Genomic DNA, 57,671 nt, shown 5'->3' on the forward strand with positions numbered 1-57,671 from the left:
GCCATGGCTTTGTCGTATTCTCCGCTGAACATCAGAAGATTTATTTTTTTACTCACCTGCATAGTCCTCCCATTACTTATATTGAATTATAAGAATGTATAAGTTTCACGGTATACGTTATCCTTATAATTCTCGCATAAACGCTTAAACGTCCTTAAGAGGACGCCGAAGGCGTTTTAGCTTGGAATGTCATTAGTATGGTTATGGAGGGGAGAAGTATGCGAAGGGACCTTCCGAATTCACAAAAAAAGCCCCCTTAAGGGAGCTTTATCACCTTTATTTTGTTACCTAGCTTCTACTAATGTACTTCAGGATCTTTCGATTCTGGATCTAAGGTGCTGCGGATGTCATGGTAACGGGCGGAAAGCCAAATGCTTCCGGTAAATAATACGATGAGTCCAAGAACGATAGAAAATCGCCAGTCGCCTGCTTTGAAGTTCAGCTGAAGTACCGTTAGTACAAGCGAAACCTGGGTCCAGACCAGTGTTCTTTTGCGAAAAGCCGCAATATCTCCAGACATCTTTGGGATATTCCGAATGATCCAATAGGCAATAACTGCGAGAATAAGCGCAAATATAGCGGTTATGGCTAATTCAGAAGAGGATAGGACATGCATGGTCTCAGGCATCCTTTCGGCTTGCAAAAGTTAGGATTCAAAAAAGGTGAATTACTATTTCTTGAAAATACCTAGCGGAGCTCCGATCGGTAAGAAAGTGCGTCCGAAATGAGCGTTTAGCACAGAAGCGCCACATCCGTATAAGGATACGATACCAATTCCAAGTTCGGCACAAGCAGCAAGCTTATGGAAGAATTCTGGAGCGATACCAAAGGAATCGAAGGTTAGTCCAATAAAGAGGAAATCTATCAATACAAAAATGATAAGCAAAACTCTATTAGCCTCAACCGCGCCAATGGTCATAAAGATTGTAAAGATCAAGTAACCCAGAAATACAAATCCGAGCTGCTTAGGATCTACAGCCTCTGCAAGCGTTGGGCCGAATACGCCGAGCTTGATCAGCCAGCTGCTAGCCATGCCGAACCAAAAGAAGGCGTAGGCGCCAAAGGCGGTCATACCAAAGGTGTTGTTGTGCTTAGCATCTTGAATTGCGGCGAATAGTTGAGCAAATGCTCCGAGGAAGATAGCCCAAGGAATGACGTAGCTAAGTCCTGTTGTAAACTCAAGCTTCTGTGAAGAAGCAACCAATGTGACAATAGCCAGTCCGAATAGCCCGATGGCGCTAGGGTCTGCGGTGACGATTTTGACAGATTGGGTGTTAGGGGATTGCGCTGACATGACAGTAAAAGCCTCCATTATTATATATAGTTTTACGCTCTTAAAAACAGCACTCAAGGAGCGCTGTTCATAGGCTTGCCTATCATATCATATTGGTATGTGCTTGCCTATAAAACAGCGCTCATTTTTTGTTGTAAAAGGGTGGCCTTATGTCCAATAAGAGGTTATTTACATTTTTAGCTTCAACGAAGAAACCTTTTAGCCAAACAAACCGAGGTATTATGTCAAGATTAGACATTATATGCAGTGATAATCTTCACAATCTGTTGAAAATTGATGTATAATAGTCAGTGATAATTATTATCAAGTCATAATGAAAAGGCGGTAAGCTTGAAGTGAGCAAATGGACATTATTTACGAAGGCGACCCGGTTTTGGAGTTTTTCAGTTATGCTTATCCCGATTGTTTTAGGTACAGTTGGGGCATATGTATGGGAAAGGGCATTCCATCCGGTCTTATTTATTCTAACCTTAATAGGAGCGATTTCGGCGCATCTGTTTTCCAATATGGTGAATGATCTGTGGGATTATCGCAACGGAACAGATACAGAGGCGAAGAATTCCGCTGGTGAAATCAGCACAAACTCCGGGCTACTGACAGGTGGAATCCTCTCGGAGTCTTTTTATGCAAAGATGACCTGGAGTATGTTGGCGATTGCCCTCATCTGTGGTGGAATCCTAAGTATATATAGCGGTTGGAATATCCTCTGGTTTGTACTTGCAGGTGCTTTAATCGCTTATTTCTATGTAGCCCCACCCCTGCGGTATGGCTATCGCGGCAAAGGTTACAGTGAGATGGCTATCTTTATAGCTTTTGGGATCATGCCTGTGTTAGGTTCCTTTTTCGTACAAACCGGTCATTTTAGCATGAAGCCTGTCATCCTTTCATTGCCGGTTGGATTCTTGACTACATTGCTATTGTTTAATCATCATTTCTTACATTGGAAAGCGGACGAGCAGGCTGGAAAACTTACGCTTGTTGTAGTGTGGGGTGAACAGAAGGCACTTGTCTTCTCGCGTGTGCTTCTCTTCACCGGTTATGCTTCTGTGGTGATCTGTGTGCTAATGGGCGTACTTCCAGTTTATGCACTATTGGCATTGGTTACAGCCTTCTGGCCGATTCGTATTTATCGTGGACTGAAGCCACATAATGCTTCACCAGCCTATATCCCGCTCATGGGTGCTTCACAAAAAGCCTCCGTTCGTTGTGGAGTAGTGATGGCAGCAACCTTACTAATTCAAGGATTATTCTGAAAATATAAGAATATATAGGTTTCACGCGATACATTATCCTTATATTTCTCGCATAAACGCTTACCGTCCATTAGGGACTCTGAAGGCATTTTTGCTTGTACTAATAATTACCATAAAGAAGGAGTGAGCTTTCATGGAAAAGAAGGACAAGGAACTGTTGAAGGAAGAACAAAATGTTAAAGGCAATCAAATGGTGCTTGGAGATTTCCACTCCATTTTAGAAGAAGGAAAGGTCTGGAAGACAGGTGGATTTACACTGCCTGATGGGTCCTTTTGGGCTTATCGTGAACCGGAAGCAGTAGTTATTGTTCGTAATGATACGCTGTATGTGCGTGCGAAATTGTCCCGCGAGAACCATCAAGTACAAATTCTAGACAATGCTAAGCATATGTATTACTCCGCGGAGCCAGTGGTAATTCCTGAGGCCGGAGAGATTAGCTTTGAGCTGCAAATTCGTAGCCGTACACAAGGAACAGCACCTGGAGATTTGTACGATGGTTATGTATCGCTGAACTTGCTTGATTTTACGACAGGTGCGGCGCTAGACTTTTTTGCGGGAAATGATAAATATGCTAGTGTATATGGTATTTTGCCGTTCCCGGGGGTACAAGTACCAGAGAGCAAAGGAACGAAATATTTCTGCATCTTTAAAGAAGATACGGATTTCAAACCACGTGAATTTAATACCTACCGCATAACGTACCACCGTGGCAACGATGAGGCTGTATTCTATTTGAATGGCAAAGAAGTGCGCCGTGAGAAAAATATTCCGATCAAATTCAACAACTTTACAGTCGCGCTTGGAATTATGACAGAGAAGGATCTGAGTCCTGAAGGCAGTGTGTCTGTGCATGGACAGACAGTTATTGCAGAATGGTCCCCAGTGAAGATTACAACGACTGAACAGTAATACCTTGCAGGCTCAATTGATAAATAAGGGTGTATGGTGTGAATATTAAAAGCTTTCTAAGATTTGTGGAGCTGCCGACAAAAGTAGCCAGTATGATCCCCTTTCTGATGGGAACGCTGTATGCCCTGTATCGGTTTGAGGATTTTTATGTGTTGCGTTTTGGTCTGATGTTCGTTTCCCTGCTTAGTTTTGATATGGCAACGACGGCGATTAACAACTATTACGATTTCAAAAAAGCTTCCAAAACTCACGGCTATGGCTATGAGACGCATAATGCGATTGTGCATTTTAAGCTAAAAGAGAGCACCGTCGTGGCGACGATTGTTATTTTGCTAGCTCTGGCTGCAGGGGGCGGGATTGCGCTTGTTACGCAGACGGGTTTACTGGTCTTTTTGCTGGGTGGGCTGTCGTTCTTGATAGGGATCCTTTATTCGTTCGGGCCGATCCCGATTTCGCGGATGCCGTTAGGTGAGTTGTTCTCGGGTTTGTTTATGGGCTTTGTCATTATTTTTATTTCTGCCTATATTCATACGGACGAGCATGTGGTATCGCTGTTGCTTCAGAACGGTTGGGTCAGCTTGAATATCAATATTGTGGAAGTGCTGTACCTGTTCTGGTTCTCTGTTCCTGCCATTCTAGGGATTGCAGGGATTATGCTCGCAAATAATATTTGTGATATTGATGAAGATGTGGAGAACCGCAGGTACACGCTTCCGGTCTACATTGGCCGACGTAATGCGCTTGTGCTGTTTAAATATCTATACTATGTCTCTTATCTGGATCTTGTAGTGCTGCTGATCTTGGGGATAAACCCTATTCTTGTCTTGGCGATTCTACTTACACTGATCCCATTGCACCGAAATATCGATTTGTTCAAACAGAAGCAGGAGAAGGCGAGTACCTTTATTCTTGCCGTCAAAAATTTCGTGTTGATGAATGCGGCCCGTATTGCTGTGCTTGGTGCGGCTGTGCTGTTAAACGTGATAATGTAATTTTTCCACTGAATTAAAAAGCAGTATCTATCGGAGTCGAATCTCCTATGGGTGCTGCTTTTTTGCGCTCTGACTGTACTTTTCTATTAGTGATGAGTTTCATTCTATGATAAGGTGTCTTAAAGTATAGTAACTAATCCAAGGGAAGAGGTGTAGCCATTATGGTACAAAAACTTCGGTGGGGAATCATAGGCTGTGCGCAGATTGCGACTGGCTCAGTGATGCCAGCTATCATGAATTCAGATTCGGGAGTGATTACAGCGGTAGCGAGTCGTGGCTTGGAAAAAAGCAGCGCTGTAGCCGCAGAGTTCGGAATAGAGAAAGCATATGGCAGTTACGAAGAGTTACTTGCGGATAAAGAAATCGATGCGGTGTATGTTCCGCTCCCTAATCATCTTCATCGAGAATGGGTGATCCGTGCGGCAGAAGCAGGTAAGCATGTGTTGTGTGAGAAACCGATCGCACTGAACAGTGCAGAGGCTGCAGAGATGGTGAAAGCATGCAACGATGCAGGCGTTCACTTAGCAGAAGCGTACATGTATCGGCATCATCCACGGATTGCTGAACTCCAGGACATTATCGCTAGCGGTGAAATCGGAGAATTACGCTCGATTCGAGGTACATTTACTTACAATGATGCTACAGACACTTCAAATATTCGTTTTAAATCGGCTTGGGGTGGCGGCTCGCTTTATGATGTTGGCTGCTATCCGTTAAGTGCGGCACGACTGTTGTTTGGGACGGAGCCGGAAGCTGTGACCGTGCATGCGAAGTTCTCCCCTGAGCATGATAATGTAGATATGATGGCTTCAGGGCTGGTGGAGTTTCCAAATGGTTTAAGCTTGATCTTTGATTGCGGAATGTGGGCATATAACCGCCAGCTCTTAGAGATTCTTGGGACCGAGGGACGAATTGAGGTGCCTATGCCTTTCAACGCTAGAGACGAGGATGCGGAATTCTTTGTGTACACTGGTGATGAGGTGAGACGGGTCGATGCCACAGGGGCTAATCCATACATACGGCAGGTGGATGATTTTGCAGCCGCTGTGTTCACAGGTAAGAGACTCATTGCACCGGAGGATCCGGTGCTAAGTATGCGTCTGGTTGAAACCTGCCTTGCTTCAGCTAAACAACGGCAAAGAATTAGCATGGTGTAACAGCGAATCTAATATGGATCTACGTTAAAAAAACCTCCGGCTTGCTGCTATAAGCAGCTGCCGGAGGTTTTTTTGTTTGCATGTTCGGATTTTAAACTGTGCTCAAGAGAATATCATCTTCGTCATCATTGCTATTAAAGGCTTCGCGGTCAAATTCACCTTCTGAATTCGCGACCAACAACGCGGTTACAGCTGTTCCTGTTGCATTTACAGCGGTACGACCCATATCGATGAGCGCTTCTACACCTGCAACGATAGCGATTCCTTCAAGCGGCAGGCCAAGAGCGGTTAAGACCACCGTAGTGGAGATTACGGCTGGTCCAGGTACGCCAGCTACACCAATTGAAGAGATGATACTTACTAAGACCAGTGTAATATAGTCAGTCCAGTTCAGATCAATACCGAATACTTGGGCGGTGAACACAGCCACAATCGCCGGCCAAATGCCACCGCACGCATTAAAGTTGACCGATGCTCCTAACGGCGCAATAAAGCTCGCGATCCGCGGGGAGACATGAAGGCGCTTCGTAATCACTTCAAGATTGACAGGAAGTGTTGCGTAGCTGCTTCTAGTCGTGAAGGCAACGGTAATAGTTGGATAGATTTTGCGGAAGAAACGAATTGGATTCACCTTCGCTACTAATAGAACCAACCCGCCAAAGATAAGAACAAAATGAATAATCATTGCGACATATGAGGTAATGATTACGCTGCCCAGTTCCTGCAACGTTTCCCAGCCATAACGTGCGGTAATTCCTGCAATCAGTGCGAAGACACCGTAAGGCGTCAAGCGAATAATGAATTTCACGACCTGATGCAGTATCAGTGTCAGGGATTCAATAAGATCACGTACAGGTTTCACGGCTTCCGGTTTCTTGGAGCCAATTTTGATTATAGCTACTGCTAGGAAGATAGCAAAAATGAGCAGAGGCACAACCTTACCCGTAGCTGCTTCATTCACAGGGTTAGATGGCACAAGATCCAGAATAACCTGTGAGAAGGTCGGAATTTCCCGGGCGGCGAAATCTGCAGGTACATCCTGTTGTATCCCTTGACCAGGATTGAACAGCAGCGCAACCGATAGGCCGATAATAGAAGCGATACCCGTCGTTCCGAGGAACCAGGCGAAGGTTTTGATCCCTATTTTGCGCAGATACTCCAGATTAGTTAAGGAAGAAATACTGTTTAATACGAGTATGAATACTAAAGGGATGACGAGCATGCGAATCAGGCTGACATAAATGCTGCCGAATGTACTGATAGCTTTGGTCTCTAAATCGAAGTATTGAAAGAATATTCCGGCAATAAGTCCGATGCCAAGTCCGATGAGTACCCGAGTACCAAATCCAATGCGTTTACGTGCCAGTAGAAACAAAATTGCAAAAACAAATATGGAAGCTACAAATCCATACCAGTTCGTTTCGATGGCGGATAACAAGTTGTTATCTATGTTCACTACTAATACCCCCTTAAACCTAGTTTTTTAATGTGATTAATCCTATTGAGATCAATCTATATAGAATTTATAGTAAAGTCAATGTAATAATATGTTAAAAATAATCAATCCCGATAAAAACCATGTGAAAAATAAAAATTGATTGACAAGGCGCATCGTCATGAATAATATGGAACTTAATCACAAGCCAATTGGAATCGACTGGACAGCCGGAGATTCAACGAAAGACGCGTGTTTTGCGTCTCGTTGAGTCTCTTTTTTTTATTTTAGAGAAAGGAGAATTTAGGGGTTAAGGTACAACGATGAAGTTAAGAAGCATGGATCTACTGGACAGCCAGAGATTCAACAGGTACTTAATACGTGCCGTGTTGGGTCTTATTTTATTTGAAAAGGATGGTACACATTATGAAAAAACTTACGATATCTTTGGTTGCTGCAACTGTTGTCTTTTCCGCACTGACGTATGCCGCAGTATCCGCTAATAAAAAGACAGCAGAGGCAGCATCCATTGAAGCAAGCAGTAATACAGCAGTATCGGTTTCAGCAGCAGCGGCACCTGTAGCTACTTCTGCAGCCGAAGTCGTTGTTCAGGCAGAAGCCACTCCGGCTCCTGTTACAGTAACGGTTCAGCCGGAATCTTCAGCTCCAGCAGTGGAGACTGTCTCCGCAAAAGCGACTGCTGCCCCAGACGCAACCGTTGATTCTGCGGAGAAGACTGTTGCCTCAACAGCTCCAGCGGTGGGTGAAACTCAGCCTAAGGCGACCGCAGCTCCAGCCGTGGAGACCGCTAAGGTAGCTACAACTACAACCACGGTAGCTGCGACTGTCAAAACGCAAACTCAAACAGCTACACCGGTTCCAACGTCTGCGCCTACGGCAGCTCCAAAAGCAATCGTAACTGCCAAAGCAGCTCAACCGACATCTGCTCCTGTCGTATCTGCTCAGCCTAAGGCTACTGCGGCTCCTGTAGTAACGGCAACGGAAGCACCTTCGAAATCGAAATCCATTACTTTCTCCACAACTGAGGTGGTTAAAGCGACAGCCGCTCCGGTCGTTGAGTCTGCCCAACCGAAGACATCGTCTTCTGCACCTGCATCATCCACGGTCAGCGCACCAGCAGCTGCTCCAGCGGAAACGGTTCAGGCACCCGCACCGGCACCAGCCGCTGAGGAAGAGGTTTGTCCTTGATGAGCGGCAGGCTCATTCAGGATTCCTTTCAGCCCATACATCACATAAACCTATTTAAGGCGAGGTGCACATAATGATACGACCATTAACCTTTAAAAAAATTCTAACGCTGCTGTTGGCAGCCTCCCTGCTAATTCTGCCTACTCAGGCAGGAAGAGCTTATGCTAATCCGGATAACGCAGAGGTGCTAACTTCTTTTGGCTCAAGTAGTGGTGTAAGCCACTTTGATTATTTCAGTCATGTCTATGACCGTCTGAATGATCCTAACCATGTATTTAAAACGGCAACCTATGAGGATATCGTTCATCTTTTTGAGAGTGAAGGCACTTACGCTGTTCTGGTTGGCGGCGCTTGGAGCGAGAATACACAGGCCGATATCGGCTTTATCAATGAAGTAGCTAAAGAATATGGTATTTCTACGATTTATAACTTTGATACTAAGCTGGACGGTGACACGCTCCAGATTGCAGACAGCAATAATAAATTTGCTTACAAATACGTTGACCTGGTAAACAAATATTTAAAGAATTTGAATCTGTCCTCGAAGGATGTTCCAGAACGCAATGTTAGCTATACCAATAAAAACGGGGATGTCGTAACTGCTAATAAGATCGAATCTCCATTCCTGTTGGTCTACAACAAGGATCACAAGGATGCACAAGGAAATATCGCTCCTGTTGTATCCTATCTGGATAAAAGCTACTCGTGGAATGAGTTCCTGACGAACGGAACACTTGATGCTACGAAGGTTAATGCGTATAAAGCATCAGTAAGAGAGGTACTTAGTGCCGCTTCTGGGTATAACACGATCGATGAATCTGCTTATATCAAGGCGGCGTTTAACAAGAACTACGAGGGCGAAAATGAGGGCAAACCTACGATCTTCAACGAATCGGACGGTACGCTCGTGTATGAACATGTGACCTACCATCAGCTGAAGCAAATTTTGGCGAGTGATGGCAACTATGCGATTTTGTTAGGTGGATCATGGTGCCCTAACACGCAAGCGGTTATCAAATATATTAATGAGTATGCCAAAAAGCATAATATCGATAAGGTCTACTTCTTCGATACGAAGCTCGACTCTGGGGTGACGGTTGCTGAACCAAGCAACAACAGCGGCACCAAGGGCAATGCCAATCCGCACAATAATAATGAGCTTCAGATTAGAACAACCAATCACCCATATGTGAAGTTGTATGTTGATCTGGTCCGTACTTATCTGACTAATATCAAGACCGAGAACAATACAGCAGCCAAACCATCTGTGATTAGTTATGTGAATGAGCTTGGAGACACCGTGATTGGAGATAGACTTCAGGTTCCATATCTGTTCACGTACAACAAGGATAACAAAGATACAGACGGCACTAATGCACCTATTCTAGGGCATATTGAGCTTATGTACAGCTGGACGAACATCCAACCGGATTACGTGCAGGCGAATTACCCAGTCGGAGCCAGATACACTAACACTACAACAGCTCTGGATAAGCTATTCTCCAAACTGGAAGCTGTGCCCGCTGGACTTACAGGTGTAGCACCAACCGCAGCAGACAGTAAGGATGGGCAAATCTTGGGCACAAGTTCGGCCTTGGAATATAAGCTGGCTGGAGATACGGCATATACGCCAGTATCAGGATCAGCAATTACAGGGCTTGCGCCTGGTGTTTATAAAGTAAGATATGCGGCTACATCAGGATATCAAGGTCCAACGAACGCAGCGGGACCAACGATCATTCCTTATAATGCTGGAGAAGACGTAAGTGTGGAGGTGCCTGCTTATATCCATCAACAAGCAGCTCCAACAGGTCTATTAGGGGTAGCTCCTACTTCTGAAGCTAACGATGATGGGCAAATTACGGGCTCAGCTGAAGGGCAGGAGTATAAGGGTGTTGGAGAAGCTGATTATAAGCCTGTAACAGGCGTAGCCATCACAGGTCTTACTCCGGGCTTTTATAATGTGAGATTTGCGGCAAAAGAAGGATACAGCGTAGGTAAAGATGCTACTGTTGAAGTTCCGGCCTATGGCGAGCAAGCAGCTCCTGTAGGGCTAGTAGGGGTGGCACCGACTACTGCAGCCAATAATGATGGCAAAATCACAGGGACTACGAAAGCGTTGGAGTATAAGCTATCAACAGTTACCGATTATGTCTACGCAACAGATGTAGAGATCGTTGGACTGGTACCGGGGACGTATCAGGTAAGATACGCAGCCAAAGAAGGATTTAATGCAGGCAGAGTAGCAGAAGTGATTGTTCCAGTATTCACTGCAGAGCAAGCAGCGCCATCCGGTTTACAGGGGGTAGCACCTACCTCTACTGCGAACAATGATGGGAAAATTACAGGAACCACAACAGCCTTAGAATATAAGCTGTCCAGTGTGACTAATTATGTGTATGCACCAGATAAAGAGATTACAGGTCTAATACCAGGTACGTATCAAGTTCGATACGCAGCGAAAGAAGGTTATAAGGCGAGTCCAGTAACTAATATTATTGTCCCTGCTTATGTATCTATTTCAGACCCAGGAACAAGTGGGCCTGGCGGCAGCAATCCTGCGCCGAGCACGACCACACCAACACCAACAGCAAGCCCTCAACTGGTTGCTACAACAACAACCGGTAACACTGTGAATTTATCATCAACAGCAGCAACCAAAACGGATAAAACCACAGGAGTAACCACAGCAACAATCACGAAGGAAGCGGCTACCGAGCTTGTGAATCTTGCTAAAAAGGCAGAAGCGGATGGGAAGAAAGCCGTACTTGAAATTAAAGTAGCAGCTACTTCTGAAACCCAAACAGCCGAGCTTACGCTACCGAGAAGCATAATTAACGAGTTGGTCTCTGGTACAAAGGCCGAGATTACCATTCATTATGAGAATGTCGGTACGATTACGCTTGATGCTAAATCTTTGGCAAGTATCAGCTCAGCCTCGGATGCAGGGGATATTGTCATAACCATTGCTAAGGTTTCGTTAACGGCAGAAGGTAAGGCCGTTCTCGGGGACAGATCGGTTTATGATTTGTCGGTAAAAGCAGGTCAGAGTACCATTTCCACCTTTGGTGGGGGCATTATCCATATCAGTGTGCCGTATACATTGCAAGCAGGAGAACAGAAAGATGCGGTCATCGTATACCATATCAATACCAACGGAAGCTTGGAGAATGTACGCGGGAATTATAACGCTGCCAAGGGAACCGTAGATTTTGTTACCACACATTTCTCCCAATATATTATTGGATATAACAAGGTGAGCTTTGCGGATGTTTCAGAGACTTCGTGGTATAGCAGTGCAGTAGGTTATCTTGCGGCACGCAGTATCACATCCGGCACGGATGCAGAGCATTACAGTCCGAATGCTGCAATAACTAGAGGGCAATTCATAGTCTTGCTCTTGAATGCTTATGGCATCACACCCGACGCTACCGCAACTGATAATTTTGCGGATGCGGGCAATACGTATTACACGAACTATCTCGCGACTGCTAAGCGCCTTGGGGTAGCCACAGGTTCTGGAGATAATCAATTCCATCCAGAGGTTCAGATCACTAGACAGGAGCTATTTACACTCCTGTATCGCTCACTTGTATCGCTAGGTGAACTGCCATCCGAGAAGAAGGCTGTAGCTCTTTCTGATTTTGGTGATGCATGGGATATTGCTGGCTATGCACAGGAAGCCCTTCAGGCGCTGGTGGAAAGAGGCGTAGTAACCGGAGCGAATAGCAAGCTGAGTCCTAAAGAAGTTACTACAAGAGCGCAAGCGGCACAGGTCATTTATAATTTATTATCGAAATGATTGGCGGTAGCTGAATATAACAGTAGAACCCCCCTGCTTTTTTACAGGGGGGTTCTACTGTTAAAACTTAATGCAGATTTTTCCGAAGTGTGTACCCTTAGCCAAGTATTGCAATGCTTCAACAGATTGTTCAAATGGAAATACAGCGTCAATGATAGGGCGAAGTCCATTTTGTTCAACCGCACGGTTCATCGTCTCAAACATGTCACGGCTTCCGACATTGATGGCTTGAAGGCGTGCTTTTCTCAGAATTGCAGGGATGATTTCAAAGCCCTCGACTTGGAAGCCCGACAGACCGCCTACCAGGCTGATCCTTCCACCCACCCGCAGCGCCCCGATTGACTTATTTAATGTGGATGATCCACCGAGATCAACAATATGGTCTGCCCCGCGTCCCCCTGTCAGCTCAAGAACAGCCTTATCCCATTCAGGGGTCTTTAAATAATTGATACCGAAATCCGCTCCCAATCCCTTTGCACGCTTAAGCTTCTCATCGCTGCTTGATGTGATGATCACTTGTGCACCGTGAAGCTTGGCAAATTGAAGCGCGAATAGTGAAACTCCACCCGTTCCTTGTATCACTACAGTCTCTCCAGCCTTCACCTTTCCTTCTTCAACAATAGCATGCCAGGCTGTAACACCAGCACAAGGAAGTGTTGCCGCTTCTTCATCAGTTAATAGATCTGGAACACGAACCAATCCCTCCCCGGGAAGCACAACATATTCTGCAAGCAACCCATTAAGCGGACTTCCAAGTGAGCTCACCCAATTTTCTTGTGTAGGTTCTCCCGAAATCCAGCTTTGAGTAAAAATACCGCTTACCCGGTCACCAATCTTGAATCTGGACGTATGCTCACCTAAAGCGACAACTTCACCAACACCGTCCGATACTGGAATTAAAGGAGCGTTCAAAATCGGGTTATAAAAACCATCAATGACACCTAAATCTCTAGCGTTAAGGGAAACTGCCCGCATTTTTATACGAACTTCACCAGAACGAGGATTAGGAATTGGATTTTCGGCTACCTTCAGTTGATCGAGCCCAAATTCACTTTGAATTTCGTATACTTTCATGAGCAATCTCTCCTTCTTGAAGTGCATAGACATACAATAATCCATAAATTACACTTAAGTAAGGAGGCACTTTATAGTATCCAGGGAACCAAAAAGTGCACGGGAGGACTTTATATGAACAATCCATTTTCGACGAATGCCGTAGAGCCTGATATCTCGTTATCGATTTGTGGGTACAGTAAGGTCCTTGATATTATCTCTAATAAATGGACAGCTTTGGTCATCTATGCCATGGAAGATGGAATCATTCGTTACAGTGATATCAGAAGACGAATCGAAGGCATCTCTAAAAAAATGCTAACTCAAACTTTGCGGCAACTGGAACGAGATGGGTTGGTAAAGCGTGAGATTACACCTTCCGTTCCACCCATCGTAGAGTATTCTCTAACCCCCCTAGGAGTGTCGTTACTTGAGCCTATGAGAGCGTTAAATCAGTGGACGAGTCAAAATTATGTATGGGTTGAAAAGGCCAGAGCTTCATATGATCAAGTGGATCAAACAGAATAATTTGTGTGGGATAGATCTCTACACTTTAAGGGGGAACCAATGGTTCTCCCTTTTGTGCTGAACAGGGCATTAGCATTCATAGATATAAGATTAGTGAGTTAAATTATGGAGCGGGATTCAGTTGAATGATACAATTATTGTAATTTTATGAAATAGTAATTTTTAACATCGTCAATTAGTCGCTAGAGAGGGGATTAGGATATGGGCCTTGCTGATGATCCAGTCATTGCGATTTCTGGTTTATGGATGAACTACACTGACCGAATGGTGCTAAAGGGCATTGACCTTAAGGTATACAGAGGACAAATTATTGGCTATATCGGCCCTAACGGGGCAGGAAAGAGTACAACTGTTAAGATTATGCTCGGTCTGGTAGAAGGCTACAACGGCAAAGTAGAGATTTTCGGTAGGGATATTGCTGATGGAGATGTTTCTTACAAAAAAAGAATAGGTTATGTGCCGGAGGTAGCCGAATTATATGATAGCCTCACCGCTAGGGAGTATCTAACTTTTGTAGGTGAGTTGTATGGCATGAAGCGTAGTGATGTGGATTACAAGGCTGGAAAATTAATGGCCTTGCTAGGTCTTGAGAAAGCTTATGATTCGCGGATCGCAACCTTCTCCAAAGGGATGAAACAAAAGGTACTGCTGATCTCCAGTATGCTTCATGATCCCGATATTCTGTTCCTAGATGAACCGTTGAGCGGTCTGGATGCCAATAGCGTAATGGTGGTAAAGGAGATTTTTGCATCTTTGGCGGCAAGGGGCAAGACCATTTTCTATTCTTCACACATCATGGATGTAGTTGAGAAGATCAGTAGCCGGATCGTTTTGATCGATGGTGGAGATATCGTGGCGGATGGGAGCTTTGCTGAGCTAAGAGAGAAGGGCCGCGAAGGGTCGCTTGAGGATATTTTTAATCAATTAACTGGATTTGATAAATACCGTGATATTGCTGGGGAATTTGTTGCGGTCATGCAAGAGGTATCTTCTCATGACTGATTTCTATGTGCTGAAGCTTCTGGATAAGCTGCGAGGTGGGTTTAGCCGAATCGGAGTTGATTATGATGTGATGCGGAGTATTCTGCAGGTCAAACTGACGATGGACGGAAGAAGAACACCGACAGTGCTCGCTGGAATGCAGAAGAAGGAGGAGAAGAAAGAGGGCTCGCCGCTGCGGGTGCAATGGATTTATTTACTTTTTGGCGTCATGTTAATTCCTCTTATGATGTTAACGGGGAACTATATGCTGCAGATGAGTCTAGTGTTTGGTGTAGTGATGTTTATGATTACGACCACACTGATCTCTGATTTCTCTTCCGTGATGCTTGATCTTCGGGACAAAAACATACTGGCTTCAAAGCCAGTGAACCGCCGTACCTTGAACATGGCGAAGAGCATCCACATTCTCATTTATTTATTTTCAGTGACGCTGACATTGACCGGACCTTCGCTGATTTTGTGCCTGTTCAAACAGGGAGTACTATTTTTTCTAATATATGCTGTTGAGATCATTCTGATGGACTGCTTTATTCTCGTCATTACGGCGCTGCTTTATTTACTGATCATGAAGTTTTTCGACGGGGAGAAGCTCAAAGATATTATTAATTATGTACAGATCATTTTGACTATAGGGATTACAGTAGGGTATCAGCTCGTTGTTAGACTGTTCGATATTGCTGAATTGAGCCTCTCTTTTAAGCCGGCATGGTGGCAGTATTTGATTTCTCCGATTTGGTTTGCGGCTCCATTTGAGATGTTGATTGGCGGGGCGAGAGATACACACTTCGTGGTGCTTTCAGTGCTAGCTTTAGTAATTCCGGTTCTGCTGATTGTGGCTTATATTAAGCTGATGCCTTTATTCGAAAAGAGCTTACAGAAGCTTTCAGAGCAAGGGAACGTTGGCAAGAGTAACGCCCGAATGGTGGACTGGTTGTCGAAAGTAACTTGTAAGAACCCGGTAGAGGGCATGTTTTTTCGCTTTAGCTGGTCAATGATGAAGAATGAGCGTGACTTCAAGTTAAAGGTATATCCGGCAATCGGTTATTCCATTGTCTTCCCGTTCATTTTTATATTTGGGATCTTTTGGGATGGGAATGCATCGTCTATCAAGGATTCGAACACATACCTGATGATTTATTTCGGTGCGACGTTACTTCAGACGGTTGTTCTAATGCTAAGGTACTCTGCGGGTTATAAAGGCTCTTGGATTTATAAGCTGATTCCTCTGCCAAACACCGCACCCATCTATCGTGGAATGCTTAAGGCAGCGATAGTTCGCCTGCTATTACCTTTATTCGCTATAGAAGCGATAGTGTATCTTTGGTTGTTTGGGCTGCGGATTGTGCCAGACTTGGTAGTCGTGCTGTTTGCAATGCTGATCTATGCGGTCATTTGTTTCCGTTCTTATCCTCCGGTACTACCTTTCTCAGAACGATATGAGGCAGCTAAACAGAAGAATTACACCGCAAACTCCTTTGGGTTATTATTTTTGCTGATGGGGATGGCAGGTATTCATTATGTCTTCACTTTGTTTATGGGTGGAGTTTATATCTACCTGTTGGTTTTGGTAGTTTTGAATCTATGGATATGGCGAATTACCTTTCCCAAAAATGTATCATCAACAGGTCGTGGTTCAAGTTTTCCGGGTTGAGTGATTGTGTCAAATATGGACATTTTTCGCGTAATAAAAAAGGGTATAAATTCCAGTATTTACTTAGACAATCTTCTGAATACAGAGTAGAATACATCTAAAGTTTCTTTTTATGGATAACCTATAATCTTTACGCACTCTTCCATATCTGATATTCGTGTACTGATTTTTTACTTGAGAAATACGCTGAGCGATTACGGGATTCAAAACCGGTGAAGAGGTTAACTAATGGATAAAATGGGAATCCACTATAATGTTTGGATTGTTTTACTATCATTTGTGCTAGCGGCGACAGTTACTTACTCTGCACTGAATCTGATTTCGCAAGTTTCACGTTCTACTGGCAAAATCCGACGTCTGTGGTTGATCTCGGGAGCTTGTGTATTAGGCTGCGGTATATGGGCAATACATTATGTTGGGATAATGGCGAATCGCTTTCCGGCAGAGGTCAATTATTATCCAGGCAGATCTATAATATCACTATTAGTTGGTGTGTTATTCTGCTATTTGGCATTCCGGATCACTTCTGTTCCTCAGTTAAAGATATGGAATTTAGTAGTAGGCGGTATTCTCTTGGGAAGCGGCTTTTCGGCTATGCATTATATCGGAATGTCTTCTATGAAGATTGCGACGAGGATTCATTATGATATATGGATTCAAGCCGTTGCTGTAATTCTGGTTTTGGTTTCCTCTTATATCGGATTATTGATGTTCCACAAGTTTAAAGAATACGCAGGGTTTCAGCGATGGAAGCTATACTCGGCGTTGTTTATCGGATTTTCAGTTACCGGATTGCATTACACAAGTGTAAAGGCTTGTCATTTTGAATATAACAACTTACCTGGAAGCAAACCTTTTTTTGTAGAGACTGATGTTATACTGTTAATGGCATTTTCGCTGGCAGCGCTACTTATGCTCGCAGTTTCTGCTGGCGCCGTATTTCTGGATCGCCATGTGCTTGAACGAATGGTTTATCAAGATCCGCTAACAGAGCTGCCGAATCGACATGGACTAGAACGCTATTTTAAAGATGAATTTTTTGAAAGCAGATCTGGTGCTGTTTTTATTGTAGATCTAGATCGCTTTAAGTCGATTAATGATACGCTTGGACATGATATAGGTGATATGCTACTACAGGAGGTCGCTGTTAGATTAATTCGTTCTGTAGGCGATAAAGGAAAGATCTTCCGTTTAGGCGGTGACGAATTCCTGATTGCTCTTCCAGATTGCACGCTGGAGGGTGCGCAGGAAGAAGCAGGGCATATTATGCATGAACTTAAGGAATTCTATCGTATTCAGGGCAATGAGCTATATGTTACTGCAAGTGTTGGAATCAGTATGACTCCTATGCATGGGACTGATCGCTCAGCGCTAATGAAGGCTGCGGATACGGCTCTTTATACCTCTAAGGATTCAGGTAAGAATAAATGCAGTGTGTTCGACCAGGAAGTAAATCGCCATCAGTTGCGGCGGATGTCGCTAGAGAAGGATCTTCGAAAAGCGTTGGCTCGTTCTGAGTTTATGGTTGTGTATCAGCCGAAATGGGATTCATATATGAATGTTACGGTGGGTCTTGAAGCGCTGCTGCGCTGGAGACACCCAGAGCATGGGATCATTTCGCCAGCGGAATTCATTCCTATTGCAGAGGAGACCGGACTGATCGTTCCGATTACCTATTGGATGCTACATGATGTGTGTAGCCAGAACAGGTTCTGGCATAAGGAAGAGATAGCTAACGTACCGGTCTCTATTAATATGTCCGCACGGATGTTTGAGGATGGGAGTCTATACGATGTTGTAGCGGAAGCACTCACATGTGCAGAATTAGAGCCACACTTTCTCGAACTGGAGATTACAGAGTCCATTGCGATGCATAACATGAAAGAGACGGTTGCACAGCTGTCTAGACTTCGAATGCTTGGGGTAAGAGTATCGCTGGATGACTTTGGGACAGGCTTCTCCTCCCTTGGTAATTTGGATGAAATCCCAGTGAACACACTCAAGATTGACCAAGTATTTATTCGTAACAGCAAGATGCACTCCAAGAAAGCTATTATCAGCAATATTATTGCGATAGCGACTCATCTTAATATGGAAGTCGTGGCGGAAGGTGTGGAGACACCAGAGCAGATTGAATTGCTGAAATCACTGGGTTGTAGAGTCATGCAGGGTTATTATTACGGTCGGCCGATGCCTGTACATGAGCTGGGTGAGTGGTTTATAGCGAATACGGCAGCGTCGTGATCTCAATACATAGAAGAGGGGCTAGCGACCAAGCAGAATTTCTCTGCTTGGTCGCTAGCCCCTTTAAGTTTAAGAACTTACATGAATAAGAAGAATTATACTTTGAAACGTTCAATTAGAATCTGTAGCTTCTCAGCTAGCGAGGACAGGAAACCTGCAGCTGACTCCACTTCTTCCATGGCTGCAAGCTGCTCTTGTGAGGAGGCGGATAATGTTTCCGCACCGCTTGCTGTCTGATTAGCGACGTCTACAATATTCTGTAGAGTAGTAACGAGACCATCGGAGATGGAGGCTAGCTCGCGGACTGTTCCGGAAATCTGCTGACTTTGTGAAGCCATCCCAGAGACGGACATCTCAATCTCGGAGAAGGATTGACCTGCCGTTACGATTAATTCCCGGCCTTGATCCATCTCTTCTGTAGAGCGCTTCATGGTTTCTCCTGCTTGGTCCATCTGATTTACGATGATGCTTACGAGTTGTCCGATTTGAGCAGCAGATTGGGCGGATCGCTCGGCAAGCTTGCGTACGGATTGTGCAACTACCGCAAAGCCTCTTCCCTCTTCTCCGGCTCTTGCAGCTTCAATGGCTGCATTCAGCGACAGCAAATTGGTTTCTTCTGCGATGCTCGCAATCGTGCCCACAATATTCTCAATTTCCTTGGAGTAGCCACCCAAGGTTTCAATAATGACAGCTAAATCAGTGATGCTGTCACTGACGATGCTCATCTGTTGTGTAGTAGAGTCCATTGCTTCTCGACCTGTACGAGCCTTTTCGGCGTTACTGGTAGCATTATTCATTGCGTTATCAGCATTTCCTGCAATCTCTGTAATGAAGTGTGACAAGTCTTGTACAGACTTATATCCACCCTCCAAATTTTGCAATTGTGTATTAGCTCCATCAGCAAGTTCAATCGAAACGTTGACACTGTACTCACCAGCACGGTTAGTTTCCTGTGCACTGGCAGAGAGCTCTTCGGATGAAGACGCCACCTGCATGGAGGTTTCATTAACTTCGGTAATGAGCATGCGCAAGCTCTGCGTCATGCCGTTGAAATTTCGAGCTAGTGTACCAATCTCATCCTTGCTGTTGAATGAAATAGGATCATGAGTAAGATCACCCTGTGCAACAAGATTTACGCCTCTGGATAGCTTTGTTAGTGGACTTACCATTCGGCGGATTAAGAGATATGCTGCCACAATAGCAATAACTAGAATGGAAGTCCCGATAATAAAAGGCTGAACAATGATGTCTCGGGTCCGTTCTTGAATTAATGGGCCATCGAAGTTAATAGCCATTAGAGCAACTATAGGCTTGGACGGATCATGATCCTGATAGATGGGGCCGTAACCCGTCTTAAGTGAGGTACCTTCGTATGTATAAACCTTGGAGTAAGCGGAATGCTTAGATTTAGTGATCACTTGTTTCTCTTCATCTGAGAAATAAAAAGTGTCGCCTGCTTTATAACCTCTTGCTTTGAAGCTTGAATCTGCGGCGAGGATCTTTCCGTCTAGCGATAAAATGAACGCCTCTTTAAAAATAGCCTTATGTGCCACAATCCAACCGATCCGGTCTTCGACAGCCTCCAACTTGCTTTGATCTCCTGCAATTAACGCGGTAATATCTGATGGGTCAATCAGCCCGGTTGTGATATTGGCGCATCCTACCAATTCGATACCTGCTGCTTCATCTACTTGCTTATACGCAGTACGGTATCCGAAGAACCCGATGGATGATCCAACAAGAAGTAACACGATGAACATCATCCAAGTTAATTTAGTTGCCAATTTCATTCTTTGCACCAACCTTGACAAAATATGTTTTCGGAGACAATCGCTCTCACTGCTACGATTATAGCGTATCGTTAAGCCTATGACCTTACATAGAATATAGTATTTTTGTGTCGGATATTGTAAATTGATGGAAGAATTATGGAAATAAACGTGATTATGAAATCTTTAGTAGACAAAAGCATTGAATCCTGACCAGTTCTAGTGGTACGCTTGTGTTATTAAAAAACGGATTGGGAGTTGAAACAAGGATGCCGCATCAATTAGATCCGTTAATAGAGCGTCTTGGATTATCCATGTGGAGAGTACAGCGTAAGATCATGTCTCAAAGGACTTTGCATAAAGAACTCGGACTTACCGTACCTCAGATGGGTCTGTTAAATATAGTAGCGAAAGAGAAAAAGTCGCGGGTGGTACAGCTGGCGGAGTCTATGGAGGTCAAATCAAGTGCCATTACCGTGATGCTCGATCGCCTGGAAGCGCTGGGCTTTATTAAGCGTGAGACGGATGGATCGGACCGGAGAGCGGTTGTGGTGACCATCACCGAGCAAGGTCAGCAAATACTTGAAGAAGGACATTTCCGTTCAAAACAGCTGCTTGCTGAGCATTTATCTATACTGAAGCCGGAAGAGCTGCAAAAGTTTGCGGAGTACTACCGTATGATCGAGGATCAGGAACGGTAAATCTCTAGCTTTAGCTTATAGATACAGAAAGAAGGCCACCTTCTCCGGAGAGAAGGTGGCCTTCTTTGAAGTATAATAATGATAAGTTCTAAGGTTTAATTGGTTTGTCTGGCAGCTGTGTAATATAGCTATGGGAAAGCTGTAGAAGTCTCAATGCTCGGTTGTATTCATCCTCAGTAGCAGCCGGTGCTTTTCCATTATAAATAGGGTATTGGGTATTATCTTCAAAGCTGTTACCCGGAATAAGCAGTCCTGAGCTGGAAATGAAAGATCCAGAAGGTAAATAATATCGCTCTGGCAGTAAATTATAAGTCTGACTGAGTAGATCTTGACCGAAAACTAGGTTATTCTCTAATGAAATTCCAAGAAGACCAGCAGCAGTTGGCATAATATCCACTTCGCCACCGACTTGCTCTAAGGTCTGTGGTGCTGTGCTGTCTCCTGCATGAATGAGCAGAGGAATGTTTAACATATCCGCATAGGAATATTCATGACCATAAATTTCAGTCATTAATTGCTTATCATCATGATCGAGAGAATAAATAGGCAGTCCCATATGGTCTCCATAAATCATGATCACGCTGTTATCCCATACGCCATTCGCTTTAAGCTCTTCTACGAAATGTCCGAAGGCATCATCCGCATAGTTCTGGGAACGGATATAGTCACCCACAAAAGTACCTTCGTAACGCTCTGGTAGCTTCATGCGGTATTTTTCCTCAGGGATTGTGAATGGATGATGCGCTGACATCGAAATGATCTGAGCGTAGAAGGGTTGACCTTCGTTGCTCATTTCCTTCAGTTTGTCGGCAGTTTTACTATAGAGCGTATCATCAGAAGCACCGAAGAAGAAAACATCATCTTCACCAAAGAATGAGCGATCATAATAATGATCGAAGCCCAGTGAGTCATACAGCTCACCGCGGTTCCAGAACTCTACGACATTGGTGTGGAAGGTTGCGGTCTGATACCCATTGTCTTTAAGCAAGCGTGGCAGACTTGGTAGCACCTTATCTACATAGGACATCGTTGCCGCACCACGCGGAGGGATGTAGGCGGATGTGTTCACTACGAATTCTGCATCTGACGTATTCCCTTGGCCTACCATTTGATAGAAATTAGGGAAGTAAAGACTATCCTTCATTACCTTGTTCAGGTTCGGTGTAATCTCTTGCCCGTCTAGCTCAAGACCCAGCAAGAAGTTCTGGAAGGATTCCAATTGAATGATAATAAGATTTTTGCCTTTAGCCGTGCCATGAAGTGGAGAACTAACTGCAGTATTAATCCCCTTCACTTGGTTGATGGCATCTTGTGTAATGTCACTTGATTGCACTAGCTCTGGTTCTTCTTTTGCAAAGATCGTATAGGCTTCATAGTTAAGAATACCCATCTCCTGAGCTTTCTTAATTTCGTTCATACTAGCCTTATTAGGCAAAATGTTGAACAAGCATAAACCAAGTGAGACTGCGAATAGAACACTATATTTTATTTTTCCGTTACGACGGTTGATATTCTCTTTTTTATAGACACGGCCTTTCTTATTAAAGAAGAAATAGCCTCCTAGGACAATTATATCTGTAAAGATTAACAGGTAGTAAGGATCCATCAGTGAGAATACGCTGTTGCTGACGGCTGTGACTTGATTCACCTGTTCCGCGGCATGGTAAGTTACAATAACACCATAATATTTAAAATACATAATGGCTGCGAAAAAGATGGCTGTTACTAATAAATTGACTGTCATGTAATATCCAAGCTTTCGTTTGGAGGCGAACCTCTCAATAATACAGAAGAGCGCCCAGGCAAAAGGGATTTCTGTCAGTAATGATTTCCAAGGCAGCACATCATCAAAAATGACGCCCCAAGCCAGAAATGCTTTTAGGATAAAAAGTATTGTGAAAAACACAAAAGGTTTAATGATCCAACGTTTAATATTAAAGGATGACACAGCTTCCCCCTCTTTCTACATGATAAAACGCCATTTCTCAAACAGGACGAAACAGCACCAAGACAAAATGACTCCATAGTAATAAAATTTATTATGCAGGGCTAGCAGAAGAAAGTCAAAAACCGAAAGCGTAAGTATAAGCTTTGTGGAGTGCGTAAAGTTAAAGACGCATAGGTGAAAGATAATGTTTATGCTATCCCATGGGGTTATACAGCGATTAAAGGACCGAAATAGACATTGGGAACAAAAAGGATATATGGCTAATTAAGGGAGGTGAGAATAGTTGGATCATACTGTAACCCTATCCGTTAGAACTCTCGTCGAGTATGTTTTTCGCAGCGGTAGTATTGAGCCTGGATTTCATGGTACTTCCTCTATGGTTGAAGGAACACGAATTCATCAGAAAATCCAAAAGCAATATAAGGAAGGCGACCGCAAGGAGGTCTATCTGAAAACAGAGATCCCTTATGGTAGCTTACTCTATATAGTAGATGGGCGCTGTGATGGACTGCTTGTTTCGGAGGATGGGAGCCTAATCGTCGAAGAAATCAAATCAACCTCCGGACTGCTGGATATGCTGGAAGAGGGACATGATGTTCATTGGGCTCAGGCGCTGATGTACGCATATATGGTATCGCTGGAGCAGGAGCTTTCTTCTATTCAAGTAAAGCTTACCTATGTCCACCGGGCTACTGATGAGCAAAAAAGCTTGTACCGAACGTTGTCTTTAGATGAACTGATCTCATTTGCTAATGATACCGTAGCCAGATATGCTCCGTACGCTGAGATGATGGTTCGTCATGATGCTAAGAAAGAGCAGAGCCTTCGAGAGTTACAATTCCCGTTTCCTTCTTATCGAAAGGGACAACGGCATTTTGCCGGAGCGGTGTACAAATCCATCGTAGAAAAGGTCAGTCTGTTCGCTCAGGCGCCCACAGGTATTGGGAAAACAATGTCAACGCTGTTCCCGGTCCTTAAAGCAATGGGCGAAGGACAAGCTAAAGGATTGTTCTATTTAACGGCTAAGACGGTTACCCGTTTTGCCGCACAGGAAGCAATCTCGCTACTGCTGACGCAGGGACTCCAGCTGCATGTCATCACACTTACTGCTAAAGAGAAGACCTGTTTTCATGATGAAGGGATTTGCGGTAAGGATTTCTGTCCCTATGCGGAAGGCTATTATGATCGGATTAATGATGCGGTAATGGATCTGTTAGAGCATGAAACGCTGGTGAGCAGAGACACCCTAGCACTGTATGCTCACAAACATAAAGTGTGCCCGTTTGAGTTCTCGCTGGATGCAGCCTATGCCTGTGATGCGGTGATCTGCGATTACAATTATATATATGATCCTCGGATCAGCCTGAAACGGCTAACAGAGGAGAGAAAGAGAGAAACGGTGCTTCTGGTAGATGAAGCACATAATCTGGTAGACCGGGGACGAGAGATGTTCTCTGCCTCTTTGCTGAAGGCCCCCTTTCTAGAAATCCAGCGTCAGTACAAGGAAGTAAACCGTAATTTGAGTACTGCAGCTAAATCGGTGAATGCTTTTTTTATCTCCCTTCGCAAAATTTGTAATGAAGAGGGGCAAGGGCAGTGGGCTTCGTTCCCGGAGGAGTTGCCAGCCTTGCTTGAGATATTTTCTTTGGAGGCGGAACAGGAACTTATTCACCCGAGCGCCAGCATTGTTCCTCAGAATGGAGAAGGAGAGAATGTTCTTCTGGATACCTATTTTTCAGTTCAAGGGATGCTTCGCACCTTTAAGACCTATGATGAACGCTACATAACCTATGCTGAGGTTCGGCGCGGCGATGTGTACTTGAAGTTATTTAATTTGGATCCATCGCATTTACTCCGACAAATGTCTAAGAGCTTTCGAAGCCAGATTCTGTTCTCTGCTACGCTTTCTCCATTATCGTACTATCGGGATATGATTGGTGCGGTGGAGGAAGATTACAGTTTAACGGTCTCATCTCCTTTTCAGAAGGAGCAATGGGAAGTGACCGTGCTGCCTGTCTCCACACGTTATCATGACCGGGAAGCTTCCCTCATCCCGTTAACTCAGGCATTGAATCAAATGGTTTCAAAGAAGGGCAATTATCTGGTTTTTTTTCCTTCATATCTCTATTTACAAAACGTATATCAGGCCTTTACGGAGAATTACCCCGAAGTACGGACTTTGATACAGGATACAGGCATGAGTGAGCAGGCTAGAGAAAGTTTTTTAGCAGCATTTAGTCCAGATAATGACGAGACGCTGTTAGGATTTGCTGTACTCGGAGGGATCTTTTCGGAAGGTGTAGATCTGCCAGGAGACCGTCTCAACGGGGTAATGGTTGTTGGAGTTGGCCTACCACAGCTTGGTCTTGAGCGTAATCTACTGCGTCAGTATTTTAATGCCAGAGGTAAAAATGGCTTTGATTATGCTTATGTCTACCCAGGAATGTGCAAGGTATTGCAAGCTGGAGGCAGACTGATTCGAAGTGAGACAGATACAGGCATTATTGTGCTTGCGGATGATCGCTTTTTGCAGAGTCCTTACATGCATTTGCTTCCCGAAGAATGGAGAGATTATCTTATCCGCTCATAAGAGGGTATAATCTATGAAAAGGTATTCATAATCAATCGGCAGGAGGAAAAAGAATGACATTAAAAGTGGGTATTGTGGGTACGGGTTGGTTCTCTAAGGTACATGCTGATTTACTAGCAGAGATGGATAATGTCCGTTTGCAAGCGGTCTGCGGAAGCAGTAAGGCTAAAGGCGAAGATATGGCACGTCCATACGATGCTGCTGGATATGGTGATATTACGGAGATGCTGGATGCGGAGAAGCTCGATGCTGTTTATATTTGTGTGCCTCCACAATCTCATGGCGCGATCGAACGATCATTAATCAAGAGGGATATTCCCTTTTTTATAGAAAAACCGCTTAGTATGACTACTGAAATTCCCGCAAGCCTACTTCAGGATATCAAAGAACATAATTTGTTAACCTCGGTAGGATATCATTTCCGCTATCAGGAGAACATTAAACGTCTGAAAGAAACTTTGCGTGGTGACAAAGTCGGTATGATTATGGGGCAATGGATGGGCGGCATGCCAGGCGTAGCTTGGTGGCGTGATCAGAAGCAATCCGGAGGACAATTCACAGAGCAGACTACACATATCGTTGATTTGGTGCGCTATCTAGCCGGAGAAGTAAAGGAAGTTTACGGCATGTTCGGAAACCGGATTATGCATGAGCAGCATGAAGGTGTGAGCGTGGCAGATGTAGGTACCGTATCCCTGAAGCTTGAAAATGGAATTGTTGCTAATATTTCAAATACATGCGTTTTACCTGATGAGGTGGGAAGTGTAGGTCTTAGCTTCTATAATGATCGGGGACTTTTGGACTGGAACCCGGATCGTCTCTTGGAAGTGAGAAGCGGCAATAGCACCGAATTTGCGAATACAGGAAACCCATATTTAGTAGAAAGTGAAGCCTTCATACATGCTGTACGGACGGGGGATCGCTCGCGCATTTTATGCGATTATGAGGATGGATACAATACCCTAAAAGTCACCTGTGCGGCCTATGATTCAGCGCAAAGCGGATTGCCTGTTAAGTTCTAAGGTTCAGTTCATAGAAAAAGGACATGCTACTTTAGATGTACTAAAGAGACATGCCCTTGGCCCAAGCTGGGTTAGCCTAGTGGAGGAATATCGCGAGCAAAGCTGGCGCCACACCTATAGATAACAGCGCGGACAGAATCATCGCAATACTGGAGATGGTTCCGGTCAGTGAACTAAGCTCGAAGGCTTTGGATGTTCCTGTACCATGTGCAGCGGTTCCCAGCGATACACCGCGCGCAATTTCATTCTCAATGCGGAAGATGCGAAGTACAGTAGGGCCCATCATTGTACCAAGTATCCCGGTAATAATGACGAAGACTGCCGTAATACTCGGTACACCGCCGATACTTTGCGAGATGCTCATAGCGATCGGTGTAGTTACCGAACGCGGGACCAGACTAGCTGCCAGATCGCCGCTAACATGCAGCCATTTGGCGAGAAGTATGGAAGAGATCACCGCAACTATCGTCCCTGATAGCACGCCTGCCGCAATTTCGGCGGCGTGCTTTTTGAGTACCTTGAAGTTCTTATGCAAAGGGATGGCAAAGGCCATGGTTGCTGGTTGCAGCAAATCCGTCAGCCATTTTCCTCCCGCATTGTATGAGTCATAAGTAATGCCTGTTATAAGCAGAAAGATGATCATAATCACTGGTGTGATGATTAATGGAGAGGTGTAGACTTTACCGGTAGAAGCATAGATACGTTTCGCGAGTAAATACACCGCGACCGTGAGGCCAAAAAATAGCAGAGCGTTTAACATGATTCTTTCCGCTCCTTCGCTTTATAAATTCTACTGGTAAGTAATCCGGAACTAGCCATCACAACAAATGTGCCTAAGACGACAACGGCAAGAATGCGTAATCCATCCGTTTCCAGAATATTAGCGTATTTCATTACACCTATAGCAGATGGAATGAAGAACAGTAGGAGCTCGGCGAGTAGCCAAGAAGCACCAACCTCTACCCAATTCAGACGAATGACACCGAACTCAAGCAGGAGAAACAATATAATCATTCCGAGTATGCTTCCGGGAATAGGGATATGCAATAATGGGGTCACAGCATTGATAAGTAAAGAGAATAACATAAGTCCCGCCACCTGCAGCAAGCCTATAACAATCTTTTTCATAAGGCTTCGCTCCTTTCATAATAATGAAAGTTTACATCAATTGTTTTCATAGGTAAAATGAATAGATCGAATAAATGACATTCCTTTTGTCTATGGATTAGGGGGCACATAAATGGATATCCGACAATTAGAATATTTCGTTCAAGCGGCACGAATGAAAAGCTTTACCAGAGCTGCTGAATCATTATATATAACACAGCCCACGATCAGTAAAATGATTCGGAATATGGAGGTCGAACTGGAGGCAGACTTGTTCTACCGTGAAGGGAAGAGTGTAAGGCTTACAGACGCAGGGGAAATTTTGTTCACCAAAGCGCAAAATATCGTGGAGTCTTTCGCTAGCTTGTCTTCCGAACTGGATAACTTACGGAATCTGGAGCAGGGCCACATCCGCATCGGCCTGCCTCCAATGGTAGGAGCGAGCTTTTTTCCATCGGTGATTGGTCAATTTCATAAACGTTATCCGCAGGTTACGATTCGTCTTCATGAGGATGGGGCCAAAAAAGTGGAGGAAGATGTAGAAACGGGACTGCTGGACATTGGAATGGTCGTATTGCCTGTAGATACATCCAAACTTCATTGTTTTACCTTTGTTGAAGAGAAGTTGAATCTTATTTTGCCTATGGGGCATCGGCTGGCCGAGGCAGAGTTAGTTCCACTAAGTGAACTGGCTGAAGAGGAGTTCGTGTTATTCCGGGAGGATTTCACGCTGCACGATCGGATTATTACGGAATGTGTAAAAGCTGGATTTCAGCCGAAGGTTATATATGAGAGTTCACAATGGGACTTGATCAGCAAGATGGTAGCTGCGGGAATGGGGATCGCATTATTGCCGGAAACCATTTGCCGTGACATGGATCGCTCGCGATTGGTAGTCATTCCTTTGACAGATCCGGTGATTCCTTGGCAGATCGCTATGGCATGGCGTAGAGACCGTTATTTATCTTTTGCAGCACGTGAATGGATTTCTTTTGCAAAGGGACTATTGAGAACAGTACCCAAATGAGCTTCCCCACAAGCCTATAGAACCCGAATAAATAGCTATTTTATTTTTTGTGGATGTTCTGCAAATTTTTCTTTTTTTTTGAAAATATGTTTTTTGGTATCATGGATTATGATAGGAAGAGATGTTGATAGAGAGAAGGAGAGAGTTGTGACACTATATCAAGGTTCTTCCGAGAAAGCTTATAGAAGAGACTACAGAGAAGATGAGCTGTTTGTGACTATAGAGAGCCTTAGATGCGAATTGCTGGAAGTCGCGGAGCAACGGAGTCTTAGTGACCATGCTGTCCTAGAGCTAAGCGAGCGATTGGACGGTTATATTTTGCTGGCACAACATAAGATGATGGAGAACTTGCGCAGTCGCAAGGCAAGTGCAACAGCTTACTGCTGAAGCTCAAAAGCCGCTATTACAATAAATTAAACTCGATACATCCATAGAATTACACTATTACAAAGATCCAACCGATAAAGAGGAGAGAAATACGCTCCTCTTTTTGTCGTACAATCTATAAGTTGTACAATCCATAACTTTCACCTATAATGTCAATTAATAGGATCTTTTCAAGTCAAACTTTGGGGGTGCCGAGTGGAGGGAAAGTTAACAACTATACGCTCAGAAATTGAGAAAAATCTGTCCCGCTCCGGCCATAATCTCGCCTCATTTTCAAAAATATGTGGCCTGAATCGTGGAAGTCTCAGTGCAATTTTGCACGGGAATCCGCCGAAGCCTATGTCCCTGGGACAAATAGATGCAATCATTAAAGCCTTTGGATTTCCTGACGGTTGGTTGTATCCTTTATATATTGATGAATGCTTTAATGAGGAGAAGGTCTCACGCCGCAGGGTAGAGCCTTTTTTAATACGTTGCGCCGAATTGGGCAAACAAAATTGCATTGATGAAACTATAGGTAGGATATTGGAGTGTACAAAGCCGCTGGATATCATTTATTCAGTTGCTGATAAGTTATTCAATAAAGGGAAAATTCAGGAGTCTTTGTTTTTTTATAAAATTGTAGTAGAGAATGAGTCTGATAGTTACAGTGAACGTCTTGCGATCAGTCATTATCGTATTTTTAAATTTTTGCAAACATTTGATATGGAAGAGAAACTACGTGCAGTGATTAGTTTTAGTCCATTCAGGGGCCGTCTTCCAGAGAATTTGCAATTGGATGGTTTATTAATGCTGACGCAGTTATGTTTCGCTCTTCGAAGATGGGAAGAAATGGAAGTCTATGCTGATGAGTTGAGAGCTTTAGCCAATGCTGTTTACCGCCAAGAGCTACGTCGTAGTGAAGACAGACGAAGAGAAGCGCTTTGTACAGAGCGTCCGCTGGTTGTCTATTATGGACATGGTTATTTACTCAAAGCGATTTCGTTGTCAAAGCAGGGTCGATATGAAGAGGCTAAGAAATATACTGCTGGTTACGCAGACCTCAGCTGGTTCGAAATGTTGGATGAAGTAGGTCACCAAGCCGTAGAACAGTTCCGATTATTTGCAACCGGAAATAGTTTTACACTGGAGATGCTGGAAGGCAATGTTGAAGTTATACCAGCTTATGTAGCCTTTTTAGCTGATCATCCCGGAGAGATACTACCAGGACTCATTATTATTATGGAATCGGCTAATCGTTTCGGATTTTCTGTAGACAATGTGCTTACACGCTTCTCACGGGAAATGCTGCGATTTGAGCAGTTTGAAGATCCCATTAATATCGATCGATTATATCGGTTGTACTATCAAGTAGCTATATATCAAATAAGAAACAAACAATATATTGTAGGTGTGGAATATATTATTCAGTCTTTAGAGTTATCTATTAAGACGAATAATGGAATAGACTTCATAAAATGTGTAACTTTATTTGAGACCAACAGGGACTATGCAACTCAGATTCAGCAGGACAAATACAGGAATTTAATAAGGGAGGTGAGAAAAGATGAAAAAATCACTATTGATGATGGCAGGCATTTTAGTATTGTTTAGCTTCATCGTTATTGGTCAACCGACATTGGGAGGCGGCAATGGAGGAATGACGACCTATGAACACGGAGCGGGATTCTAATATTAAAGGTATGTTGGACATTTTAATATATAGTTACATATCCGATTTTTTTAACTCCTTACCTTCGTGGTGGGAGTTTTTTATTTCGTAATAATTGATACCGTATTCAAAATTTGACAAAGCGTTGCACCGAAAATATAATTAGGTAGCCTAAATAATACAGTGTTTAATAATTAGCTGACCTAACTAAAATAGAGGTGAAAGAAATTGGGATAAACGGAGGAAATACAGAAAATACTGAAAATTCAGTCGCACACGAGCTTTTTGCGGCGATGAAACGGCTGCATAAAGGCCAATGGCAAAAGGGTGTTGAAGGCCATAAGCCGAGTGAGATGACTTTAATGATATGCATTGAAAAATGGAATCATTCTGATGATGAGGGTCTAAAGATATCTGAAATCAGCCGACTTCTCGGATTCACACCTCCAACTATTACGCAGTTGATTAATAGTCTTGAGGCGAAACAGATGGTGGAAAGACACGCAGATCCTTCGGACCGAAGAGTCGTACGCGTGAAATTGACGGAGAGTGGAAAAAAACTCACACGAAGAGCAGAGCAATATAGAGACGCAATGTTTGATGAGCTCGTTCGTTACTTAGGTGAAAAAGAGACTAAGCAGCTCACAGAACTGTTGCTGAAAGTACATGCATTCGTTGAGGATAATCCACCACCTAATTGGGATAGGCTACAAATGAACGGAGATGAGAAGCTTGATTAAATTATTTAAACAACTGAAGCCATTTCGAGTAGCTATTGGTGCTGTATTAATTCTTGTGTTCTTGCAGTCCATGGGTGACTTATACCTCCCTACGCTGATGTCCGACATCGTCGATAAGGGTATTGTTCAGGGAGATCGTACTTATATTTGGAAAATAGGTAGCTTCATGCTTTTAGTTGCAGGGGGCGGGGCCTTATGTTCAGTCATTGCCAGCTATTTATCAGCAAAAGTGGCAGCAGGGTTCGGTAAACTTACCCGTGCTCGTGTGTTTAACCACGTAGAGAATTTCACGCTGCATGAATTCGATAAGCTCGGTACCGCATCTTTAATTACCCGTACAACGAATGATATTACGCAGGTACAGACTGTACTTACTATGATGCTGCGTATGATGATCGGTGCACCGATGATGATGATTGGTGGTATCATCATGGCGGTATCTGAAGATGCGAAATTATCATTGATCTTTGTAGTAGTTATTCCGGTACTCGTTGGCGCAATTTTCTTTATCGGGATGAAGGGATTACCACTGTTTAAAGCGATACAGATCAAGCTGGATAAATTAAATCTGGTTCTACGTGAACATTTGACGGGTATCCGTGTTATCCGTTCATTTAACCGGATTGATCATGAGAATAAACGCTTCTCCGAGGCTAACCGTGATCTGACAGACACGGCGATCAAAGTAAATAAAATCATGGCCGGTTTGATGCCGCTTATGATGATTGTTATGAACTTTTCCATGATCGCAATTCTTTACTTTGGTGGGATTCGAATTGGCGATGGCGATTTGCAAGTCGGCTCACTGATGGCATTTATTCAATATGCGATGCAAATCATGTTCTCCCTGATTATGGTGTCGATGATGTTCGTGCTGATTCCTCGTGCTTCAGCTTCAGCCTTGCGTATCAATGAAGTGCTCGATATGCGGCCGGAGTTCACAGATCCATCAGAGAGTGAATTACAAACAACGGCTCAAGCAACTAAAAAAGACGGCCGTGATCATATGCGTGGTTTTGTTGAATTCGATAATGTCTCCTTTTCTTATCCTGGCGCGGAACAACCTGCACTTTCGAAAATTAGCTTCAGTGCTCGCCCAGGTGAAGTTACTGCGATTATCGGTGGTACTGGTTCAGGTAAATCTACGCTGCTTAGCTTGATTCCAAGGTTCTATGATGTTAACGAAGGTGCTGTACGTGTTAACGGAGTAGATGTGCGTGAGATGACTCAGGAAGAGCTACGGAGCAAAATTGGTTACATCCCTCAAAAAGCGGTATTGTTCTCAGGTACGATTAACGAAAACATTCGCTACGGTAAAGAGGATGCTACCGATGAAGAAATCATTCATGCAGCCAAGGTAGCTCAGGCCTACGATTTCGTGTCAGCAATGAAAGATGGATTTGATTCGGAAATTGCTCAAGGCGGCAGTAATGTCTCTGGTGGTCAGAAACAGCGGCTGTCCATTGCACGTGCGCTTGTGAGAAAACCTCAAGTTTATCTGTTCGACGACAGCTTCTCTGCACTTGATTTCAAAACAGATGCCAAGCTTCGTGCGGCACTCAAAGATGAAACCACGGAATCCACTGTTCTAATCGTAGCTCAACGGGTTAGTACCGTTATGGATGCCGACCGGATTATTGTTATTGATGAGGGTGAAATCGCCGGAATGGGCACTCACCGTGAACTGCTCGCGAGCAGTGATGTGTACCGCGAGATCGTATCCTCGCAGCTGTCAGAGGAGGAAATAGCATGAGCGAACAAAACAATAAACCTGCTGCTCCGCGCGCCCATAAAGGTCCTGGACCTGGTGGCGGCCCTGGCATGCGGATGCCTGCAGAAAAGGCTAAAGACTTCAAGGGTACACTTCGTCGTCTGATTAAGTATTTAAGACCTCGTATGGTTCAATTGATTATCGTTCTTGTAATGGCAATTGCCAGTACTGTATTCAGTATCTTCAGCCCTAAGGTTATGGGTAAAGCAACAACTAAACTATTCGAAGGTGCTTACGGTAAATTAATGGGTGTTGAGGGAGCTTCCATTGATTTTGGATACATTAATGATATCCTGATCATACTTGCGGGACTGTATTTGCTTAGTGCTCTATTTAGCTATATTCAGCAGTACGTAATGGCTGGCGTAGCTCAGAAGGTCGTCTACGACATGCGTGAGCAGATCAACAGCAAGCTGGAACGTTTGCCTTTGAAATATTTTGATTCCCGTACCCATGGGGAAATTCTAAGCCGTGCTACGAATGATGTGGATAACATCAGTACTACACTGCAGCAGAGCTTAACTCAATTGATTACTTCTATTGTCACCATTATCGGTGTCATCGTAATGATGCTTACCATCAGCCCATGGCTGACGTTGATTACAATTGTTACATTGCCACTCAGCTTCGTTGTAATTATGGCTATCTCCAAGCGCTCGCAGACTTATTTTGTCGGACAGCAGAAGTCACTCGGTCAGTTGAATGGTCATGTAGAAGAAATGTATACAGGTCACCGGATTATTAAAGCTTTTGGTCGTGAACCGCAGTCCCTTAAGGATTTTGATGAAATTAACGATAAGCTTTACGACTCTGGCTGGCGTGCCCAATTCATGTCCGGTATGATTATGCCGCTCATGATGTTTATCGGTAACTTGGGTTATGTAATGATTTGTGTAGTCGGCGGTATCTTTGTTACTAAAAAAATGATCGATGTTGGGGATATTCAAGCTTTTATTCAGTATTCCCGTCAGTTCACCCAGCCGATTGCACAAACGGCTAATATTGCGAATATTATTCAATCCACTATTGCTTCCGCAGAACGTGTATTTGAACTTCTGGATGAAGAAGAGGAAGTTAAGGAAGTTAATACTACACTTGCGAAGCTTGATGAAGGTACTCCGGAAGGTTCCGTTGAGTTCCGTCATGTGAAATTCGGATATAAAGAAGATGCGATTCTGATTGAGGACATGAATATTGAGGTTAGTCCAGGTCAGACCATAGCGATTGTCGGTCCTACTGGTGCTGGTAAAACCACTCTGATTAACCTGTTGATGCGCTTCTACGAGCTTAATGATGGGGAAATTATCATTGATGGCGTCAATATTACCAACATGAGACGGAGTGACCTGCGCAGCAAATTTGGTATGGTGCTTCAGGATACCTGGCTGTTCAATGGTACGATCCGCGATAACATTGCTTATGGACGTGAAGGTGCCTCAGAAGCTGATGTGGTGCGTGCTGCCAAGGCTGCTCATGCCGATCACTTTATCCGCACACTTCCGCTTGGCTATGATACGGTGTTAAATGAAGAGGCTTCTAATATCTCTCAAGGACAGAAGCAGCTGATTACGATTGCGCGTGCGATTCTGGCTGATCCATCGATCCTCATTCTTGATGAAGCAACAAGCAGTGTCGATACACGGACAGAATTGTTGATTCAAAAAGCAATGAAAGCATTGATGCAAAACAGAACCAGCTTCGTAATTGCTCACCGTCTTTCGACGATTCGAGATGCCGACCTTATCCTTGTTATGAATCAAGGTAGTGTAATCGAGAAGGGCAATCACGAGGAACTGCTTGCACAAGGCGGATTCTATGCTGATCTTTACAACAGTCAGTTCTCCGAAGGAGATTTGGACGCAGGCTAAGTTGAAGTGAAAGAAATAGTATAGCAAACCATAAACCCCTCTTTTCACATGTTGCTGATTTTATATGTGAAGAGAGGGGTATTTTATATGTGATGAGGTGTTTTGATTTTTCAGAAAAATAAAAAAAGTTTGATTAAAAATTAAAGCATATATATGATAGAATTAAAAAATGACCCGCGGCTCATTTTTAAGGCGGGAAGGTAAAGGAGAGGATGAAGGGAATGTCAGGCTACGGTAAATGGGTGGCAGGAAAAAAGACGAAATGGATTACTCTTCTCGTATGGATAGTGCTAGTAGGTGCACTTACCCTATTATGGCCTGCAGTGAATTCTCAAGTTGCTAATAATGCGCCCAATCTCCCAGATGATGCACAATCAATACAGGCAACAGCAATTGCAGAACAAGAGTTTCCAAGTGGAAGCGGAGTACCTGCATTGCTCGTATGGCATAGAGAAGGTGGGCTTTCACAAGACGATTTAGTACATATCACTGCTGTATACAACAAGTTGGAGCAGCAACCGTTACCCCATCAGAACTTTGTTCCCCCACTAGGGAAGCTGCCGCCGCAGGCACTGCAAGCCTCATTATCTGAGGATCTTAGTACACTGGTAACCCCAGTGCTTTTTGATAAAACGGCAGATAGTGATCAGCTCGGTGAAGCTGTGACAGAAATGAAGAAGATCATAAACACAGAGACGGGTGGAGACCCCTCCGCGGCTAAGGTAGATGGAAAAGACCTGAGTTTACGTGTTACGGGTCCAGTGGGTATCTCTATAGATGCTTCAGGCCTGTTTCAGAACGCTGACGTTTCCTTGTTAATTGCTACGGTTATGCTTGTGCTGGTGTTCTTATTAGTGATTTATCGTTCGCCGATCTTGGCGTTTATTCCACTTATTGCAGTTGGATTCGCTTATGGTGTAACTAGTCCGATTCTTGGAAAAATGGCGCAAGAAGGCTGGATCACCGTGGATTCACAGGCAGTATCCATCATGACAGTTCTGTTGTTCGGTGCGGGTACGGACTATTGTTTGTTCCTGATCTCACGGTTCCGGCAGTTGTTGAAGGTAGAAGAGAGTAAGAGTCGTGCGCTTCTTCGCTCCATTACCGAATCTTCAGGCGCCATCGCTATGAGTGGCTTCACCGTCGTGCTCGCGCTGTTTGCGTTATTGCTGGCTAAGTATGGAGCTTATCATCGTTTTGCAATACCGTTCAGCGTGTCGATTTTCATTATGGGAATTGCTAGCTTAACGCTTGTACCTGCACTTTTGGCAATCTTCGGACGGACCTCGTTCTTCCCATTCATTCCGCGCACGCCGCAAATGGAGGTTGAACGGGCTAAGGCTAAAGGAAAACCAGCTCCAGAACCCAAAGTCTCCCATAAAAAAGGGATTGGCGGATTTGTAGTTTCCAGGCCTTGGGCTATCGTAGGAGTGACTGTCATCGGACTGGGGATTCTGGCTTCATTCTCTAGTGGAATCAAGTTTACGTATGATATCCTCTCTTCTTTTCCTAAAAATATGGAGTCCCGCGAAGGGTTCGACCTCATTGGTAAGCAGTTTTCTCCGGGAGAACTAGCACCCGCTAAACTGATTATTGATACTAAGGGGCAAGCGAGTGGAGAGGATCTTAAAGTCATTCTCGGAGGGCTCACGTATGTGGACACGGTTTCCGATCCGCAGCAGGGCGCTGTGAATAAGGATATTCTGGGTTATGATATCGAATTTAAGAACAATCCTTATTCACTTGAAGCGATGGGGCATATTCCAGCCCTTCTAGCAACAGCAGAGCAAGCGCTGATTGATGTAGGGGTAGAGAATCCTTCAGATCATGTGTGGGTAAGTGGTCAGACAGCAACGCAGTATGATACCAAAAAAATCGGAGATCGTGACACCGATCTGATTATCCCAGTTGTTATCGGGTTGATCACTTTGCTGTTGTTGATATATCTGCGTTCGATAGTGGCGACTATTTATCTGGTCGGAACGGTCATTCTCTCCTTCTTCTCTGCACTTGGCTTAGGCTGGATTATCATTCATTATGTGATGGGCGCAGATGCCATTCAGGGAGCGATCCCGCTCTATTCCTTTGTATTCCTGGTGGCACTTGGAGAAGATTACAACATCTTTATGATCTCGAATATTTGGAAAAAGCGTAAGACCATGCCACTTAAGCAGGCCATCGCGGAAGGCGTGAATGAGACCAGCTCGGTAATTACCTCTGCGGGCCTCATTCTGGCAGGTACTTTTGCTGTATTAGCTAGCTTACCGATTCAGGTGCTTGTGCAATTTGGTATCATCACCGCTCTAGGTATTCTACTTGATACCTTCGTAGTACGTCCGTTCCTTGTGCCCGCTATTACGACACTTTTTGGTCGATGGGCATTCTGGCCGGGGAAACATCAAGAGGTGGAGCAAGCTCTGTCTCGTAGTAGTGAGCAATAAGCGACACACTGTAAAAACAATCAGGGATGTCTCAAAGCCATATTGGCTTAGGGCATCCCTGTTGTTATTGTCATGGTCGAAACCCAATGCTTAATTGCTGGTTCCGGGTGTTCGGCTGATCATCAGCTTATATTTGTCGATCGAAGCACCAAGAATGGCTTCATTCCCACCAGCACCGCGGTGTGATTGACGGAAGGATTCACTGGATGTCCAGCCTTTAAATGCCTCCTCATTCTCCCACATGGTACAGATTTTTAATTCCTCAACACCTTCTTTGGCACTTCCTTGCCAAACCTCCATGCGGACGAATCCTGGCATATCCTGTACACCATTATTTCCTCCGAAACGTTGAGCAATGGCTTCACCATGACCTTCTTTAACTTTAATGGTATTTGTTACTACTAGCATATTAGGTAAACCTCCGTTCAGTAGTGTGATATCCATACATAAACATTAGGCTGAATATATAATTGCACTTTATACACTTAAAAGTTCTGTTTCGTTAAAAACGAAGCGATAAGTGTATTCTCTGCAACTAAATTCCATGAATTTGGCGAATGGTTGAAAATTGCCTGCTTTTAGTTGCACAGAGTGCAATTAAAGTGTGAAGGATCCTCTAATTACGCTGAATAGATGTACAAAGTGCAACTATTGCTACTCGAACGCCTAGTAGTGACTAGAGCTCGATGTAACGGCCCTTAACTACAATTACTTATCGTAACTATAAGTACCAATCACAACTATAAGAAGAATATAAGCACCACAATATTATTATTACTAACAATTAAATAAGTACCTAAACCCCAGTTGCCTACTCTGGTGATGAAAGTGAAGTTTGATTGCAAAATGTGCAACAGAATAGCCAGGAACTAGTCTACAAAAGGTATTCTGTTGCACTCTGTACAATTGAATTAAGGTTAAATCGCCTAAAGTAGTGTTTTTCCCCAGTTTGATTGCACAAAGTGCAATCAAACCAAGTTTTAGCCGCCACCAGAGACATTCTATTGCACAGAGTGCAATCAGAGCATCGAGAGGAGTTAGAGCCTGAGGGATTATCGATCACAAATTGCAACAAAACAATCCAAGCTTCTTCCTCCTACATCCAGCCGCATTCTCCTGAACAAGTGCAATCAGAGCATGGCGTAGAACCAGCTGCTCCCTTTTATTGCGGATTAGTGGTCCAGAGTCCAGCTGTTTTTAGGAAGACACGATCCGGCAGCTTCAAGGCTGTTAAAGCCAATTCAGCTACATCCTCAGGCTGCATCATGCGGTCTTCGTCACCGATTTTAAGTCCAGCGTTGGAAGCTAATCCGGTGTTAACAGTGCTTGGAGTCAAGGCTACGACGCGGATGTTGTGCTTACGCACCTCTTGTGCGAGGGCTTCGGTCATGCCCATCAGTGCGAACTTAGATGCGCAGTAAGCCGAGCCTGTAGCAAAGCCGCGTTCTCCGGCAGTGGAAGAGATATTGATGATGTTTCCACCGTTCTTCTCAATCATAGCTGGCAGCGCAGCGCGAGTTACATAATAGGTACCGTAAAGATTGACTTGGATATGACTTTCCCAATCGGCAGGGTCCATTTCTACCAAAGTGCCGAATTTTGCAATTCCGGCATTGTTGATTAATGCGTCAAATGTTCCAAGCTCATTTTGCAAGAAAGCAACCGCACGTTCAGCTTCTTCGCGTACAGCGATATCCGCAACGGCAATGCTGACTTTAACGTCGTATACTTCCGTTAAGGCTGATTTTAACGCTTCGAGATCGCCTGAAGTTCTGGAGATCAGGCCCAAATTAGCACCTTCCTTAGCTAGTGCCATGGCTAAGGCTTTGCCGATCCCTTTGCCTGCACCAGTAATCACAACACTCTTTCCTCTTAAATCCATCTCTAACGTCACGCTCCTTTAAACATTTTTGAAGCTAATGCTTCGTTCATGTCCTATTATACCTGAATGCTATAGAGCATTCACAATCGCCGAAGGAAACGATTTGAAAATTTCCATGTATAGCGATGTTATTTTCCATGAATCCATCATTTGTTTCCACGAATGAAATGATTTATTCGTAAAGCTTCGTCAGCGGCACGGATGCAGGTCCCTCTAAGACTTCTCCATCATAGGAGAAACGGGAGCCGTGGCAAGGGCAATCCCAAGAACGGTCGCCATCGTTCCATTCGCATTCACAGCCCATATGTGTACAGGTTCTGTCTACCAGATGAAGCGTCCCTTCCGGATCCTTATAAGCTCCCACACGTTTACCGTCATGGAAGACAACAGCCCCTTCGTCTGCCTTCAAATCACTTGTCTTTTTATGGACGATTTCTACTTTGCCCGCTACAAGCTCTTTTGCCACATTGGCATTTTGAACGAAGAAGCTTTTTAGGCTGGCGCCAGCTTTGAAGCGGGATGGATCGTATAGCTCTGTGTATGGATTATCCTTACGCTGAATCTGATCGGAGATAATTTGAGCGGACAAGGTACCGCTTGTCATGCCCCATTTTCCGAATCCGGTAGCGATATAAATCTCTTCGCTGTTCGAAATCTTGCCGATGTAGGGGACCTTGTCCAGCGTAATTAAATCCTGTGCTGACCAGCGGTAAGGGATCGATTTGATGCCCAGCAAGTGGCCTGCGAACAGTTCCAGATTCTCATAATGACCTATCGTGCAAATACCTTGGCCCGTCTTATGATTCTCACCCCCGACGATAATCAGATTCTGGCCTTCCCACTCCACTGCACGCAGAGAACGGGTTGGTTCGCTGGCACTTAAATACATTCCACCCTCAAAATCCGTTTCGGGCTGGATCGCCAGACAGTAGGAACGTTCAGCATGCAGTCGCGAGAAATATAAAGCACCTCCGTCGTAGAAGGGGAAATGAGAAGCTGACACAGCGTAACGGCAGGTGATACGGAAGTCATTCTTTTCCGTAAAAAGCGTAAGCGTATCGTTCTTCTCCACCTTGTCCGCCATCATCGTATGCTCATAGATCACGCCACCTTTTTCCACGATAACCTTCAACAAGGCCTTCAGATATTGCAGGGGGTGAAAGCGAGCTTGTCCTGGCAGTTTAATCGCACCGCTCGCCATTAGAGGGATAGAGACGTTATCCAGCCATTCACCGGGCAGGCCTAATTGTTCATAGGCTTTATACTCTTCTTCCAACTGTTTAAGCGTTTTATGATCTTCAGCATCAGCGTACAAATAGGCCGCTTCACGTTTCATGTCACAAGACACTTCAAGTTCTTCAGCCGTTTTTAAGATCCAATTCATAGCCTCATTGTTCGATTGATAATAGCGCCGGGCATTCTCCGCCCCGAAATGTTTCAGCAAATGATGATAGATTAATCCGTGCTGAGTGGAGATCTTGGCGCTTGTAAAACCCGTAGTACCGCTGAGGATTTCCCCTGCCTCCAAGAGTGCGACTTTGTATCCGGCTTTGCTTAAGAGATAGGCTGTTGTAATCCCTGTAATACCGCCGCCCACCACAGCGACATCTGTAGAAATATCTTCAGTCAGCTTTGGAAAGGTCGGTAAATCTGTAGTGTCACGCCATATTGATTCTGGAAATTGCGGAAGACCTTGCGTTATTTTACGGTGTGGATCCATCTTATTATCCCTCCATCTGTACAATGCTCATTTCATTTATTACCACAGTCCCGTTAAAAGAAACTCTGTATTCATATGTGCAGTGCATGAATTCAGAGAAATAGTGCCAAAATAAGGTGGCATCCGGGAAGTGCAGGATAAATAGGAGGGATGATCCATGTCAGTTCAACAGGATAAGCACAATGTTTCTCTGGAATGGATCAAGGGTGAGTTGGACGGATTTGCCGATTTAATTGATAGAACGCTCGTTGCACCTTTTGGGCAGATCAACTTACTTTATATTAAAAGCGTTACAGATTCGCAGACGCTCAGTCGCCATGTGATTACGCCGTTCTATGAGATGGGGGATACTAACGCTTACCTTGATTACATTACGACGTATCCGGGCACGGAAGAGGAGACTACGAAGGAAATAGCGATCGATCTTTTGCTTAGTGGCTACGTTCTCCTTAGCATAAATGATGTGATTTGTTTTTTTGACGCGATGAGTACAGAGAGCAGCGGTGTTAGTGAAACGTCTGCAGAAAGCATTTCACAGGGACCTTCAGATGCACTAACGGAGGATATTGCGGTTAATCTGAACATGATTCGCCGTCGCTATCAATCCACTAATCTCAAAATGGAAACCATGATCATCGGCGATGTCTCCAAAACAAAAGTGGCCATCCTATACGACATCAGTCGTGTTGATCATAATGTATTAGCGGAATTAAGGGAGAAGATGAATACCCTAAAGGTTGATATTTTACAGGCTACGGGAGAACTTGAGAAGTTTATAAGCAGTGATAAATTGAGAATACTCCCTAAGTCTATTATTACTGAAAGACCTGATAGAGTTGTGTTTAATTTGTCTGAAGGAAAAGTAGCGATACTCCTGGATACAACGGGATATGCGATAGTGTTGCCCTCTATATTTAATGATTTTTTTACATCCATGGATGATAAGATCCAATTTCCTATTGTGGGCCGTTTCTTAAAGCTACTCCGAATTATCGGTGTGTGCATGACGTTATGGCTGCCTGCGATCTATGTAACACTTACCTCTTATAACCCAGAGATTATTCGTGTGCAGGTTGCACTACTCATTTCGGGAAGTCGCGCGACCGTGCCTTATCCATCTTTTGTGGAAGTACTCTTAATGCTTATGATGATGGAATTTCTGACCGAGGCGAGTTTACGGCTGCCCAAAGCGATTGGTCCTACGGCCACGACAGTCGGAGGTCTAATCTTAGGTCAGGCAGCTACCGCGGCAGGGCTTGTAGGTAATATTATGATTATATTGGTCTCTGCCGTTGCGATATCTAATTTTCTGATTCCTCTGAATATGATGAGCTTGTCGATACGTGTGCTGAAGTACATTTTTCTTATAGCTGCCGCTGTTCTAGGAATGGTTGGTGTAGTGGTCTGTGTTGTAGGATTCGCGATGTATTTATGCAATCAGCGTAGCTTTGGACAACCTTATTTCAGATTGTTTTTTCTTGATAACCTTGGTAAGAAGAAGGGCGGGGAACATTGATGGCCAAAAGCCGTTATTTCTACTGTCTTTTTCTGATGAACAGCTTGATCAACATCATTAATTTTGTTCCTAGGGAGCTAATAGACAGACGCTTTGACGGTGCTTTGTTCTCCATACTAATTGCAACGGTCCTTGGCACTTTGTTTGTCTATATATTTACTGTATTGATTGCTAAATTTCCTGGAAAGGGGTTTCCGGAAATATTTACCCCTCTTCTTCCTAAGCTGCTAGTCAAACCCTTACTAGTGTTTTTTGCGGGGTTATGGTGTGTGGCTGGGGGGGTTACCTTGCTTTCCTTTGTAGATATTACACTGCGATATGTCAGTCCGAATTCAAGCCCATATACTGTCGTGATCGGCTTTCTGATATTGGTCTGCATCTGCTGTCGCTTTGATTCACTATCACTTTTGTATGGTCTTGAAATCATTCTTTTCGTTACATTACCGTTAATTGTCTATGGCATCGTAAAGGCGCTGACCAATCCGGACTTCAATTGGGATTCTGTTCTGCAGATTACTACATACATCTGGCATAAGCCAGATTTGATGAGTCTTTCGGCAGCTACCTTTTCTTTTAGTGGTTATATTAATCTAGCCATCTTTAATCGGGTATTTCATGGGCTAAAGCTAAAGCATGTTTGGATTTTAGGGGTGGAAGGACTTCTCGTACTTCTCGTAACCTTTTTGGTCCCTATCGGTTATTTCGGTACTGTTGCGATTGAGAGACATGTATATACGTGGTTCTCGACGGCAGACAGTATCCGGATAGAATCCTTTATTATTGAACGGATGTTGTTTATTTTTTATTTTGCCTACATGACTTTATCTCTGGTGAGTGTAATTGTTCATTGGCATGTAGGGTTAGGGTTATTCAAAGGTGCTATTTCATCTACGAAAAAAAAATCGCAGAAGGCAGAGCAGTGGAAAGAGTGGCTCATCCTGTGCTTGTTTAGCGGACTGGTCCTCTCCTTAATTTGGATGGATCAATATCAGCTCAACGTGTTGGGCATTTGGTTTCTACAGATCCGCTGGTTTGGTGAGATGTTCTTAATCGCTCTGCTGTTTTATTGTTATCGCAAAGTAAGGAGGCAGAGGTTGTGAGAAAAGCACTTAGTGCAATAGGAATTGTATTACTGCTACTCCTTGCCGGCTGTGACTTCAAAGAAATTGATTTAAGGATATTCGTACTGGCGATCGGTGTTGACCCTGGTGAAGAAGAAGGGACTTTCAAGATCAGCTTGAAACTGGCCATCCCACAGGGGGAAGTTACTAAGATTGATGAGAAGATGCAGATATTAACCGAAGAGTCCCCTAGTATTTCGGAAGCTCTCCGCAGAATGAAGTCAAAAGTGGAGAAGGAGCTTGATTATTCCCATTGTAAATCGATTATTTTGGGAGAAGGGATCGCACGTAAAGATATTCAGCATGTTATGGATTGGGCCGTGCGGCGCAGAGATGTCCAGCTTATTGTGAATTTTGCAGTCGGGCGTCCGGAGGCACTTCAAGTGCTGCAGGTACGACCCGAATCGGAGCGTATTCCATCGAATTCTCTTATTCTGGCGATGAGTGGTCAGGGAACGGAATCTCCTTTTATTGCTAGTGTGTATTCCTTTCAGCTGATGAGAAATATTTATGAGAAGGGTATTGATCCGATCTTGCCGATTATCGAGGCCAAAGGGAAGAGCGAGTTCTTAATTGATAAAATTGCTCTACTGGATAGCGAGAAAATCAAGATGGTGCTTACACCGAACGAAACCCGGCTATACAATCTGCTGTCGCGCTCCAACTTACGGACCAATTTGCCAGCCCATATTGAGGGGGTCATGTATCAGTATTACACAGAGAGATCATCCTCGGACTACAAGATACTAAATACGGAGAGCGGAAAAGCTACTATTCGATACCATATTAAGATTAAAGGGATCCTCGAAGAGAGTAGCAGCCCGGATTTGGTGACACATAGCAAGTTGAAAAAAATTCAGGCAGCTGGCGAGAAAGAATTGGAAGATGATATCTTAGCATTACTGAAAAAAATTCATACGAGCGGTTTGGATCCTTTTGGGTGGGGGCTGCACTATGGAGCTAGACATTTTAATAATGATACCGAAATGGAAGTGTGGAAGGGGCTCTATGCCGGGCTCGATTTTCAGGTCAAAGCTGATGTTAACATCAAATATTCAGGATTGATTAAGTAACTGAGAAAGTAATGAGTGGATAAAAGTGGGATTGACGTTCTTACCTTCACGATTTATACTTGATCTAAAAACAAGTTAGAGGATGATAGCAATGAAAAGTCTAAATTTGACTTCCCAACGTCAAGCCGTTTACGATATCGTCCTTAATTCACATGACCATCCCACTGCTGCGGAAGTAATGAACCGGCTAGTAGAACAAGGTCATAGCTTAGCATACGGTACTGTATATAACTCTCTTCGTTATCTTTCAGATAAACAAATGATTCGTGAGCTTAAGCTTGGTGAGGCTGCCAGCAGATATGATGCCCGCATGGATGATCACCAGCATATCATTTGCGAGGTTTGCGGTGCGGTTGATGAGGTAATGAACCAAGTTCCACGAGACTGGATGAACACAGTGGCCAAGGATACAGGTTATACCATTGGTCATGCTCATGTGGTATTCGGAGGCGTCTGCCCGAACTGCAAGAATAAGAACGTGAACTAGGATGAAAGAACCGGAGCCTTTTGCTACGGTAATGATAAGAAATAGGCTTATTTGAGTAGATCGCTCTCTTTGAGGCGGTCTTTTTGTTGCGTTTATATGACAATTTTTAAGAATGATGAGAAAAATGAAGAAAGATAGGAGGAAAATCGGTTCCAAAGGAGGATATATAATTATATAGTAAGTCTGGTAAATAAGTCCTTCTTTAAGACTCGAAGAGAGAGAGTGTGATGACATCTATGAACAAAAAAGCGGGTATGAGTATCCGAACCAAATTAATTCTGACATACCTATTAGTTCTACTGTTGCCCAGTATCATTATCGGTTGGCGAACCTATCAATCTGCTAGCCATGAAGTGGAAGATCAACTAGTGAACAATGCTACCGAAAGTGTTGAGGCAGTAGATGCAATCATCAACTCGAATATTCAATCGAAAATAGATGCTATTTCTTATTTTGCTGCTGAGTTCACCGCTGAGGGGACCAACAGTGAGGCAAATGGAGAGACGGTAGCTTCTATGAAGGACAGATTAAAGGAATATGCTGTGCTACATCCTGATGTGCTAGATATTTATGTTAGTACAAGCAGAGGGCAATCGATCCATGCTTCGGAAGCCAAGCTGCCCGAAGGCTATGATCCCAGGCAGGAAAGTGCCTATATTAATTCTCTGAAGCACGGGAAAGGTGTTGTGATTTCTCCGGCCTTTCAAACTGTGAATCAGGAAACGGCGATCGCGATATCAACGGTCCTGAAGAGCGGTGACGGGGTAATAACCCTGAATCTCAATCTATCTGCATTAGGAGAATTGACCGCGACCAAGGTGGGCATGGAAGGATATATTATTATCCTGGATAACAGCAAGAAATATCTTGTTCATCCAACAGAGGCTATTGGGCTGGAGTCATCCGATGACTTTATAAAGAAAATGTTTGAGGAAGATCAAGGTACTTTTGATTATGTCTACAAGGGTACGCATAAAAAGATGACGTTTATGGTAAATGAGCTTACGGGCTGGAGAATCGGAGGCACGATAAGCATAGATGAAGTGACTTCAGTAACGAGTGGAATCCGCAATACAGCGCTGCTTGTAATTGTAGCTTCCGTTCTGCTTGCACTGATCGTAATCTATTTTAATATTCAATCTATCTTGAAGCCTCTGATCCGTTTGCGGAAAGCAACTGCCGTGATAGCCAAAGGGGATCTGTCCGAAGACATGGGAGCTTTCCGCAAAGATGAAATTGGCATGCTAGCCGAGAACTTTCAATTAATGGTGCTCAGCCTGCGCGAGATGATCATAGGTGTGCAGGAGATGACGAGTAATGTCTCCTCTTCAGCCGAAGAGCTGACTGCCAGTGCGGAGCAGAATGCCCAAACGATCGAACAAATGACGATAGCGATTCAGGAGGTAGCGGCAGGGACGGAACGGCAGGTAATCGGTGTACGCAAAGGAATGGAAAGTACAGCGGCGACGACAAGCGAAGTAGATCATATTTCCGTATATATGGAGCAGGTGTCTGCGATGATGGACAAGACTTCACTCTCTGCTTCGGAAGGAAATGATTCCGTCATCAGCGTGGTGGATAAGATCAATGGTATCGATAGAACGGTGGGAGAGCTTGGCAGTGTAATCGACAAGCTGAACGAAAGAACCGGTCAAATTGAGGGCATTGTCGGCGTCATCACAGGGATTGCCCGTCAGACCAATTTGTTAGCTCTCAATGCTTCTATTGAGGCGGCCAGAGCTGGAGAGCATGGCCGTGGATTTGCCGTTGTTGCTGCTGAAGTGCGTAAGCTGGCAGAGGAATCAGAGAGATCAGCGCATTTGATTGCAGAGCAGATTACCGCCATTAATAGTGAGATGACGCTGGTGACTCATACGATGGAGGACACAAAGCAGCGCGTAACCGAAGGGATAGAGGCCGTGGATACTTCCGGACGTTCTTTCTCCCGTATCCGTAGAGCGGTCAAGAGTGCCGCAGAGAAGATTGAGGCAATGGGTGGCGCTGTACAGACCTTATTGGTGGAATCAGATCACATGGAGAAGGCTATAGGAGAGATTCGCGGCATCTCTGAAGAAGCGGCTGTGAATACAGAGACCATCGCAACGGCAGCGCAAGAGCAGCTCGCTTCTGTTGAAGAGATGGCGTCTTCGTCTACCGACCTTAGCCGTCTTGCGGAGGAACTGCAAAAGCTTGTGAGTAGCTTTAAAATACACTCCTCCTAGTAATAATATATATTTCATATAGGAAAACGATGCTTTTATCTTCCCTTTTGCAGCCCTTTGCAAGTATACTGATAAACAATAATGTTGGGTTAGGCAACGGAGAGAGGAGAGATAATAGTACATGGCAGAGCAACTGAAGGGGTTCACGGTCGCCTTGGCGGGTCCGCGCAAATCGGAAGAGATGGCCAAGCTGGTGCAAAATATGGGGGGGACGGCGTTATGTCGACCTGCTCAAGGTACTGTCTTTCTTGATGATGAGGCATTGGAGGAAGGATTGAATTCATGGATCAGCCATCCACCTTATTTGGTGATCCTTACCACAGGCATGGGACTGGATGCTCTCTTCCAAACGGCTGAACGCCTTAATATCGCTGAGCGTTTCTTAGAGGTCCTTTCTGGTTCTATTATTGCTGCACGGGGTTATAAGACAGTGAATGCTTTGAAAAAAAGAGGACTTACGCCGGAGGTTCGTGACGACGACGGAAGTACGATCGGATTGATTCGTGGGCTTCAATCTTTGGATTTGAAGGGCAAGGAGGTCGTACTGCAGCTGCACGGCGATCCAGCTCCTCGTATGCTCGCATGGCTGCAGGAGGCTGGGGCGAATACCCGCCAAGTGCTGCCGTATCGTCATACTCTACCAGAACCGGGTGAGCTTGAAAGATTGCTTACAGAAATCATAGAAGGTAAGATTGATGCCGTTGCTTTTACAAGTGCGCCACAATTTCGTTTCCTCTCTCAGTTTGCTCGGGAACAGGGCAAACTGGAGGAGATGCTAAGGTCTTTCGAGGATAAAGTGCTTGCTGTTTCTGTAGGGCGTATTACCTCTGAGGCTCTAAAAGAAGAGGGCCTACAACGTATCATCATGCCTGAGCATGAACGGATGGGAAGCATGATTGTAGAGTTGGGCAAATATGTGGCGGCGAATCGCTAGACCACAGTGTGCGGAAGCTTTACAAGATTTACGTTACTATTCAGAAGCATTCCCGCCGGATTCAATGGGTGGGGATGCTTTTTTACCCGGAAGAGGATGCCTTACGAGTAGTAAACCTGCCATCTGCATGGACATTCGCAGCAGTTTTCCTTAGAATATAGGCAACATGTGATGAATAATAACAATGAATAAGGAGGAGGATCCCCATGGACAAAAGAAAATGTCTGTTACTTGGTGATTATACCCATCCCCGTTTCCATCCACTTCAAGGAGTGGACCAACAAATTAGCGAGATCTTAAATGATTTATTAACCGTTCAGTGTTCAGAAAATAAAAAAATGATGCGTATTGAGCATTTGGGAAGTTATGACTTATGCATTGCCTACAACGAATTATGGAATGAAACTGTATCTCCTCAGCAAACCGCTGGCCTACTCAGCTATGTGAGCGGTGGTGGAGGACTGATTGTTCTTCATACAGGTGCTTCATTGACGAAGCGTAACGAACTAGCTCAGCTGATCGGTGGACGCTTTAATGGTCACACTGCTTACGAGCCAATGAATTTTAAGGTGCTAGAGCATGACATTACTGAGGGCGTTGAAGACTTCCAGCTGGATGAAGAGCCTTATCATTTCGAATTTGATCCGTTCACAGATCGGACTATTCTTCTTCAGTATGAATCGGAGGGTCAATGGCTTCCAGCTGCATGGTGCCACAGCTATGGTTTAGGACGAGTAGTGTTCCTTATGCCTGGGCATCATGAGCCATCCTTCCGCCATCCAGCACTACGTAAACTGATCTTGCAGGCAGCTACTTGGGCTGCACGTATTCCGGTAAGTAACTAAGGGATTTTGCGTTTTTTTGAAATACGCACACAGTGAGGTATACTTTAATCATCAACTCCGTTTGTAACGAAACGGAATCTTTGGGAGGAAGTACTATGAGTGATTTGTTTAAAAAAGCGATCTCTTTAGGAGTGGGCCTCACCATTGTTAGTAAGGAAAAAGTAGAAAAGGTTGTTGAGGAACTAGTGAAGCGTGGGGAGCTTGCTCCTTCGGAGTCTAAGGCCCTTGTTGACCGTCTGATTGAACGCGGTGAGGAAGAGCGAGGTATGCTCAAGTCTGTTGTACAAGAACAAGTACAACGCGTGTTGAAGGAAATGAAGGTTCCTGTACAAAGTGATATTGACGAGCTGGAAGGCCGAATTGCTGTATTGGAGCGTCGATTGGCCGAGCTGGAGGGCATTTCCCATCTAGAAGGAACATCGGCGGAAACGCGTACGGACTAAATGGCAGTACGTATCAGACATGCCGGACGATACCGGTCCATTGCCATGGCGCTTATGCACCATGGTTTTGGCTATATGGTGGAGGAGCTGGGGCTCTATCATTTATTATCCCTTCCACGCCGTCTTGTAACGCAAGAAGCTCATACAAGTCTTACACTCGGGGAGCGGATTCGTCTCGTATTGGAGGATTTGGGCCCAACCTTTATTAAGCTTGGACAACTCGCCAGTACCCGTTCGGATCTGCTGCCTGATTCTATTATTCAAGAATTGGTAAAACTACAGGATAATGTGCCCCCGTTCCCTGTGGAGCGCGTGCGCACGATTGTGGAGCATGAACTCGATCAACGGATGGATGAGATCTTTAATTCTTTTGAGGATACTCCCCTTGCGGCTGCGTCGATCGGTCAAGTGCATAGAGCTGTTCTTCACAGTGGGCAGGTCGTGGCTGTTAAAGTTCAGCGCCCTGGTATACTGCGAACGATGAGTAGGGATTTGGAAATTCTCAAAGATCTAAGCGCCCTTGCTGAGAAGCAGCTAGGCTGGGCGAGGCAATATCAGTTGTCCCGTATGGTAGAGGAATTCTCGAAATCTCTGCTTGGCGAGCTGGATTACGGCCAAGAAGGACGCAATGCAGAGAAAATTGCTCAACAGATGGATTATGACGGAGTATACATACCGGATATTCATTGGGACTATACGTCAGAACGGGTGCTGACGATGGAATATGTGGTAGGGATTACGCTGAGTCGTCGCGATGAGTTATTGAGTAACGGAGTTAAACTTAAGGTTATCGCTCAGCAGCTCGTGGAAATGATGCTAAGGCAAATCTTCATTCATGGCTTTTTTCATGCGGATCCGCATCCAGGGAATGTTATACGAATGGCTGATGGGAAGCTGGCTTTGATTGATTTTGGCATGATGGGGCGGCTGAACGAAGAGATGAAAGAGCAGCTGTCTGCGCTTGTCATCGCACTAATGCGTAAGAATACGGATGCGATGGTCCGGGCAATTTTGCGTCTCGGCGTCATCCCTGAGGATGCTGATCGAGCAGCGTTGCATAATGATATGGATCGACTTCGCGAAGAGTATTATGATGTTCCGTTCAGTAAGATGAGCATAGGCAAAGCGCTAAATGATCTGTTTGGCATTGCTCGCAAGCATCGATTAGTTCTTCCCCCGGATCTAACGATGCTTGGTAAGACGATGCTGACGCTTGAGGGTGTCATTAGCAATTTAGATCCAACGATTAGCATTTTAGAGATGGCAGAGCCTTTTGGACGTGAACTTGTGAAGCAGCGATTTAGTGGTCCCCGATTGCAGCGCAAGTTCCTTGGAGGCGTAGCCGATTTAACGGAGAGTCTTTTAGAGCTTCCTGGGCAGGCAAGGCAGTTATCTGCGCTAATTACTAAGGGAAAGCTAAAGGTAGAGATTGCGGCACCTGAGCTCGAGCATCTGGAGCGAAAGCTGGACCGGGTTGGGAACCGCTTAGCATTTAGTATTGTGATGCTTGCGTTCAGTATCATCATGGTTGGACTCATTATAGGCACTGCGATGCGGGGTCAGCCTTCAGTGTTATGGAATTTTCCTACAGTGGAGATTGGCGGCGTAATAGCGCTTCTGATGTTCCTATGGTTGATCTATGCGATTTTTAAATCGGGAAGGTTCTAACCTGCAGGATAGAATAATTATTATTCTGCAGGTTCACACAAATGCCGTTCTATCAAGTACAATATAAAAGATAACTTTCTAAGCTTAACTTTACTTCTATTGTATAAAGTGGAATGGAACGCAAATGGAGTGCCGTCTAAACGTCCGGTGGATCGCTGCTGCCCAGAAACCGAACTTTGACCGCACTCTTTTAACGGGTCAAGGGATACATGGGACGGAAGAATGCCGGTGACGGGGTTCTTCCGCTTTTGTTTGAATATAGCTGAATCGGAAGCATACGCCCCCAAAAGGACAGTCGGGTTAGGGCTGCCTGAATAGGGCTTTGGAAGACGGAAGTTAAGTAAGAGATGTAATCAAATTTAACTGAGAAAATAGTGAGGTGGAGAATTTGCCGGGATTTAAAGAATTAGGTGTTTCAGAATTACTGTGTACATTGCTTCAAGGTCAAGGCATCGTTAAGCCTACACCAGTGCAACAGGAAGCAATACCGCCATTGGTGCAGGGTTTGGATGTAATTGCAAGAGCGAAGACAGGTACAGGGAAGACATTAGCTTTCTTGCTGCCAATTATGGACAAGATCCACACGGAGCGAGCTTATCCGCAGGCGCTAATTATGGCCCCAACACGTGAGTTGGCTTTGCAGATTACAGAAGAGGCACGTAAGCTGGCGCGTCATACGGATATTAAAATCTTGGCCGTTTATGGTGGTCAGGATGTTGAGAAGCAGCTGCGTAAGCTCGAAGGTGGCAGACATCTTATTATCGGTACACCGGGCAGACTGCTAGATCATATGCGCCGGGAGACGCTCGATCTTAGTGGCGTTAAGATGCTCGTTCTGGACGAAGCGGATCAAATGCTGCATATGGGATTCTTGGAGGATGTAGAGACCATTATTACGGCTGTTCCTTATCGCCGTCAAACGATGTTGTTCTCTGCGACGATGCCAGATCCGATTAAACGTCTCGCAGCTAATTACATGAAAGAGCCTCTGGATATCATTATTAAGAGTGGTTCTCCGATTCCGCTGGATAATATCAAACAGCAAGTCGTGGAAGTCTCGGATCGTAATAAAGAAGAGGCACTCAAAACATTGATTGAACGGGATCGTCCTTACTTGGCTATTATTTTCTGCCGGACCAAACGTCGGGTGTCCAAGCTGAACGAAGCACTCCAAGCAGCAGGTTATGATTGTGATGAGCTGCACGGTGATTTGTCTCAAGGTAAACGCGAAGGTGTAATGAAGAGATTCCGTGATGCGAAGCTGCAGCTTCTTGTAGCTACAGATGTAGCGGCTCGGGGGTTGGATGTCGAAGGTATCACTCATATCTTTAACTACGATATGCCACTTGATGTGGATAGCTATATTCACCGGATCGGCCGGACAGGCCGTGCCGGAGGCAAAGGGCTTGCAATTACGTTCACTTCTCCACGTGAGCAAGATGGACTAGACTTGATCGAGCACGGCATTTCGCAGCGCCTGGATCGTCGCCGTTACGACAAAGATGAATTCGGCGTTGGCGAATTCGTTGCAGTACAAGGCGGCGGACGCCACGGCGGTCGTCAAAGCGGCGGCGCTGAGGCAGCGCGCACGGGCCGCGGACCGAAGACCGGCGGCTCTGGCCGCGGCGGTGCTCCGCGCGGCGAAGGCGGAGCGCGGCAAGGTGGCCGCGGCCGCGGTAAGGAAGCAGGCGGCTGGGGCGCGCCTGCAGAAGGTCGCCGCGGTGGTCGTTCTGATGCGGCGGCTGGCAAGCGCGGCGGCAGCGGTTTTGACGCTGCCGCACCTAAGGGCGGCGGCAAGGCTGCCGGCGTAGTACGAGTAGGCGGCGGCTATGGCGCCTTCGCCTCCAGAGGCGATGCGCCAGCTAGCGGCAACGCAGCAGCGCCTAGCAGTGCCGGTTCGCGCGGTGCAAACCGGAAGGGCGGCCCAAGCACTGGCTACAGCGAGAACGTAGCCAGAGGTGCAGACGGCGGCGCTTACGTTGGTGGCACACCACGAGGCGGCTTAGGCAGCGGCTACGGTACGGGCCCGTCTAGAGGCGGCGGCAAAGGTGGTAAAGGTAGCAAAGGCGGCTATAGCGGTGCCAAGGGTGGCGCTGGTAAAGGCGGCCGCAACAGCGGAAATACGGGTTCCTCACGGGGTGGACGTGGTAGCTCCGGCGGCTTTAAAAGTGGCGGCAGAGGCACATCCAGATAATGTGAGTGGAATTTCATAACTAAAACTTGTTACCATAGGGAAGTTAGCGGACAAGCTAACTCCCTATGGTAACTTTATTTTGTAGGCACAATTATCCGAGCGATATTTGTCTAAAAAAGGATCTTAGTGTAACATTTTTGAAGGAAAGCTTGTCTAATAGATAAATAGAGTGTTTCGACTTCGAGGAGGAAGATCTTGCAGATGTCTAAAAAATTGAAAATAATAATCTTGTTAATTGTCGTTATTGCTGTTGGGTGGGGGATTGGGAAATATACGACGCCTTCTCCTTCTGCTTCAGATAGTAGCGGTTCCAATATAAATGTGCAGGATGATCTTCAAGCTGAGCCTGGTGAAGATGGAAACAGCACCGAAGAGGGCATAACAGACCCAGTGGTAGCTAACCCATCTAATACAACGGATCCCTCTGATCCGTCCGAACCGGATAGTAACGGCAAGGGAAATAGCACTGATGATTCTTTTAAAGAGCCTGACAGCATAGCTGTGATGGTGAATAAGGAGTATGGACTGCCGGAGAACTATAAGCCAACGGATCTAGTCTACCCGGAAGTGCGTTTTACATTTAAAGAGAAAATCGAGAAGCGTATGATGCGTAAGGAAGCTGCCGAAGCATTAGAGAAACTGTTCGCAGGCGCAGAGGAAGACGGGATTTACTTGGCTGGCGTTTCGGCCTACCGTTCTAAGGAAACCCAAACAAGGCTGTTCAATCGTTATGTTGAGAAAGACGGAGAAGAACTGGCTCGTACTTACAGTGCCGTGCCTGGCTATAGCGAGCATCAGACAGGGCTTGCTATCGATGTCTCAGGAAGTGACGGGAAATGTGCTGCGGAGAGCTGTTTTGGTGGAACGAAGGAAGCGGAGTGGCTAGCGCAGCATGCAACCGAATATGGTTATATCATCCGCTTTCCAGAAGGAAAGCAGGACATTACAGGATATAAGTATGAGCCTTGGCATATCCGTTATGTGGGCAAGAATATAGCTACTTATATTGCGGATAAAGGGATTACGCTGGAAGAATATTATGATGTCGTACCCGTATCCAAATAACAGAGTGATAGAGAGCAGTCCTAAGAAATACATAGGACTGCTTTTTTTTATCTTAGTGTTTACAGAAAGTGTCGATAAGTTGCAATCTGTTACAATTCGGGTAAGATACGTAGTGTAGTCTAAGTACATGGAAGGAAGGGGAATTAGGATGTCGATCTACAATTTTTCCGGCGTTACGCCTTCGGGTAAAGAAGTGTCATTTACAGAGTATGAAGGTAAGGTAGTGCTGATTGCCAATACGGCTAGTAAATGCGGACTTACACCGCAGTATGGGGATCTCCAGAAGCTATACGAGCAGTATAGGGATCGGGGACTTGTAGTATTAGGATTCCCCTGCAACCAATTTGCGGGTCAGGAGCCGGGTACAAGTGAAGAGGCAGAAGAATTCTGTCAGATTAATTATGGCGTTACATTTCCTGTGTTTGCCAAAGTGGATGTGAATGGACCGGATGCCAGCCCTCTTTTCAATTATTTAAAAGAGCAGCAGCCGGGTACTGGTGACAGCAGTGATATCAGCTGGAATTTCACGAAGTTTCTTATTGATCGTGGCGGTAATGTAGTAGCTCGTGTGGAGCCAAAGGAATCGCCAGAAACGATGTCAGAACAGATTGAGTCCTTACTGTAGATCATTTAGGGACTGATGAATTGTTATTTTACAAGTATCCTTTCGACCTCGGTCTTTGGCCGAGCCTCGACGGGATTTTCTTTTTTTACATAGGAATATAGAATAGGCGCCTTAAATTTTGTTGTGATAAATTATACTTGACGCTTTACAGAGACCATGTATTCTTTGAAGAGAATGTAATGCCCATGCAAAATATGCATAAAGCGTGGAATACAGCAGGATAATAACGGCAGGAGGGTTCAATACAAGCATGAAGTTAATTACAGAGGTAGCAGCACAAGCGGGAATTGGCGAAGAGCATCTGGAACTATACGGCAAATATAAAAGTAAACTTTCACCGTCCTTATGGGAAGACATGAAGAACAAACCAGATGGCAAGCTGGTATTGGTCACTGCGGTGAATCCAACCCCTGCTGGCGAAGGGAAGACCTTAACAACCATTGGGCTGGCACAGGCATTGAACGCAGCAGGAGTAAAGACCGTGGCTGCCTTGCGCGAACCATCCCTCGGACCATGCTTAGGCATGAAAGGCGGTGCCACGGGTGGCGGCAAGTCACAGATCATTCCGGCAGATGAGATTAATTTGCACTTTACGGGTGATATTCATGCGGTGACTTCTGCACATAATTTATTGTCTGCGATGATTGATAATCATATCTTCCAAGGTAATGAGCTGGGTCTTGATCCGCAGCGTATCGTTTGGAAACGCGTGATGGATATGAATGATCGCAGTCTGCGGAATATTGTGACAGGGCTTGGAGATGGAAATGGAGCCGTGCGGGAAAGTGGATTTCAGATTACAACAGCTTCTGAGATTATGGCTGTATTATGCCTATGCGATAATCTGAGTGATCTCAAAAAGCGTCTGAACCGTATTTTGATTGGGTATGACCAAGAGGGACAGCCTGTAACGGCCGAGCAAATAGGGGCAGTTGAAGCGATGACAGCGCTGCTGAAGGAAGCAGTTAAGCCTAATCTGGTGCAGACCTTGGAGGGCACTCCTGTTATTGTACACGGTGGTCCATTTGCGAATATCGCCCATGGCTGCAGTAGTGTTATTGGTACTCGTTATGCACTCAAGCTGGGAGATGTTGTGGTTACGGAAGCAGGCTTCGGAGCGGATCTTGGTGCAGAGAAATTCATGGATATCAAATGCCGGCAAGCGGGTCTAACCCCTTCAGCGGCAGTGCTTGTCGTGACGGTGAAATCCTTGAAATATAACGGTGGTGTACCTAAGAATGAGCTCCAAACGGAGAACCGGTTGGCGCTGCGCTCTGGATTGTCTAATTTGGAGCGTCATGTAGAGAATCTCGGCAAATTTGGGGTGCCTGTTCTTGTTGCCATTAATCATTTTGAAGGCGATAGCCCAGAAGAGATTAATGACGTTGTGGAGGCTTGTCGCCGATTGAACGTTCCTGCGGCAATATCCAAGGTATGGGCAGAAGGTAGTGCGGGCGGACAAGAGTTGGCTTCGGAATTAAAGAAACTTCTGGATCATAGCGACACTGAACGTTTTGCTCCTTTGTATGAGAATGAACTCGACATCTCTTCCAAAATCACCAAGATTGTTCGCGAAATTTACCGTGGTGCGGAGGTTAACTTTTCCCCTGCGGCCAAACGCAGCCTAGCGGTGATTGAGCGTCTTGGGTTAAATGATCTTCAAGTATGTATGGCGAAGACCCCTTATTCCTTCTCAGATCAGCCTAGATTGCTTGGCGCTCCAGAAGGTTTCACGGTAGGTATCCGTGATATTACCCTTTCGCTCGGTGCAGGGTTTGCTGTAGTGATTACGGGCAATATCGTTACGATGCCAGGTCTACCGGCTAAGCCAGCTGCTGAGGCACTATGGATGGATGAGGATGGCGTGATTCACGGTTTGGTGTAGATTCAGTTTATGATCAGGCTTTTCCCTGTTGGTTTAGGGGAAAGCCTTTTTTTGCGCGTTATAAGAAAGTATATCCTGAGGGGGCAGAACATAATGTCCTACGCCCATGGCAAAGATAACGAGGTCGCAATCGGCAGCAGTGACGGAAAATGCTTAAAATTGTGAACAATCTGAGAATATAGGCGAAAAGACTTGTAATGTGATAAATATCACAATATAATCAGTTTATAAAGTGAAATAAATCACAATTAACTTATCGGTGATCAGATATCTAATTTGGTCAGTCAAGCAATTCGAATATATAACCAGGTTGTCCATTTGAAGGAGGAAGAAAATAATGAAAGTAGCTGTCATTGGATGTACACATGCCGGAACTGCCGCAATTGTAAATACTGCCAAGCTTCACCCGGAAGCCGAGATTACGGTGTATGAGCGTAAT

47 protein-coding genes (2 of these 47 cut by a window edge) are annotated in these 57,671 nt (G+C 44.8%); 35 read left to right on the forward strand and 12 right to left on the reverse strand.

Features of this window, described 5'->3' with window-relative positions; all coding sequences use genetic code 11:
• The 3 genes from ACFWMP_RS22220 to ACFWMP_RS22230 all read right to left on the reverse strand — a co-directional run.
• Window positions 1-56: the 5' portion of a DsrE/DsrF/DrsH-like family protein gene (locus ACFWMP_RS22220; RefSeq protein WP_379424720.1), read on the reverse strand. Its footprint begins 421 nt before the window's first position; only the first 56 of its 477 coding nucleotides appear in the window; it begins with the start codon at window positions 54-56; its stop codon lies beyond the left edge, outside the window.
• A 242-nt stretch (window positions 57-298) separates the two neighbouring features.
• On the reverse strand, window positions 299-628 hold the full coding sequence (locus tag ACFWMP_RS22225) for a hypothetical protein (RefSeq protein WP_379424721.1): 330 nt from the start codon (window positions 626-628) through the stop codon (window positions 299-301).
• Window positions 629-670: 42 nt separating this feature from the next.
• Window positions 671-1,294 carry an acetate uptake transporter gene (locus ACFWMP_RS22230; protein ID WP_042192624.1) on the reverse strand — a complete coding sequence of 208 codons (624 nt, stop codon included), beginning with the start codon at window positions 1,292-1,294 and terminating at the stop codon, window positions 671-673.
• Window positions 1,295-1,629: 335 nt separating this feature from the next.
• On the opposite strand from ACFWMP_RS22230, the gene ACFWMP_RS22235 reads away from it, so the two are divergent.
• The 4 genes from ACFWMP_RS22235 (at window position 1,630) to ACFWMP_RS22250 (ending at window position 5,606) form a co-directional block, all read left to right on the forward strand.
• Window positions 1,630-2,547 (forward strand): prenyltransferase, encoded by a 918-nt coding sequence (locus ACFWMP_RS22235; protein ID WP_339799260.1) that lies wholly within the window; start codon window positions 1,630-1,632, stop codon window positions 2,545-2,547.
• Between the two features lie 133 nt (window positions 2,548-2,680).
• Window positions 2,681-3,457 (forward strand): DUF6081 family protein, encoded by a 777-nt coding sequence (locus tag ACFWMP_RS22240; protein WP_339267698.1) that lies wholly within the window; start codon window positions 2,681-2,683, stop codon window positions 3,455-3,457.
• Window positions 3,458-3,495: 38 nt separating this feature from the next.
• Window positions 3,496-4,449 (forward strand): 1,4-dihydroxy-2-naphthoate polyprenyltransferase, encoded by a 954-nt coding sequence (gene menA / locus ACFWMP_RS22245; protein ID WP_379424722.1) that lies wholly within the window; start codon window positions 3,496-3,498, stop codon window positions 4,447-4,449.
• 161 nt (window positions 4,450-4,610) lie between these two features.
• Window positions 4,611-5,606, forward strand: a complete 996-nt coding sequence (locus ACFWMP_RS22250) for a Gfo/Idh/MocA family protein (protein ID WP_042192615.1) — start codon at window positions 4,611-4,613, stop codon at window positions 5,604-5,606.
• 91 nt (window positions 5,607-5,697) lie between these two features.
• Here ACFWMP_RS22250 and ACFWMP_RS22255 read toward each other — a convergent pair whose 3' ends face one another.
• Window positions 5,698-7,056, reverse strand: coding sequence for a dicarboxylate/amino acid:cation symporter (locus ACFWMP_RS22255; RefSeq protein ID WP_042194660.1), 1,359 nt, complete (start codon window positions 7,054-7,056; stop codon window positions 5,698-5,700).
• A gap of 411 nt (window positions 7,057-7,467) precedes the next feature.
• On the opposite strand from ACFWMP_RS22255, the gene ACFWMP_RS22260 reads away from it, so the two are divergent.
• Window positions 7,468-8,250, forward strand: coding sequence for a hypothetical protein (locus ACFWMP_RS22260; protein ID WP_341059249.1), 783 nt, complete (start codon window positions 7,468-7,470; stop codon window positions 8,248-8,250).
• 73 nt (window positions 8,251-8,323) lie between these two features.
• A complete protein-coding gene (locus ACFWMP_RS22265) occupies window positions 8,324-12,052 on the forward strand; it encodes an S-layer homology domain-containing protein (protein ID WP_379424723.1) in 3,729 nt (1,242 codons plus the stop codon).
• A gap of 60 nt (window positions 12,053-12,112) precedes the next feature.
• Here ACFWMP_RS22265 and ACFWMP_RS22270 read toward each other — a convergent pair whose 3' ends face one another.
• Window positions 12,113-13,126, reverse strand: a complete 1,014-nt coding sequence (locus ACFWMP_RS22270) for a zinc-dependent alcohol dehydrogenase family protein (protein ID WP_379424724.1) — start codon at window positions 13,124-13,126, stop codon at window positions 12,113-12,115.
• 114 nt (window positions 13,127-13,240) lie between these two features.
• Here ACFWMP_RS22270 and ACFWMP_RS22275 point away from each other — a divergent pair, with 114 nt between their 5' ends.
• The 4 genes from ACFWMP_RS22275 to ACFWMP_RS22290 all read left to right on the forward strand — a co-directional run bounded on the left by ACFWMP_RS22275 (window position 13,241) and on the right by ACFWMP_RS22290 (window position 18,530).
• Window positions 13,241-13,633: a winged helix-turn-helix transcriptional regulator gene (locus ACFWMP_RS22275; protein ID WP_379424725.1), complete on the forward strand. Its 393-nt coding sequence runs from the start codon at window positions 13,241-13,243 to the stop codon at window positions 13,631-13,633.
• Between the two features lie 201 nt (window positions 13,634-13,834).
• Window positions 13,835-14,635, forward strand: a complete 801-nt coding sequence (locus ACFWMP_RS22280) for an ABC transporter ATP-binding protein (protein WP_339243859.1) — start codon at window positions 13,835-13,837, stop codon at window positions 14,633-14,635.
• Complete coding sequence (locus ACFWMP_RS22285; protein WP_379424726.1) at window positions 14,628-16,286, forward strand: hypothetical protein; 1,659 nt, start codon at window positions 14,628-14,630, stop codon at window positions 16,284-16,286. Before ACFWMP_RS22280 ends, ACFWMP_RS22285 begins: the two co-directional genes overlap by 8 nt.
• Window positions 16,287-16,514: 228 nt before the next feature.
• The gene (locus ACFWMP_RS22290; RefSeq protein WP_379424727.1) at window positions 16,515-18,530 is read left to right on the forward strand and encodes a bifunctional diguanylate cyclase/phosphodiesterase; all 2,016 of its coding nucleotides are present in this window, start codon (window positions 16,515-16,517) and stop codon (window positions 18,528-18,530) included.
• A gap of 95 nt (window positions 18,531-18,625) precedes the next feature.
• Here the strand turns inward: ACFWMP_RS22290 and ACFWMP_RS22295 are convergent, their stop codons facing one another.
• The gene (locus tag ACFWMP_RS22295; protein WP_379424728.1) at window positions 18,626-20,320 is read right to left on the reverse strand and encodes a methyl-accepting chemotaxis protein; all 1,695 of its coding nucleotides are present in this window, start codon (window positions 20,318-20,320) and stop codon (window positions 18,626-18,628) included.
• A gap of 248 nt (window positions 20,321-20,568) precedes the next feature.
• Between ACFWMP_RS22295 and ACFWMP_RS22300 the strand changes: the two genes are divergently transcribed.
• Complete coding sequence (locus tag ACFWMP_RS22300) at window positions 20,569-21,000, forward strand: MarR family winged helix-turn-helix transcriptional regulator (RefSeq protein WP_081382665.1); 432 nt, start codon at window positions 20,569-20,571, stop codon at window positions 20,998-21,000.
• Window positions 21,001-21,088: 88 nt separating this feature from the next.
• Here the strand turns inward: ACFWMP_RS22300 and ACFWMP_RS22305 are convergent, their stop codons facing one another.
• The gene (locus tag ACFWMP_RS22305) at window positions 21,089-22,948 is read right to left on the reverse strand and encodes an LTA synthase family protein (protein ID WP_042192594.1); all 1,860 of its coding nucleotides are present in this window, start codon (window positions 22,946-22,948) and stop codon (window positions 21,089-21,091) included.
• A gap of 283 nt (window positions 22,949-23,231) precedes the next feature.
• On the opposite strand from ACFWMP_RS22305, the gene ACFWMP_RS22310 reads away from it, so the two are divergent.
• Window positions 23,232-25,538, forward strand: coding sequence for a helicase C-terminal domain-containing protein (locus ACFWMP_RS22310; RefSeq protein ID WP_042192591.1), 2,307 nt, complete (start codon window positions 23,232-23,234; stop codon window positions 25,536-25,538).
• 53 nt (window positions 25,539-25,591) lie between these two features.
• Window positions 25,592-26,560 (forward strand): Gfo/Idh/MocA family protein, encoded by a 969-nt coding sequence (locus ACFWMP_RS22315; protein ID WP_042192589.1) that lies wholly within the window; start codon window positions 25,592-25,594, stop codon window positions 26,558-26,560.
• Window positions 26,561-26,636: 76 nt separating this feature from the next.
• On the opposite strand, the gene ACFWMP_RS22320 is transcribed toward ACFWMP_RS22315, so the two are convergent.
• Both ACFWMP_RS22320 and ACFWMP_RS22325 read right to left on the reverse strand, forming a co-directional pair.
• Entirely contained in the window at window positions 26,637-27,320 is a 684-nt protein-coding gene (locus tag ACFWMP_RS22320; protein ID WP_042192587.1) for a CidB/LrgB family autolysis modulator, read from the reverse strand.
• Complete coding sequence (locus ACFWMP_RS22325; RefSeq protein WP_042192585.1) at window positions 27,314-27,688, reverse strand: CidA/LrgA family protein; 375 nt, start codon at window positions 27,686-27,688, stop codon at window positions 27,314-27,316. The genes ACFWMP_RS22320 and ACFWMP_RS22325 overlap by 7 nt, the downstream gene beginning before the upstream one ends.
• A gap of 112 nt (window positions 27,689-27,800) precedes the next feature.
• Between ACFWMP_RS22325 and cidR the strand changes: the two genes are divergently transcribed.
• The 8 genes from cidR (at window position 27,801) to ACFWMP_RS22365 (ending at window position 37,552) form a co-directional block, all read left to right on the forward strand.
• Window positions 27,801-28,694: a cidABC operon transcriptional activator CidR gene (cidR, locus tag ACFWMP_RS22330; protein WP_042192583.1), complete on the forward strand. Its 894-nt coding sequence runs from the start codon at window positions 27,801-27,803 to the stop codon at window positions 28,692-28,694.
• Between the two features lie 147 nt (window positions 28,695-28,841).
• Window positions 28,842-29,081, forward strand: a complete 240-nt coding sequence (locus ACFWMP_RS22335; RefSeq protein ID WP_042192581.1) for an aspartyl-phosphate phosphatase Spo0E family protein — start codon at window positions 28,842-28,844, stop codon at window positions 29,079-29,081.
• Between the two features lie 195 nt (window positions 29,082-29,276).
• Window positions 29,277-30,674 (forward strand): DNA-binding protein, encoded by a 1,398-nt coding sequence (locus ACFWMP_RS22340; protein WP_076297940.1) that lies wholly within the window; start codon window positions 29,277-29,279, stop codon window positions 30,672-30,674.
• Window positions 30,628-30,753, forward strand: a complete 126-nt coding sequence (locus ACFWMP_RS22345) for a hypothetical protein (protein WP_379424729.1) — start codon at window positions 30,628-30,630, stop codon at window positions 30,751-30,753. The genes ACFWMP_RS22340 and ACFWMP_RS22345 overlap by 47 nt, the downstream gene beginning before the upstream one ends.
• Before the next feature lie 197 nt (window positions 30,754-30,950).
• Window positions 30,951-31,472 (forward strand): MarR family transcriptional regulator, encoded by a 522-nt coding sequence (locus ACFWMP_RS22350; protein WP_143764104.1) that lies wholly within the window; start codon window positions 30,951-30,953, stop codon window positions 31,470-31,472.
• The gene (locus tag ACFWMP_RS22355; protein ID WP_042192573.1) at window positions 31,465-33,225 is read left to right on the forward strand and encodes an ABC transporter ATP-binding protein; all 1,761 of its coding nucleotides are present in this window, start codon (window positions 31,465-31,467) and stop codon (window positions 33,223-33,225) included. Before ACFWMP_RS22350 ends, ACFWMP_RS22355 begins: the two co-directional genes overlap by 8 nt.
• Window positions 33,222-35,111, forward strand: a complete 1,890-nt coding sequence (locus ACFWMP_RS22360) for an ABC transporter ATP-binding protein (protein WP_042192571.1) — start codon at window positions 33,222-33,224, stop codon at window positions 35,109-35,111. Before ACFWMP_RS22355 ends, ACFWMP_RS22360 begins: the two co-directional genes overlap by 4 nt.
• A 212-nt stretch (window positions 35,112-35,323) precedes the next feature.
• Window positions 35,324-37,552 (forward strand): MMPL family transporter, encoded by a 2,229-nt coding sequence (locus tag ACFWMP_RS22365; protein ID WP_379424730.1) that lies wholly within the window; start codon window positions 35,324-35,326, stop codon window positions 37,550-37,552.
• A gap of 90 nt (window positions 37,553-37,642) precedes the next feature.
• On the opposite strand, the gene ACFWMP_RS22370 is transcribed toward ACFWMP_RS22365, so the two are convergent.
• From ACFWMP_RS22370 to ACFWMP_RS22380, 3 genes are all read right to left on the reverse strand, one after another.
• The gene (locus ACFWMP_RS22370) at window positions 37,643-37,960 is read right to left on the reverse strand and encodes an antibiotic biosynthesis monooxygenase (RefSeq protein ID WP_042192566.1); all 318 of its coding nucleotides are present in this window, start codon (window positions 37,958-37,960) and stop codon (window positions 37,643-37,645) included.
• 754 nt (window positions 37,961-38,714) lie between these two features.
• A complete protein-coding gene (locus ACFWMP_RS22375; RefSeq protein WP_341059256.1) occupies window positions 38,715-39,434 on the reverse strand; it encodes a 3-ketoacyl-ACP reductase in 720 nt (239 codons plus the stop codon).
• A 172-nt stretch (window positions 39,435-39,606) separates the two neighbouring features.
• Complete coding sequence (locus tag ACFWMP_RS22380) at window positions 39,607-41,154, reverse strand: FAD-dependent oxidoreductase (RefSeq protein ID WP_379424731.1); 1,548 nt, start codon at window positions 41,152-41,154, stop codon at window positions 39,607-39,609.
• A gap of 157 nt (window positions 41,155-41,311) precedes the next feature.
• Here ACFWMP_RS22380 and ACFWMP_RS22385 point away from each other — a divergent pair, with 157 nt between their 5' ends.
• From ACFWMP_RS22385 to ACFWMP_RS22450, 14 genes are all read left to right on the forward strand, one after another.
• Window positions 41,312-42,670, forward strand: a complete 1,359-nt coding sequence (locus tag ACFWMP_RS22385; RefSeq protein ID WP_341126633.1) for a spore germination protein — start codon at window positions 41,312-41,314, stop codon at window positions 42,668-42,670.
• Window positions 42,670-43,770: a GerAB/ArcD/ProY family transporter gene (locus ACFWMP_RS22390; RefSeq protein WP_042194655.1), complete on the forward strand. Its 1,101-nt coding sequence runs from the start codon at window positions 42,670-42,672 to the stop codon at window positions 43,768-43,770. The genes ACFWMP_RS22385 and ACFWMP_RS22390 overlap by 1 nt, the downstream gene beginning before the upstream one ends.
• On the forward strand, window positions 43,767-44,864 hold the full coding sequence (locus ACFWMP_RS22395; RefSeq protein ID WP_339243834.1) for a Ger(x)C family spore germination protein: 1,098 nt from the start codon (window positions 43,767-43,769) through the stop codon (window positions 44,862-44,864). Before ACFWMP_RS22390 ends, ACFWMP_RS22395 begins: the two co-directional genes overlap by 4 nt.
• A 91-nt stretch (window positions 44,865-44,955) precedes the next feature.
• On the forward strand, window positions 44,956-45,351 hold the full coding sequence (locus ACFWMP_RS22400) for a Fur family transcriptional regulator (RefSeq protein ID WP_042131422.1): 396 nt from the start codon (window positions 44,956-44,958) through the stop codon (window positions 45,349-45,351).
• Between the two features lie 227 nt (window positions 45,352-45,578).
• Window positions 45,579-47,573: a methyl-accepting chemotaxis protein gene (locus ACFWMP_RS22405; protein ID WP_379424732.1), complete on the forward strand. Its 1,995-nt coding sequence runs from the start codon at window positions 45,579-45,581 to the stop codon at window positions 47,571-47,573.
• Window positions 47,574-47,694: 121 nt separating this feature from the next.
• On the forward strand, window positions 47,695-48,507 hold the full coding sequence (locus tag ACFWMP_RS22410) for a uroporphyrinogen-III synthase (protein ID WP_339243830.1): 813 nt from the start codon (window positions 47,695-47,697) through the stop codon (window positions 48,505-48,507).
• Between the two features lie 206 nt (window positions 48,508-48,713).
• Window positions 48,714-49,352, forward strand: a complete 639-nt coding sequence (locus ACFWMP_RS22415) for a ThuA domain-containing protein (RefSeq protein WP_042192549.1) — start codon at window positions 48,714-48,716, stop codon at window positions 49,350-49,352.
• A 95-nt stretch (window positions 49,353-49,447) separates the two neighbouring features.
• On the forward strand, window positions 49,448-49,795 hold the full coding sequence (locus tag ACFWMP_RS22420) for a phasin family protein (protein WP_042131416.1): 348 nt from the start codon (window positions 49,448-49,450) through the stop codon (window positions 49,793-49,795).
• Window positions 49,796-51,463, forward strand: a complete 1,668-nt coding sequence (locus tag ACFWMP_RS22425; RefSeq protein ID WP_042192546.1) for an ABC1 kinase family protein — start codon at window positions 49,796-49,798, stop codon at window positions 51,461-51,463. It abuts the gene before it with no gap.
• A 388-nt stretch (window positions 51,464-51,851) separates the two neighbouring features.
• Window positions 51,852-53,657, forward strand: coding sequence for a DEAD/DEAH box helicase (locus ACFWMP_RS22430; protein ID WP_076297932.1), 1,806 nt, complete (start codon window positions 51,852-51,854; stop codon window positions 53,655-53,657).
• A 201-nt stretch (window positions 53,658-53,858) separates the two neighbouring features.
• A complete protein-coding gene (locus ACFWMP_RS22435) occupies window positions 53,859-54,722 on the forward strand; it encodes a M15 family metallopeptidase (RefSeq protein WP_339243826.1) in 864 nt (287 codons plus the stop codon).
• 148 nt (window positions 54,723-54,870) lie between these two features.
• Window positions 54,871-55,347 carry a glutathione peroxidase gene (locus tag ACFWMP_RS22440; protein WP_379424733.1) on the forward strand — a complete coding sequence of 159 codons (477 nt, stop codon included), beginning with the start codon at window positions 54,871-54,873 and terminating at the stop codon, window positions 55,345-55,347.
• Window positions 55,348-55,597: 250 nt separating this feature from the next.
• Entirely contained in the window at window positions 55,598-57,232 is a 1,635-nt protein-coding gene (locus ACFWMP_RS22445) for a formate--tetrahydrofolate ligase (RefSeq protein ID WP_042192538.1), read from the forward strand.
• A gap of 337 nt (window positions 57,233-57,569) precedes the next feature.
• Window positions 57,570-57,671, forward strand: partial view of an FAD-dependent oxidoreductase gene (locus ACFWMP_RS22450; RefSeq protein ID WP_379424734.1) — the 5' end (the start) only. 1,263 nt of this gene lie beyond the right edge of the window; only the first 102 of its 1,365 coding nucleotides appear in the window; the start codon lies at window positions 57,570-57,572; the stop codon falls past the right edge of the window.

This window comes from Paenibacillus sp. NPDC058367 (genome assembly GCF_042723305.1).
Lineage (GTDB): Bacteria > Bacillota > Bacilli > Paenibacillales > Paenibacillaceae > Paenibacillus_AQ.

What these genes read in the sequence shown, in the direction of transcription:
- ACFWMP_RS22270 (WP_379424724.1), bottom strand. Translation starts at nt 13,126, where the DNA reads ATGAAAGTATACGAAATTCAAAGTGAATTTGGGCTCGATCAACTGAAG.
- ACFWMP_RS22375 (WP_341059256.1), bottom strand. Translation starts at nt 39,434, where the DNA reads ATGGATTTAAGAGGAAAGAGTGTTGTGATTACTGGTGCAGGCAAAGGG.
- ACFWMP_RS22440 (WP_379424733.1), top strand. Translation starts at nt 54,871, where the DNA reads ATGTCGATCTACAATTTTTCCGGCGTTACGCCTTCGGGTAAAGAAGTG.
- ACFWMP_RS22415 (WP_042192549.1), top strand. Translation starts at nt 48,714, where the DNA reads ATGGACAAAAGAAAATGTCTGTTACTTGGTGATTATACCCATCCCCGT.
- ACFWMP_RS22370 (WP_042192566.1), bottom strand. Translation starts at nt 37,960, where the DNA reads ATGCTAGTAGTAACAAATACCATTAAAGTTAAAGAAGGTCATGGTGAA.
- ACFWMP_RS22315 (WP_042192589.1), top strand. Translation starts at nt 25,592, where the DNA reads ATGACATTAAAAGTGGGTATTGTGGGTACGGGTTGGTTCTCTAAGGTA.
- ACFWMP_RS22285 (WP_379424726.1), top strand. Translation starts at nt 14,628, where the DNA reads ATGACTGATTTCTATGTGCTGAAGCTTCTGGATAAGCTGCGAGGTGGG.
- ACFWMP_RS22410 (WP_339243830.1), top strand. Translation starts at nt 47,695, where the DNA reads ATGGCAGAGCAACTGAAGGGGTTCACGGTCGCCTTGGCGGGTCCGCGC.
- ACFWMP_RS22345 (WP_379424729.1), top strand. Translation starts at nt 30,628, where the DNA reads ATGAAAAAATCACTATTGATGATGGCAGGCATTTTAGTATTGTTTAGC.
- ACFWMP_RS22365 (WP_379424730.1), top strand. Translation starts at nt 35,324, where the DNA reads ATGAAGGGAATGTCAGGCTACGGTAAATGGGTGGCAGGAAAAAAGACG.
- ACFWMP_RS22390 (WP_042194655.1), top strand. Translation starts at nt 42,670, where the DNA reads ATGGCCAAAAGCCGTTATTTCTACTGTCTTTTTCTGATGAACAGCTTG.
- ACFWMP_RS22225 (WP_379424721.1), bottom strand. Translation starts at nt 628, where the DNA reads ATGCCTGAGACCATGCATGTCCTATCCTCTTCTGAATTAGCCATAACC.
- ACFWMP_RS22260 (WP_341059249.1), top strand. Translation starts at nt 7,468, where the DNA reads ATGAAAAAACTTACGATATCTTTGGTTGCTGCAACTGTTGTCTTTTCC.
- ACFWMP_RS22265 (WP_379424723.1), top strand. Translation starts at nt 8,324, where the DNA reads ATGATACGACCATTAACCTTTAAAAAAATTCTAACGCTGCTGTTGGCA.
- ACFWMP_RS22380 (WP_379424731.1), bottom strand. Translation starts at nt 41,154, where the DNA reads ATGGATCCACACCGTAAAATAACGCAAGGTCTTCCGCAATTTCCAGAA.
- ACFWMP_RS22400 (WP_042131422.1), top strand. Translation starts at nt 44,956, where the DNA reads ATGAAAAGTCTAAATTTGACTTCCCAACGTCAAGCCGTTTACGATATC.
- ACFWMP_RS22435 (WP_339243826.1), top strand. Translation starts at nt 53,859, where the DNA reads ATGTCTAAAAAATTGAAAATAATAATCTTGTTAATTGTCGTTATTGCT.
- ACFWMP_RS22320 (WP_042192587.1), bottom strand. Translation starts at nt 27,320, where the DNA reads ATGTTAAACGCTCTGCTATTTTTTGGCCTCACGGTCGCGGTGTATTTA.
- ACFWMP_RS22295 (WP_379424728.1), bottom strand. Translation starts at nt 20,320, where the DNA reads ATGAAATTGGCAACTAAATTAACTTGGATGATGTTCATCGTGTTACTT.
- ACFWMP_RS22360 (WP_042192571.1), top strand. Translation starts at nt 33,222, where the DNA reads ATGAGCGAACAAAACAATAAACCTGCTGCTCCGCGCGCCCATAAAGGT.
- ACFWMP_RS22300 (WP_081382665.1), top strand. Translation starts at nt 20,569, where the DNA reads ATGCCGCATCAATTAGATCCGTTAATAGAGCGTCTTGGATTATCCATG.
- ACFWMP_RS22275 (WP_379424725.1), top strand. Translation starts at nt 13,241, where the DNA reads ATGAACAATCCATTTTCGACGAATGCCGTAGAGCCTGATATCTCGTTA.
- ACFWMP_RS22325 (WP_042192585.1), bottom strand. Translation starts at nt 27,688, where the DNA reads ATGAAAAAGATTGTTATAGGCTTGCTGCAGGTGGCGGGACTTATGTTA.
- ACFWMP_RS22250 (WP_042192615.1), top strand. Translation starts at nt 4,611, where the DNA reads ATGGTACAAAAACTTCGGTGGGGAATCATAGGCTGTGCGCAGATTGCG.
- ACFWMP_RS22420 (WP_042131416.1), top strand. Translation starts at nt 49,448, where the DNA reads ATGAGTGATTTGTTTAAAAAAGCGATCTCTTTAGGAGTGGGCCTCACC.
- ACFWMP_RS22405 (WP_379424732.1), top strand. Translation starts at nt 45,579, where the DNA reads ATGACATCTATGAACAAAAAAGCGGGTATGAGTATCCGAACCAAATTA.
- ACFWMP_RS22230 (WP_042192624.1), bottom strand. Translation starts at nt 1,294, where the DNA reads ATGTCAGCGCAATCCCCTAACACCCAATCTGTCAAAATCGTCACCGCA.
- ACFWMP_RS22385 (WP_341126633.1), top strand. Translation starts at nt 41,312, where the DNA reads ATGTCAGTTCAACAGGATAAGCACAATGTTTCTCTGGAATGGATCAAG.
- cidR (WP_042192583.1), top strand. Translation starts at nt 27,801, where the DNA reads ATGGATATCCGACAATTAGAATATTTCGTTCAAGCGGCACGAATGAAA.
- ACFWMP_RS22240 (WP_339267698.1), top strand. Translation starts at nt 2,681, where the DNA reads ATGGAAAAGAAGGACAAGGAACTGTTGAAGGAAGAACAAAATGTTAAA.
- ACFWMP_RS22425 (WP_042192546.1), top strand. Translation starts at nt 49,796, where the DNA reads ATGGCAGTACGTATCAGACATGCCGGACGATACCGGTCCATTGCCATG.
- ACFWMP_RS22445 (WP_042192538.1), top strand. Translation starts at nt 55,598, where the DNA reads ATGAAGTTAATTACAGAGGTAGCAGCACAAGCGGGAATTGGCGAAGAG.
- ACFWMP_RS22290 (WP_379424727.1), top strand. Translation starts at nt 16,515, where the DNA reads ATGGATAAAATGGGAATCCACTATAATGTTTGGATTGTTTTACTATCA.
- ACFWMP_RS22280 (WP_339243859.1), top strand. Translation starts at nt 13,835, where the DNA reads ATGGGCCTTGCTGATGATCCAGTCATTGCGATTTCTGGTTTATGGATG.